We start from the raw sequence: 57671 nt of genomic DNA on the forward strand, positions 1-57671 counted from the left end.
ACCTGGAAAAGGAAGTCGTGTATGTCTCATAATTTAGCCATTTGGTGTTAGAAATGATTAGTTATGCTTTTCGACTAATCATTTCTAATACCGGACCAAATGAAGTGCGGTAGTGGTTTTGTTTTAAAAAGTCTCAAATTTTAGTGTCCACTTTCTTGACAGAAGACCACAACGGTAAAAATAGGGTCCTTATATTGCCCGAGGAGAAGTTGGAAATGGGCCAGCGGTAAAAATAGTGTTCTTATATTGCCCGAAGAGGAGTGGGAAATGGATCAGCGGTAAAAATATCGGCCCTATATTGCCCGAAGAGGAGTGGGAAATGGATCAGCGGTAAAAATAGTGGCCCTATATTACCCGAAGAGGGGTTGGAAATGGGTCAGCGGTAAAAATATCGGCCCTATATTACCCGAAGAGGGGTTGGAAATGGGTCAGCGGTAAAAATATCGGCCCTATATTACCCGAAGAGGGGTTGGAAATGGGTCAGCGGTAAAAATATCGGTCCTATATTTCCCGAAGAGAAGTGAGAGGAGGACCAGCGGTAAAAATAAGGTCCTTATATTGCCCGAAGAGGATTTGCAAGCGGAACCGGTGGAAAAAATAGTGCAACCTATATTGCCCAAAAGGGGCCGCCAGAAAAAATTACGGTAAAATTTGATAAAAGTCATCCATTCCCAAGCAGTCAGCTCAGTGGTGTATAATAAAGGGATACGAGAACTATTATTCAAAAAGGGATGTGCCTCTCATGAAGGAAATGTACCCAAAAAACGGGCGGGTCATTTTACATGTGGATATGAATAGCTTTTATGCCTCGGTAGAGATGGCGTACGACCCTTCCCTCAAAGGAAAGCCGCTTGCCATCGCTGGAAACGTTGAGGAGCGCAGAGGGATTATTGTCACCTGCAGCTATGAAGCAAGAAAATTTGGCGTGAAAACAACGATGCCCCTTTGGGAAGCGAGAAAGCTTTGCCCGCAGCTGATTGTCAAATCACCCAATTTTGACCGTTACCGGGCGGCCTCGATGGGCATGTTTGCTATCCTCAGACAGTACACAGACCTAGTTGAGCCCGTATCCATTGACGAGGGCTATATGGATATTACCGAAAGCTTTGAGTTCGGCAGTCCTATCGAAATCGCCCAAACCATTCAAAAAAGAATCCTTGAGCAGCTCGATTTACCCTGCAGCATCGGGATTGCCCCTAATAAATTTTTAGCCAAAACGGCTTCAGATATGAAAAAACCAATGGGAATCACGATTCTTCGCAAACGTGATATCCCCGCCAAACTCTGGCCTTTAAATACAAACGAAATGCACGGTGTGGGTAAAAAGACGGCCGAAAAACTAAAAAACATCGGCATTCATACCATTGGTGAACTGGCAAAAGCCAATGATATTCAGCTAAAAACACTGCTTGGCATCAATGGTATTCGTTTAAAAGAGCGGGCCAATGGAAATGACCACCGGCCTGTCGACCCCGAATCGATTGATGAATTTAAAAGCATCGGCAATTCCACCACCTTGCCACGAGACGTCAGCAACCAGCAGGAGCTTTATCAAGTCTTGGATTCGCTCGCTGAGACCGTATCCGTCAGGCTGAAACGAAAAAATGTCCTGGCAACTACTATCGGAATTACGATTCGTTACAAAGACCGAAAGACCATTACAAGAAGTAAGAAGTTAGCTAATCCTATCGGGCAAAAAGAAGAACTGGCGTCATTGGCCAAACAGCTTCTTCTTAAGCATTGGAACGGGGACCCCATAAGATTACTAGGTATCACCGGAACCGACTTGGTGGAACATGATAACGCTTATAAGCAGCTAGATTTATTTTCTTATGAAAAAGATGCTAAAAAGGAGCCGCTTCTTAAAACACTTTCCAGTCTTCGTGACAAATATGGAAAAAATATCATTGAAACGGCGGGCTCCCACCATATAGAACCTGACCAAAACAAAGGTACTGCGACTAGCTTTAATAAAGATTTTTTACAGAATCATAAAGAAAGCTCCACTTAGTCCTAAACAGGAAGGCCCAGTGGAGCTTTTATTTTTATTGTTTACAAATATCAACATACATTTCGTTCACCGGCCACCAGAAAAAGCCATCCTTCTCCAGCAGCTCATCTGCCTCTTTCGGCCCCATAGAGCCTGCCTCGTAATTTGGATAGGCAGCCTTCTCACTTTCCCAAACCTTCGAGATTTTATCTACGAACGCCCACGAGTAGGCAACTTCGTCCCAATGGGTGAAGTTAGTGGCATCACCGCGCATGCAATCGTAGAGCAGCTTTTCGTAGCCTTCCGGCGTGTTCATCGCATGAATACCGGTATTGGCAAAGCTCAATTTTACCTCTTGGGCATCTAAATGGCCGCCAGCTTTTTTGGCATTCAGATGCAGGGTGATTCCTTCTTCCGGCTGAATATGAATTACCAATAGGTTTGGATTGAGCATTTTTTCCGTCTGATAATACAAATTCATCGGGATGTCTTTAAATTGAACGACAATTTTGGTTGTTTTGGCGGTCATTCTTTTTCCGGTTCGAATGTAAAAAGGAACACCGGCCCAGCGGAAATTATCAATCATAATTTTCCCGGCGACAAAGGTTTCAGTATTAGATTCTTTATCTACATTTGGCTCATCACGGTACCTTGGAACCTGCTTATCACCAATTGTACCCTCGCCATATTGGCCGCGGACAAAGTAATCCTTTATCTGCTCACCCTCAATGGACCGAAGTGACCGGAAGACACGAACCTTTTCAGAGCGAACTTCATCTGTCGTCAGTTTGATTGGCGGCTCCATTGCAAGCAATGCCACCATTTGCATCATATGGTTTTGCAGCATATCTCGTAAGGCGCCACTTGATTCATAATAACGGCCCCGTTCTTCGACGCCCAGCGTTTCGCTGGAGGTCACTTGAATATTGGAAATATAGCGGTTATTCCAAAGCGGTTCAAAAATCGCATTAGCGAAGCGGATCACTTCAATATTGCGGACCATTTCTTTTCCTAAATAATGGTCAATCCGGTAAATTTCCTCTTCCGAGAAAGCGGTTCTGATTTGCTTGTTTAATTCCTTAGCAGATTCAAGGTCATGTCCAAATGGTTTTTCAATGACAAGCCGTTTGTAACCTTTTACATCGGTAAGGCCGTCTGAATTTAAATGAAGCGCAATCGGTCCGAAGAACTCAGGCGCCATGGCCAAATAGAAAATGCGGTTGCCTTCAAGGCCGTAGTGACCGTCTATTTCATCCGCCAGATTTTTTAAAGCGGCATAGGAATTGGAATCCGCAACATCGTGACTTTGATAGTAGAAATGGGATACAAACTCATCGAGGTTTGGCTTCTCTCCTAATGCAGCAATGACAGAATCCTTTACGGACTGCTTGAATTTTTCATGCGGCTGCTGGGTTCTGGCAATTCCAATCACGGCAAATTTGTCTAAACGGCCGCGTTCATATAATCGATAAAGGGATGGAAACAGCTTTCGTTTGGATAAATCCCCGGTTGCTCCAAAAATCATGATTAATGATGACAGATTTTGATCCATTATGTATTAACCTCTTTCCTAGCGATAATAGCTTTTATATAATCTTAGATTTCGCTAATATCTAAAATAGCATGTATCATTTTTGGAGGAAACAAATAAGCATTGGTTTACACTTTATGATATAGTTACGATAATAAAACAGGTACGGAAGAGAGAGGAGTTTTTACTGTGGATGTCTTTTTCTTAGGAACAGGGGCAGGCATGCCGGCCAAGCTTCGCAATGTGACATCAATTGCCCTCAAGCTCTTGGAGGAGCGCGGTTCTGTTTGGTTGTTCGATGCCGGCGAAGCAACCCAGCACCAAATCTTACATACATCCATCAAACCGCGGCGAATTGAAAAAATATTCGTTACCCATTTGCACGGCGATCATATTTATGGATTGCCCGGACTGTTATCGAGCCGATCTTTCCAGGGCGGGGAAACAGAGGTTACAGTTTACGGACCGAAAGGGATTCGGGACTTCCTTCAAATAAGTCTTTCTATCAGTCAAACCTATTTAAAGTACCCGTTGAAAGTGGTCGAAATTGAAGAAGGAATTGTTTTTGAAGATGAGCAATTTTCGGTGGAAGCCCGCCTGCTCGACCATGGAATTATGTCTTACGGATATCGGGTGGCTGAAAAAGACAGACCGGGAACCTTGCTGGCAGATAAATTGAAGGAAGCAGGCGTACAGCCAGGACCAATTTTTAAAAAAATTAAAGATGGGGAAACCGTTACGCTTGAAGACGGGCGGGTGATTGAACCTAACGAGTTTCTCGGACCTGCCCAGAAGGGCCGGGTTGTGACGATTCTTGGTGACACAAGATTCTGCGAAAACGCGATTTTCTTGGCTAAAGGGGCAGACCTGTTAGTTCATGAAGCAACGTTTGCCAAAGGGGAAGACCAGCTGGCATTTGACTACTTCCATTCGACGACCCATCAGGCAGCCGAAGTGGCGAAACAAGCGGAAGCAAAGCAGCTTTGCCTGACGCATATCAGTTCGCGTTATGACCGGCATGCGTGGCGGGAATTAGTCAAAGAGGCAGCAGAAATCTTTCCAAATACGGATATTGCCGAGGACTTTAAGGAAATTAACATTCCATTAAAAGGTGAAAAGCACTTACCATAATCGGTAAGTGCTTTTCTGCTTAAACCCAGCCGCGTTCATACTGCTTTGGACCGTCGATAGAAACTCCGAGCTCTTTTGCTGCTTTTCTAGGCCAGTATGGATCACGCAGCAATTCGCGGGCTAAAAAGATCAGGTCAGCCCGTTCGTTTTGCAAAATTTCTTCGGCGTGCAGAGGTGATGTGATCAATCCAACTGCTCCTGTTGGAATATCTGCTCCATATTTAATCGTTTCGGAATATTTCACTTGGTAGCCTGGATAGACATCAATCCGCGCAGGGACAACCGCACCTGAACTGACGTCAATTAAATCCACACCCTGCTCTTTCATCCAATTGCCAAAGGTTATATAATCTTCGGGGGTTAACCCATCCTCATGGTAATCGTGGGCAGAAACGCGGACAAACAGCGGTCCGTCCCAAACTGTTTTAACAGCATCAATTACCTCACGCAGGAAACGGTAGCGATTTTCGGCAGATCCGCCATATTCGTCCGTCCGTTTATTGGAAAGCGGGGATAAGAATTCATTAATCAAATAGCCATGGGCTCCGTGAATTTCAATCACATCAAACCCTGCTTTTTTAACCCGTTCTGCTCCTTTTTTAAAGGCTTCAATAGTTGCTGCGATATCGTCCTTCGTCATTTCCTTCGGCGTTTTTGATTTTTCGTTAAAAGCGATAGCAGAAGGGGCTAATATTTCGCCTTCTAAAACAGCTTTTCTGCCGGCATGGGCAAGCTGGATGCCAATTTTGGTGCCATGTTCTTTAACAAGCCCGGCAAGCTCCTGGAAGCCTGCGATATGCTCATCACTCCAGATCCCCAAATCCTGCGGCGAAATCCGCCCCTCCGGGCTGACTGCCGTTGCCTCGACAATGATGAGGCCGACCTGCCCGACGGCTCTTGATGTATAGTGGGTGCGATGCCAGTTTTGCAGATGGCCATCTTCATTATGGCTGGAGTACATGCACATCGGTGCCATGACAATCCGATTTTTAAAGGTAACCCCCTTAACAGTGTAAGGAGAAAATAATTTTGCTGCCATTTGCGAACCTCCTAATTTTCAAAAATAAGCCACTATTAGTATAGCAAATACTGGTTATTTCATGAAAAATCCTGCTTACTCATGATCCCTCAGCTTGCTTAACGGATAAGTCGTTCCCCTCCAAACAATCCCGCCTCGTTTGAAGGTCAGCCAGCTTGCCCGGATGATGGAATAAATAAACAATAAGGCGGTAAGGGGCAAAACGAGAAACAAGGCAGGGGAGAATACCGTCATTCTTCTGATAATCATGAAGTAATGAATGCCGCTTAGGAGAATATTTCCTAAACTAAGCAGGGCAATGGTTTTATTTCCGGAAAAAATCGTAATAAAAGGGAGAACATTAGTGGTGAATACTCCGAAAATAGCAAAAAACACCATACTGATTCGATAGTTTAATCCGGCGAAGGTGTTTTTTTCGAGACCAACGAAAGCTTCGTGAAGGCTGCCGTACCACTCCACTTCGATTAGTTGGAGTGCCGTTACAATTCTCTGCCGATACCCTTCCTTTTTTAAAAGCATTCCCAGCTGCAGGTCATCGTCGGGCCGCATCTTGATCCGTTCATGCGTGCCAAATGTTTCGTAAGCTTCTTTGCAAATTAGGTTAAAGGCGCCAATGCCTGTTCCGGTTTTCGATTTTGGATTATTCGCGAGCCACGGGCGTTTAAAATAGGAAAACCCAAACAAGAAAAAGGCGACGAAGGTTTTCAGCCAGAAGCTTTTTGCGGATAAATTTGGTGCGGCGGTTAAATGGTCAAGCTGGTGCTTTTCTGCATAATGGAGCGCCTTGGCGAATGCTTCTTTTTCGTATTTGATATCAGCATCGGTGAACAACAGCCATTTACCTTGTGCAATTTGCGCACCAGTAAATAAGGCGTGGTTTTTGCCAAGCCAGCCATCGGGAAGGTCGTGAACATGGATGACCTTTATTCTTGAATCCTGGTGTGCCAATTGCTCCATTGATTTTCCAGTTTCATCAGTGGAGCGATCATTCACCAGGATCCACTCGACATTATTATAGGTCTGATCAAGCTGGCTTAAAATACTTGCTTTAATATGTTCCTCTTCATTCCGAGCCGCGACAACGACCGATAATAATGGCCCGCAATCAAGAGGCTCCTCATCTTCTAACGAATCTAATTTTCTTAAGCCGATTATGGCATCTAAGAGAAAAACAAGCCAAACGAAGAGGCCTAATGAAAACAATAGAATAAGTATGTTTTCCATTTCCACAATCCTTTGTTATGCGTCTTACTCTTAGTTTACCAAAATTTTAAAAAAGTCTCTTCCTAACGTTTCCCAACCTGCAGCTGGCTGCCCAAGGCATCTCCCATTCTTTTAGATTGGGCTGCCGCCGCTTTAATACAGGAAATGAACGCTTGCTGCACGCCATTTTCCTCAAGGACACGAATGCCTGCCTCAGTAGTTCCGCCAGGGCTTGTCACTTCCCGGCGTAATTGCTCCGGTGATTTGGAAGAGTTTTTGACCATTTCTGCGGCGCCGATTAACGTCTGCACAATCAGCTGCTTCGCCATTTCTTTTTCCAGGCCGATTTCAACCGCGCTTTTTTCCATCGTTTCAATTAAGTAATAAATATAGGCTGGGCCACTTCCGGACAGGCCTGTTACCGCATCAAGCTGGACTTCCTCTACAAATTCCGCCAATCCGACGGTTCCGAAAAGCTGTCGGGCTGTTTCTAGCTGTTCCTCTGAAACACGAGCATTAACGGCAATCGCCGTTGCGGATTTCCCGACTGCTGCCGATGTATTTGGCATTGCCCTTGCAATGGATAGTGGCTTTCCGGCGAGCGCTTCAATTGATTCCGTCGAAACACCTGCAAGAACAGATACAATCAGCATTTCACCACGCAGATGGTCACGAATATAATCGATTGCACTCGCTGCATCCTTCGGTTTCATCGCCAGCATGACAATGTCCGCCCCTGAAAAAAGAGCATTTAAATCGTACGTTCCAACAACACCATAACGATTCTCCAAGTCATTTAATCTTTCTTGGTTTGAGTTGTTGGTCACCCAAACATTTCTCCGGTCCATTAAACCATTTTCCAGAATTCCTGAAATAAGGGCTTCCGCCATCGAACCGGCACCGATAATCGCCATCTTTTTCATGAAAAAATTCCCCCTTTTCACCGTGAATAAAATAAAAAAGACCCTTCATCCGTAAAGGACGAAAGGTCTTAGCTTCCGTGGTACCACCTTCATTTGCCCGGCTGCTATTTTTCGCAGTTGGGCTTACTCAACACCGTTAACGCCGGGATACGTTAGGTTTGCCTAAATGCTCATAAGGTAGGTTCGATGTTCAAGAGGGCGGTGAAGTCTTTCAGCCTCCGGACTTCACTCTCTTTCGCCGTTTTCCATCTACTGGCCTTACTCATTGCATGTCAACGAATCAAATTTTAATAGTGATTATGCAGGAAAAATGGCTTGTCTGTCAAGAGGTAAATTTGCCAATTTTTTGTTTTTTCGAAAAAGTTATGTAAAAATAATGACAATGGTAAAAAAAATCGGTACACTTTATTTTATTATAAGACAATACATAACTATCATACTTCATGCATAATTATTCTTTATTCGAAAATAACGTTAGGAGTTTTTTAGATGACAGAATGGAAAGACGGCGTAGCCAAAATGTCACTGCCGACCCCATTTCCAGTCGGGGATGTCAATGTATATTTAATAAAAGGGGAACGGCTGACCCTAGTAGACGTAGGACCGAAAACCGAAAAAGCATGGAACTCCCTTACTCAGCAGCTGGCTGAATTAGGATTGCAGCCGGAAAATATTGAACAGGTAATCCTTACCCATCACCATCCGGACCATTGCGGTCTGCTTGATTTTTTTCCAGACGAACTTGATGTGTACGGTCATCCGTTGAATGAGCGCTGGATTCAGCCAGCGGAAACATTTTTACAGGAACAAGAGGCATTTTTCAAAGAACTGTTTGAAGAGTTTGGGCTGCCAAATGAGTATTTTCCGTTGACATCTTTTTTCAGGGAAGGCCATAAATTCTTATGCAATCGTCCGTTGACTGGGCAGCTTGTGGAAGGGATGAGACCGCTGGGCCTGTCGGAATGGCAGGTCATTGAAACACCAGGGCACGCCCAGAGCCAGATTGCCCTTTATCGGGAAAAGGATGGCGTTCTGATTGGCGGCGATTTGATCATCGCCCATATATCCCCAAATCCATTGCTCGAACCGCCGGCACCAGGGGAAAAGGAGCGGCCAAAGCCTCAGCTGCAGCATAATCATTCGATGCAAAAATTGTTGTCGTATCCGATTCAAGTGGTAAAATCCGGGCACGGCGAAGATGTCTACGAATTAGCGGAGCTTGTTGAGAAACGGCTTATCCGCCAGCATGAACGGGCGATGACGGTCAACAGCTGGCTGAAGGAAGAACAGCTGACCGTTTTTGAAATCTGCAAACGGCTATTCCCGAGTGTTTATAAACGTGAATTGATGCTGACGATATCGGAAACCGTCGCCCAGCTTGACTATTTGGCATCCATCGGAGAAATTAGTAGTAAAGATACTCATCCCGTTCTTTATTACGCCAATCTTTAAGGCGGTGGGATGACCCTGATGAGGTGTTTTATTGATGAACGGAAGATTGAAGGATAAAAATATTGTCATAACTGGTGCTTCCGGTGGAATTGGAGCGGAAATTGCCAAACTTTGTGCCGCGAGCGGTGCCAATCTCGTTTTATTGGCTAGGAGCATCGATAAGCTCCAGCAGCTTAAGATAGAGCTTGAAAAAAGGTATTCTGCCAAGGTTGAAGTGTTTCAGCTGGATGTAGCGGATACGGACCAAGTCGAGGAGGTCTTTGGGGATATTTTTGCGATTATCGGCCATGTTGACATTATTGTCAATAACGCTGGCTTTGGGATTTTCCGCGAAGCCCATGAGGCATCGATTGATGAAGTGAAGGGCATGTTTGAGGTGAATGTTGTCGGGCTGATGGCGTGCACGAGCATGGTCTTGCCTAGGATGCGTGAGAGACGATTTGGCCATATTATCAACATCGCTTCTCAGGCCGGAAAAATTGCCACCCCGAAATCGAGTGTTTATTCGGCTACTAAGCATGCGGTGCTTGGCTATACGAATGCATTAAGGATGGAGCTTGATGACTACAACATTCAGGTAACCTCGGTGAATCCAGGCCCGATTGCCACGAACTTTTTTAACATCGCCGATGAACAGGGCACCTATGTAAAAAACGTCCAAAAGTTCATGCTCCAGCCGGAGTATGTGGCCCAGAAAGTCGTTGACAGCATGCTGACGAAAACGCGGGAAATCAACCTGCCGCGCTGGATGAACATGGGCAGCGTGGTTTATGTACTGTTTCCGCGGTTGTTTGAGCGGATTGGGAAGAAGATGCTGAGTAAGAAGTAGTTTTAGCCTCTATTTTATTAGGGGCTTTTTCTATTTTAGCCAGTTAAATAATCATACACCATATCATTTACAACCTCATATAAATCGGCAGTGGGGTCTTCGTCTTTCGTTTGCAGAATCCGAGTAACCAACTCCTCCAACTCTTTATCGCCAATCGGTGAAGAATCCGCGTCATAATACTGTTTAAAACAATTCTTGATCATTTTCGCAATCAGCTTTTTATCCATTCACATGCACCTCACCTTCATTATATGCTTTTTTGCAACCTTGGCCATATTTGGTAAGCCTTAAAAAATTTCCATTGAATACGAACGCATATTCGCTTAAGATAATAGATATAATATTAAAGAACAAATGTTCGAATTTTGAAACTGTGAGGGATAATCATGGTTGATTACAACACGTTACCGCACAATAAAATTTTATGTGTCGATATGAAGAGCTTTTATGCCAGCTGTTCGGCTGTCATGGAGGGGCTTGACCCGCTGGATTGTTATATTGCGATTGTCGGCGACAAAAAACGGCAGGGGAGCGTCGTGCTTGCCGCTTCCCCAAGATTGAAAAAAGAATTTGGCATCAAGACGGGCTCACGGCTATTTGAAATTCCAAACGATCCGCGGATTCGGCTGGTCGAACCGAAAATGGCCACCTATTTACGTATTTCAACAGAAATCTCCCGTGTGTTTAACCGCTATGTTCCAAAGGAAGCCATTCACACCTACAGCGTCGATGAAAGCTTTATTAAAGTGGACGGCGCTCTGCATTTGTGGGGCGATGCCCAGACGATTGCCAAAAAAATAAAGGACGATATTGAGCGTGAATTCCAGCTCCCATGCGCGGTCGGAATCGGCCCCAATATGCTGCTGGCAAAGCTCTGTCTTGATTTAGAGGCTAAGAAATACGGGGTTGCCGAGTGGACCTATGATGATGTGCAGACAAAACTTTGGAAGGTGTCGCCGCTTCGGGAAATGTGGGGAATCGGCAGGCGGGTTGAAAAAACGCTCAACGGCATGGGCATTTTCACAGTCGGTCAGCTCGCCCGCTATGACTTAGAACAGCTAGAGAAGAAATTCGGCATCATGGGCAATCAACTTTATCATCATGCCTGGGGAGTCGACCTTTCCGATTTGGGCGCGCCGATTATCGAGGGGCAGATCAGCTTTGGAAAAAGCCAAATCCTGCTGCGAGATTATAAAGACGAAGAGGAAATTAAACATGTCATTTTGGAGATGTGCGAGGAGGTTGCCAAGCGAGCGAGAACAAGGCGGAAGGCGGGGCGGACAGTCAGCCTTGGCGTCAGCTATAGCCAGGATGAATTTGGCGGCGGCTTTAACCGCTCGAGAACCGTTCAGCAGCCGACTAATGTGACGATGGACCTTTACCGCGTCTGCCTCGAACTATTTCACGAGCACTATAACGGCAAAACCGTCCGGCAGATTTCCATTGCGCTTAGCAATATTGAGGACGACTGCGAGCTTCAGATTGATCTGTTTGACCAAGGTGCTTATAAACGACGTGAGCTGGGCTATGTTGTTGATTCCGTCCGCAGACGCTTTGGCCCGGGCTCTCTTCTGCGTGCTGTTTCCTATACTGCTGGAGGAACTGCCAAACATCGGGCCACGCTTGTGGGTGGGCATAAGATGTAAAATAACTGGTTTGCGCAAGTAAAAGTGGATTATCCGCAAGTAAAGTCAGGTTATCCGCAAGTAAAAAGACGTTATCCGCGAATAAAGACTAGAGAAAGAAGGCGAGGCAAATGATTCGCGACCGTGGCAGAATTAAATGGACGTCGATGATGCTGCCTGAGCATGTGAAAATGCTCAGGGATTGGGTGAAGGAAGATCAGTATGAACAGCAGAAAGAAATGGATGAGCAGCAGCTTGAGCTCATGAACGAAATCTTGGCAGAAGCCATCGAATTTGACCAGTACGTGACAATTACCCATTATCGGAACCGAAATTATGAAATTGTCATTGGAAAAATCCATTATTGGAACGAAATCGCGCACAGGCTGCATGTGATTGACCGCTTTCAAGAAGTACATCGAATTCCCATCGATACTATTGCCGACGTTCGAATGACAGACATATAAAAGAGCGACTCCAACTAGAAAGCCGCTCTTTTTTCACCTTATTTATTCTTCCTTAGGCACCCGAACTTGAGACTCGAAATTTCCTTTATGCGAACCATCGCAGAAAGGTTTGTTTTTACTCATTCCGCACCGGCAAAGAGAAAAGGAAGGTTTTGTTGTATACACATTCCCCTCGCCATCCAACAATTCCACATCGCCTGTAATTCTAAGTGACCCATTATCGTTAACTTTAATTGTAACCTTTGACATCCGAAGCACTCCTTTAAAAATATTCTATTATCTCTGAGAATAACTGGTTTAATAGGGAAATGCAACCAAATGGCGGCGAGCAAAATAAAAACAGCCCAAACCAACATATGCTACAATCATCATATGCCTAAATGAGGAGAGTGTTAAACGTGGAAATCATCATAACCGAAGAGGCTGCCAAAAAAATAAATGAGCGGACAGCGGGACGTGAAGGCTATTTACAGCTTAAATACGATACGGATGGCTGCGGCTGAGCAGTCAGTGGTGTTGCCGCTCTGTGGTTCACAGGCGAATTAGACGATACTGAAGTTGAAATTGAAACGAATGACAGGCCAGTGTATATCGAAAAACACAAAATGGTGTTCTTCGACGAGCAAATGAAAATTGATTTTTCGACAGCCAGCAATTGCTTTCAGTTAAAAAGTCCGCAGCAAATCCTGAACGGACGAATGAGCCTCGTCCTAAAAGAAACAGACTGATCCATTATGGACAGTCTGTTTTTAGCTTGGGTAAGCGTAGTGGACGTATTTTTCCAAAAATTCATCCACGACCCGCTTATAGTCATCCGGGTTTTCGTTAAAGGATTGGGCGTGAACGCCTTCCTCTGCAATATAGAGCATTTTCGGGCCTTGTTTGTGTTCGAATAAATCATGGGTCATCGATGGGAGAATATAATCATCCTTCTGGCTATGGATAAATAAAACTGGATGCTTGATGTTTTGGATAGCCGAAATCGGCGAAACATGGCGGATGGAATACTTATCGCGCAGGCGCAGGAAAGCATCCCCAATCGGAAGCAGCAGCCCTGGAAAAATTTTAAAATCCCTTTTAATGAGATGGGCAACCTGCTCTTTAAAGTCAGAAAATGGACAGTCTGCAATGTAAAAATCGGCCCCATCTTCAAGGAGCCCGGCATACAGCAGCATTGTTGCCGCCCCCATCGATTCTCCGTGAATCCCGAGTAGCAAGTCCGATCCCTTTTCTTGTTTCAGCCAGTCGACCACTGCTTTTAAATCAAATTTTTCGTAATGGCCATAGCTCGTGGTTTTGCCGCCGGATTCCCCGTGGCGGCGATGGTCGTAAATCAGGGTATTAAAACCGCGCTCGAGGAACAGGTTCATGTATTTCACTGAATTCATTTTGTTTTCCGTTACACCGTGCGATATGATCACATAACGATTGGTCTGATGGGGTTCCACTAGCAAGGCTTTAATCGCATAGCCGAACGGAGAGGGGATATCCACATCTCGTTTAGGCAGGGACTCAAATTCATCGGGATTGAACCTGCCCGCCTCCTTTTCCCGCTTTAAAATGAAATCCTCATCCTTCTTCTTCATATACATGATTCGGTTGGTAAAAAACAAACCAATCGCGAGCCAAAAAAATAACAAAATAAACAGGGTTCGAAAGGCCTTCTTCAAACTTGGCACCTCCAGATGGTTGGTAATCCATATTTTAACATAAGAAAAGCCGCGGCATCTAATGGGCGGCTTTGAATGAAAGGCATGATTATGATTCTGCGTTTTGGCGCTTTGTCGGATGAAGGGCTTTTTCCATTTCTTCTGCAGCAATCATCCGCTTGCCGCCCCCGTTAGTGTCTGCGTAGTTTTTCCCTTGCATGCTGTTTCCTTTATCGCGCTTTTGGCTCATGAACAAATCTCCCTTCAATGGTCTTATCATCTATAAGATGCTTAAACACAGGGGCATTTATTCACGAGACGGTTTGGCTATGAAGACTGAAATAGCCGCTTGTGATTTCCCTGGAGATATGGGGACGGACGATTTCAATGGCATCGACAAGCTTTTGGAGATCAACTCCTGTATCTATTCCCATCCGCTCGAACATGTAGACAACATCCTCTGTTGCTGTATTTCCGCTCGCACCTGGGGCAAATGGGCATCCGCCCAGCCCGCCGGCAGATGTATCAAAGCGGTCTACGCCTGCTTGGAGAGAAGCAAGGATATTAGCCAGCCCAAGTTTTCTGGTGTCATGGAAGTGGGCAGTAATAAGGGTTTCTTTAAACTCCGCTTTAATTTTTGAAAATAACGAGTAGGCTTCGTGCGGCGCGGCCATTCCAATCGTATCGGCAACGCTTAGTTCATCGGCACCGGCCTCGACAAATTCACGGCATAGCTTCAATGTTTCTTCCTCTTCAATTTTACCTTCATATGGGCAATAAAAAGCAGTTGAAATGCAGGCACGGACAAAATAATTTTTTTCCTTAAGCTCTTTAATAATCGGTTTTAATTCAGTCATGCTGTCAACAGTTGATTTGTTGATATTTTTTTGATTAAACGTATTGCTAACGCCGACAAACACAGCGACGGCTTGACAATTGGTGGAGTAGACCCGGTCAATTCCCCGGCGGTTTGGGGCGAGGACAATGTTTCTAGTTGTATCATCAAGGCTGTCGGCCACAATTTCCGCTGCATCGCCCATTTGCGGTACCCACTTCGGCGATACAAAGGAGGTCAGTTCCATTTCTTTAAGTCCCGCGTTTCTCAAAGCAGCAATAAATTGTTTCTTAATTTCTGTCGGCACAAACAATTTTTCATTTTGCAGGCCGTCGCGCGGCCCAACCTCGATAATGGTTGCTTTTTTCGGTAAAGTCAGCATTTTGTTCCCCCTCGTCCTGTCATAATTTCATTGTAACGGGGTCGATTTTTTAAAAGCAAGAATTTTAACAAAAATGGTAATTTTCTGTGTTAAAATAAGGTGAGAAATTCCGTAAGGGGGAGAGAACATGAGTCAAACCGAAGTTGTAATTGTTAGCGCTGTCAGAACCGCGCTTGGCAGTTTTAATGGTGGATTAAAAAGTGTAAGTGCACCTGAATTAGGAGGAGTTGTCATCAAGGAGGCACTTCAGAAGGCAGGAGTGAAACCGGAGCAGGTCGATGAAGTGATTATGGGGAATGTCCTTCAGGCGGGACTCGGGCAAAACCCGGCTAGGCAGGCGGCGTTTAAAGCAGGAATCCCAGAAACTGTTTCCTCGATGACTATTAACAAAGTGTGCGGATCAGGTTTAAAAGCTGTGCACTTAGCGGCACAAGCTATTTTGGCAGGAGATGCGGAAATTGTGGTCGCCGGCGGAATGGAGAATATGAGTCAGGCACCGTACATATTAAAAAATGCCCGCGAAGGCTTTAAAATGGGTGACCAAAAGCTGGTGGACACGATGACATCAGACGGACTTACCTGCGTATTCAATGACTATCATATGGGGATCACAGCGGAAAACCTAGCAGAAAAATATTCGATTACAAGAGAAGAGCAGGATGAATTTTCCGCATGGAGTCAGGAAAAAGCAGTGAAGGCGATAGAAGAAGGACGGTTTAAAGAGGAAATCGTTCCGGTTGTGATTCCGCAGCGAAAAGGTGAGCCGGTTGTATTTGCCGTGGATGAATATCCCAAAAAGGGTACCACTGTGGAAAAATTGGCTGGGCTGCGTCCTGCGTTTAAAAAGGACGGTACGGTAACAGCGGGAAATGCATCTGGCATTAATGACGGCGCGGCAGCTTTAGTGGTAATGAGCAGAAAAAAGGCGGATGAACTAGGCGTGAAGCCGCTTGTAAAGATTAAGGCAAATGCCAGCGCTGGAGTGGATCCGAGCATCATGGGTATCGGACCGGTTCCTGCGGTTAAGAAGGCATTGGAAAAGGCGGCCGTTTCTTTGGAGCAGTTGGAGTTGATTGAAGCGAACGAAGCCTTTGCGGCACAGTCGCTGGCAGTAGACCGTGAGCTTCAGTTTAACAAGGAAATCTTGAATGTAAACGGCGGTGCGATTGCACTTGGGCATCCGATTGGTGCAAGTGGGGCACGAATTTTGGTTACACTTATCCATGAGATGAAACGGAGAGATGCCAAGTTAGGACTTGCAACACTGTGTATTGGCGGCGGCCAAGGAGTGGCAACAGTCGTGGAAATGGCGTAATATAGTAAAGCAGGCTGACCTAAGAGGGAGCCTGCTTTTTATATGATTTTCGAAATAGTAGGTTGTATAATGGAATAAAAGTAGTTTTTGAAGGAGCATCAAACCTATGAAGAAAAAACAACAACAACCTAAACGTCAGCCGAAGAAAGACGATGCTGCAGTAACGCTTAAAGATATGATAAATCCCGATTTAATAAAAAAGTTAAAAGAGCAGCAGGAGCAGCTCAAGGCAGAAGAAGATAGAAAACGCGAGGAAGAAGAGCAGAGAAAACGGGAAGAAAGAAGATTGAAAGAAAAGAACAAATCCTTTGAAGAGCTGTTAAATGAGAGCGGCATGAATTGGAAGGAATTTAAATAAAAGGAGAGCGGATGCTCTCCTTATTTATTACCGATGCTCCAAATAAACACTACCCTTAGTCAACTCTTTAACCACCGCAACCTCCGCATCGGTCAACGGCTGACTTCTAACCGCAGCAGCATTGCTTCGAATCTGTTCCACGCGGCTCGCACCCGCCACAACTGAGGTGACCGCAGGATTAGCTAGATTATACTGCACCGCAACCTCTGTAAATGAACGGCCTGCCCCCACTTTTTCCTTCAAATGAGGCAAAACCTCACTCAATTCATCTAAACTATAATCGAGATACCCTTTCCCTGAAGCCTTGTTTAGCAGCTTGTCACTCAACAGCCCTTTGGCCAGCGGTCCGCGTGTGACAACGCCCACGCCATGTTCAGCCAATAGCGGCAATGCCTCTTCCTCCGGACGGCGGTCAAGGATACTGTACTGCATCATCACCGATACAATATGTGATGTCTCCACATATTCACAGATGACATTCGGACGGATTGAGGAAATTCCGTAATAGCGGATCACTCCTTCAGAAACTAGTTCCTCAAACGCTTCTATTGTTTCATCAATCGGGTCATCAATCGTGCCGCCATGTAATTGATAGAGATCAATATAATCTGTTCCGAGCCGTTTTAAACTATTTTTCACCGCTTCTTTGATATAGACCTTCGAGGGGTCCCACGTCCAGCTAGAATGATCCGGCTTCCAGCGGTTCCCGACCTTCGTAGCGATAATCACCTTTTCGCGGACACTTTTCAACGTCTTCCCGACAATTTCTTCGTTAACCCCAAAATCATATAAATCCGCAGTATCGAAATAATTGATCCCTTCCTCAAGAGCCGCTTCAATAATTTCTTGAGCCGCTTTTTCATCAGTTCCAATTGACATACATCCAAGTCCAAGTTCCGTCACATACAAGTCAGATCTGCCCAACCTTCGCTTCTTCAAAAAAATCCCCCCTCATCTTTCTATAATTTTAATCAAGAACGGGGGAGACTACAAACAACAGGATCTATTTTTGCTTGACGTTTTGCACCCAGTCGGAAACATTCTCAAACTCTTTCCGATATTCCTTTAGCTTTTGCAGTACTTCCCAGCCTTTGCCGACAAGGATAATCCCCTTTTCATGCACATACACCTTCATTCCATACGCCTCCCAATCAAGTATGGTAAAATGTATGACGTGAATGAACCGGACTAGAACAGGAGTTGACGATAATGAGCAAGCTTGAGGAAAAAACACTTAAAAGCGAAGAAATCTTTTCAGGGAAAATCATCAGCCTTCACTTACAGGAAGTGGAACTGCCGAACGGAAAAACATCCAAGCGGGAAATTATCAAGCATCCAGGGGCGGTAGCCATTTTAGCCGTCACCCCTGAAAATAAAATCATCATGGTCGAGCAATATCGTAAAGCACTAGAACGAACCATCGTGGAAATTCCTGCTGGCAAGCTTGAAAAAGGCGAAGAACCGGATGCTTGCGCCCGCCGGGAATTGGAGGAAGAGACCGGCTACGTGTGCGAAAGCCTTGAGTTGCTTACATCTTTTTTTACCTCGCCGGGCTTTGCCGATGAAATTGTCCATGTTTACCTTGCAAAAGGCTTAACGAAAAAAGAAGATTCCGCAGCCCTTGATGAGGATGAGTTTGTCAATTTGGAAGAATTGACGCTGGAAGAATCCCTTCAATATGTGAAAGAACAAAAGATTTATGACGCAAAAACGATTTACGCAGTCCAATACTTACAACTACAAGAGGCGTTGAATAAATAATGAACCGCTATTATGTGGATTTACATATTCATATTGGCCGCACCTGGACGGGCAAGCCTGTTAAAATAACCGGCGCCAAATCTCTTACATTTACAAATATTATTGAACATGCACGCCATGTAAAAGGGCTAAACATGGTCGGAATCATTGACAGCCATTCTCCGGAAGTCATTTTGGAAATGGAGAGCTTAATTCAAAGTGGAGAGGTTTACGAGCATGAGGATGGGGGCTTGATATTTGGCGATTTGACCGTCATTCCGGGCTCGGAATTGGAAATTTATGATGAAAACTGCAACGGCCCGATTCATCTTCTTTGCTACTTCCCAACACTCGCTGTCATGAGGGATTTTTCTAATTGGCTGTCGGGCCATTTGAAAAATATCCAGCTCAGCTCGCAAAGGATTTATATCACCGGTATGGAGCTGCAGAAAAAGGTCAAAGAAATGGGCGGCATTTTTATTCCGGCTCATGTTTTTACACCTTTTAAAAGCCTATATGGAAAAGGGGTTAAAAAGTCTCTCGAAGAGGTTCTCGACCCCAACAAGATTGACGGTATTGAGCTGGGCTTAAGCTCTGACACACAAATGGCTGACCAGTTAGGCGAACTGCACAATTATACGTTTGTTACGAACTCGGATGCCCATTCTCTGGCAAAAATTGCCCGTGAGTATCAGGTGGTGGCGATGGAGGAACCAACCTTTAAGGAACTATATAAGGCCTTAAAGGGTGAGGATGGGCGTAAAGTAATTGTTAACTTCGGTCTGGATCCACTGCTCGGCAAGTACCATAAAACCGTTTGCGCCGAGTGTCTGAATCCGCTTCAGGAAGATGACCAAATTTGTGATTTGTGTGGTCATAGCAAAATCATTAAAGGAGTGGCTGACCGAATCCTTGAACTAAAAACTGCTGAAACGAGCCCGCCTGGACGCCCGCCTTATGTTCATCAGGTGCCGCTCGAATTTATCCCCGGCCTGGGACCGCGCATGCTGGAAAAACTCGTCAACCACTTCGGAAGCGAAATGGCCATTTTACACGAGGTTCCTTTTGAAGCATTAAAAGAGGTCGTTCCTGAGAAAATCGCGGACTTGATTATGAAAGCACGTGAAGGAAAAATAAACCTTGCGGCTGGCGGCGGGGGAAAGTACGGAAAAATTGCGGATCAATAACTGTGACAGCGCATATGAACTATCTATTAAGCTCGCCAATAGGCGAGCTCTCTTTTATGAAGGATTCATAAAGCTCGAACGATTGAAAAAATGAAGTGCTCGGTCGTTATGGGGGGCACATAACGACCAAGCGGCTGAAAAAACCAAGCGCCCGGTAGTTATGAAGGGTTCATAACGCTCGAATGGCTGAAAAAACCATGTGCCCAGTAGTTATGAAAGGTCTCATAACGCCCGAACGGCTGAAAAGACCAATCGCTCGGTAGTTATGAAGGTCTCATAACGCCCGAACGATTCAAAAACTCAGCGCCCGGTAGTTATGAAAGGTCTTATAACGCCCGAACGGCTGAAAAGACCAATCGCTCGGTAGTTATGAAGGTCTTATAACGCCCGAACGGCTGAAAAGACCAATCGCTCGGTAGTTATGAAGGGCTTATAACGCCCGAACGGCTGAAAAGACTAAGCGCTCGGTAGTTATGAAGGTCTCATAACGCCCGAATGGCTGAAAAGATCAAGTGCCCGGTCGTTATAAAAGGTCTTATAACACCCGAGGGCTGAAAAGACCAAGCGCTCGGTCGTTATGAAGAGCTCATAACTACCAAATGTCTAAAAATACATATACCGTGTTGTTATAAAAAGTTCTATTCGCACAAATACCTTAAGAATTTTCGCTGTTAAAGTTATAAAATAGTTTTTCCAATTATTTTACGGAATCTATCAATTTTAATCATAGAAAAACTAGACTGGCATAGAATGTATTAATCATTAGCAAATGCCAGGAGGAACCGCAAATGAAAAAACGTTTGTACCCATCCAATGCAGTAAGTTTCCGTGAGCATTCCTCAATTTTCTTATTTATTGTTGTGCTGTTTTTTATGGGAGTTATTTTTGGCGCAATCGTCGTCAATAGTATGAGCTTTACGCAAAAGGAAGATTTATTCTATTATTTATCGCAGTTCTTTGGACAAGTCTCCACAGAAAACGCAGGCGAAAACAGCGATTTGTTCTTGCAAAGCTTCCTTCATAATAGTAAATTCATAGGATTAATTTGGATTCTGGGAATTTCCATTATCGGGCTTCCTGTTATTCTCATTCTTCTGTTTGTCAAAGGAATGGTGGTAGGCTTTACAGTTGGGTTCCTTGTCAGCCAAATGGGCTGGAAAGGGTTTCTGCTGGCAGTCTCCTCGATTCTGCCGCAAAACTTGATTATCATCCCAGTCTTTATTATCATGGCGGCCTTGTCAGTCATTTTTTCATTGAGAATGATTAAGAAGCAATTTATGAAGCAGTATGCAAAGCCTTTAGCGCCTTTACTGAAGGGATATATTTTCGCCCTCATCGCGGCGGTCGTGTTTATTTCAGCGGCGTCAATTGTTGAAGCATATTTATCGCCATGGCTGATGAAAACAATGATTACCTCAATTAATATATAATTATTATTAAATAATAATATATATAAACTCCACTTTATAATAATTTTATTTTGAATCTCCTTCCCTATCTGTTATAATGTGTATTAACAGTGGCGTGGGAGGGGCTTCAGGATGGAAACTAGAATTGAGAGAATAAAGAAGCAGTTGCATTCAGCAAGTTATAAGCTAACACCTCAGCGTGAAGCAACCGTCAGAGTTTTATTGGAAAATGAAGAGGATCATTTAAGCGCGGAAGATGTGTACCTCCTCGTTAAAGAAAAATCGCCTGAAATAGGCTTGGCAACTGTTTACCGGACTTTAGAATTATTAACGGAGTTAAAAATTGTCGATAAAATAAATTTTGGTGACGGTGTCTCCCGTTATGACCTTCGTCAGGAAGGTGCTGCCCATTTTCACCACCACCTTGTTTGTATCGAATGTGGTGCTGTTAGTGAAATTCAGGAGGACTTACTTGAAGATGTCGAAGCAGTGGTAGAAAAGAGATGGAATTTTAAAATAAAAGACCATCGTCTTACCTTTCATGGTATCTGCCATCGCTGCCAGGATAAAGTCAAAGATGAAGAACAACCCAAACAGAATAAAATCAAACAGTCCTTTGAATGAAAAGGGCTTTTTCTTTTTTTTGAGCATGCAAAAACCTGATGCAGCAAGGTATAAAACCTGTCCATTTTGGCATACCTTGTTAATAGAAAACTATTTTGGGGGAACGTAACATGCTCTCTTTTATGAAAATCATTCTGCAAACCGTAAAGGTATTTATCATATTCACAGGGTGCACGATTCTTTTTTATTATGGTATCATGTGGGTATCTGAAGAATATCAAAACTATCACCGCTACGACGAACCCGAAGGAACGGCGCTTAAGGTCTCAAATACAATGAGCGAAAGCGATTCTTCTCTAGTAGACCGGCTGATATTTTTTTATTTAAATGGGGAGTAAGGCAATGGAACAGCATTTACAGGAATTCAAGCAATATATGGGCGTTGAAAAAAGACTGGCCCTAAATACATTGCTGTCATATGAGCGCGATTTAAAAAGCTACCTGGACTATTTAAACAAGGTAGAACTGATTCCTTCATTAAATGATGTCCAGCGGGTCCATATCATTCATTTTTTGGAGTTTTTGAAGGAGCAGGGGAAGTCTGCTAAGACATTGGCAAGACACATTGCTTCCATTCGCGCATTTCATCAGTTTTTATTAAGAAGTAAAGTGGTTGAGGATGACCCTACCGTGCAGATTGAAACACCGCGGATGGAACGATCGCTTCCGAAGGTGTTAACCCTAAAGGAAGTGGAACAGCTGTTAGATACTCCTAAAACCAATGATCATTATGGTTTAAGAGACAAGGCTATGCTTGAGCTTCTTTATGCAACAGGAATTCGCGTCAGCGAGCTGATTGACTTGGATATCGAGCATGTCCAATTGACGATGGGGTTTATCCGCTGCAGGGGCAAAGCGGATAAAGAGAGGATCATCCCAATTGGCAAAACGGCTGTCGATGCCGTCAAACACTATCTTGACCAGGGTAGACCCCATTTTGTCTCCCTAAAACATGCTGATAATGCCTTATTTTTAAATCATCAAGGAAAACGCCTCTCTCGTCAGGGCTTTTGGAAGATTTTAAAGAAATTGGCGCTTGGAGCAGGTATTGTTAAAGAGCTAACACCGCACACACTGCGTCATTCTTTTGCAGCCCACTTGGTTGAAAATGGGGCTGATTTAAGGGCCGTCCAGGAAATGCTCGGCCATGCCGATATCTCGACAACACAAATTTATACTCAAGTTACGAAGCCTCGTTTGTCTGATGTTTATCGGAAATTTCATCCGAGAGCTTAATAGATTGATAGAGTCATACAAATGTCATAAGCTGCCGAAAAAACGGGCAGCTTTTTCCTTGTAATTTTCCGTGCATTTAGTAAAATAAAAGAGGTCAGACTTCTGACGAATGCTCGGCTGCTTTTTAGAGTATTAGAGCCTAAATAGGACAACATATTGTTGTGAATTGTTTCTTTTTTAGAAAATGTGAAAACGTTGTCAATGCTGTGTGGCTAGTTAACAGGCGGCCATATCCGTTGAACAATTAAGGAGGAAAAGAGTAAAATGACGGCTAATACATATAAACGTATTTTTATTGTCGTAATGGACTCCGTAGGTATTGGTGAAGCCCCTGATGCCGAAAAATTCGGCGACAAGGGGGCCGATACGCTTGGACATATCGCCGAAAAAATGAATGGGCTCAACATGCCCAATATGGGGAAACTAGGTCTGAGTAATATTCGTGGACTAAAAGGAATTCAAAAGGCGGAAAAACCTCTTGCCTTTTATACAAAAATGAAGGAAGCCTCCAATGGGAAAGATACCATGACGGGGCATTGGGAAATCATGGGGTTAAATATCAAGACACCATTCCGCGTCTTCCCGGATGGTTTTCCCGAGGAGCTTGTTTCGGATCTTGAACAGCGGACAGGAAGAAAGGTCATCGGCAATAAACCGGCAAGCGGAACGGCAATCATCGATGAACTCGGCGAAGAGCATATGAAAACAGGTGCATTAATCGTCTATACATCGGCCGATTCCGTCCTGCAAATTGCGGCCCATGAAGAAATTATTCCGATTGAGGAGCAATATCGTATTTGTAAAATAGCCCGTGAATTAACCCTGGATGAGAAATATATGGTTGGAAGAGTCATTGCCCGACCGTTTGTAGGAGAACCGGGTAGTTTTAAACGGACGCCGAACCGCCATGACTATGCCTTAAAGCCTTTTGACAGAACCGTCATGAGTGAATTAAAGGATGCCGGCTTTGATGTGATAGCAATTGGAAAAATATCCGATATTTTTGATGGTGAAGGTGTAACCCAATCATTAAGAACAGTTTCGAATATGGATGGGATGGATAAATTGGTTGAAACCTTTGATATGGACTTCACAGGCATCAGCTTTTTAAATCTAGTTGACTTTGATGCCCTGTATGGCCACCGCCGTGATCCGGAAGGGTATGGGCGTGCCCTGGAGGAATATGATGCCCGGCTTCCTGAGGTATTCGCCAAAATGAAGGAAGATGACCTGTTAATTATTACGGCGGACCATGGAAATGACCCTGTCGCCCCCGGAACAGACCATACCCGTGAATATGTGCCACTTCTTGTCTACTCAAAGGGTAATCAAGCGGGCCGTGAACTTCCTTTACGTGATACCTTTGCCGATATAGGCGCAACCGTTGCTGAGAACTTTAACGTGAAAATGCCGAACTATGGAAAAAGCTTCTTAAACGAATTGAAATAATGAAATGAATGCTTCTATAAAAAGGGAGAATGAGGATGGATTACGAAAATATTCAAAAGGCAGTCAGCTTTTTAAAAGAAAAATATGAGAAGGTTCCGAAAATAGGTCTTATTTTAGGATCAGGTCTTGGTGTACTGGCAGAGGAAATCGAGCAGCCGGTCAAAATACCATATAACGAAATTCCCGATTTTCCAGTTTCAACTGTTGAAGGCCATGCCGGCCAGCTTGTTTTTGGTTTGCTTAACGGAGTAGAAGTTGTTGCGATGCAGGGCCGGTTTCATTTTTACGAAGGCTATAGCATGGATAAGGTAACCTTTCCTGTAAGAGTGATGAAGGAACTGGGGGTCGAGATTTTAATTGTCACGAATGCCGCCGGTGGGGTAAATGAAAGCTTTACACCGGGCGACTTAATGATTATTAACGACCATATAAATAATATGGGCACAAATCCGCTGATTGGCCCAAATGACAGCCATTTCGGTGTCCGCTTCCCAGATATGTCGGAAGCCTATACAAAGGAATTGCGGACAATGGCTAAGGAGATTGCTTCCCGCTTAAATATTGATGTGAGGGATGGTGTTTATTTTGGAAATCCCGGACCTGTTTATGAAACACCTGCTGAAATCCGAATGGTTCGCACCCTTGGCGGGGATGCGGTTGGAATGTCAACTGTGCCGGAGGTTATTGTTGCCCGTCACAGCGGCATGAAGGTGCTTGGCATTTCCTGCATTTCCAATATGGCAGCGGGGATCCTCGACCAGCCACTAACCCATGACGAGGTTATCGAAACAACAGAAAAAGTAAAAGCAAATTTCCTTTTGTATATTAAAGAAATTGTAAAGAGTCTTGCTTAATTTTGATGGTAAAGTGGTGAATAATAATGAGAATGGTTGATTTGATTGAGAAGAAACGTGACGGACATGAACTGTCTACTGAAGAGATTAATTTTATCATTCAAGGCTATACCGAGGGATCCATCCCCGATTATCAAGTAAGTGCTTTTACCATGGCGGTTGTTTTTCGAGGTATGACGGAAAAGGAACGGGCTGATTTAACGATGGCGATGGTGAAATCAGGTGATCAGATTGACTTATCGCAAATCGAGGGAATCAAAGTCGATAAGCATTCAACTGGAGGAGTGGGCGATACGACAACACTAGTTCTCGGCCCACTTGTGGCATCAGTCGGTGTTCCGGTTGCGAAAATGTCCGGACGCGGGTTGGGGCATACTGGGGGAACCATTGATAAACTAGAATCAGTGGCTGGCTTCCATGTGGAAATTGACAGTTCGGAATTTACCGAGCTAGTGAATAAAAATAAAATTGCTGTCATTGGTCAAAGCGGGAATTTGACGCCTGCTGATAAGAAACTGTATGCGCTGAGAGATGTAACGGGAACTGTTGAAAGCATTCCGTTGATTGCCAGCTCGATTATGAGCAAAAAAATTGCCGCTGGTGCGGACGCGATTGTTCTTGATGTGAAAACAGGAGCTGGAGCATTTATGAAGACCCTTGAGGATTCAAGGGAATTAGCTCGTGCGATGGTCGGGATCGGCAACAAGGTCGGCCGGCGAACTATGGCGGTGATTTCCGATATGAGCCAGCCGCTCGGGTTTGCCATCGGAAACGCTTTAGAAGTAAAAGAAGCAATTGACACCTTAAAGGGTGAAGGTCCTGAGGATTTAACAGAGCTGTGTTTGACCTTAGGCAGCCATATGGTGTTCTTAGGAGGAAAGGCGCCGTCACTAAAAGAAGCGCGCTCCTTATTGGAGGAGGCAATCCAAAACGGGTCGGCTCTGGAAAAATTAAAGATATTCTTAAGCTCCCAAGGCGGAGATGCAACTGTAGTCGATAATCCGGAAAAACTGCCACAGGCAAAATATTCGTTTGAACTGGAAGCCAAAGAGGACGGCTATGTTTCCGAAATTGTTGCTGATGAAGTGGGGACCGCAGCCATGCTTCTCGGGGCAGGCCGGGCAACAAAGGAATCTGTGATTGACCTCGCAGTTGGCCTCGTCCTCAGAAAGAAAATCGGCGACCAGGTAAACAAAGGTGAATCCCTAGTCACCATTTATAGCAATTTCGAAGACATCAAAGAAGTATCAGAAAAGCTTTATGAAAATATTAAAATCTCTTCATCCAAAGTAGAAGCACCGACCCTCATATACGAAGAAATAACGGAATAAATAAAGTCTTAGGCGGGTGTCAGACACCATGTGAAATTTTCACGTGGTGCCTGACACCTTTTTATGTATAAAGTTGGTAATTTTGGAAAAAATGTTGGCTATAAAGATTGGAGGGTTTTGCAATGAAGCGTCGTTTAGTCTATTTAATAGTTCTGCTATTTATGTTTACAAGTTTAGGGGGGCCTCATGCCTTTGCGGCGGAGGAGAAAAAAGCGGAGGAAAAGCAAGGGACTGAGATTGTCACGGGTGTCCGTTCTGCTATTTTAATGGAAAGAGATACCGGAAAGATTCTTTATGATCAAAATGGCAACGAGAAGTTACCTCCTGCTAGCATGACAAAAATCATGACCATGTTATTAATCATGGAGGCGATTGACAAAGGAAAACTGAAGTGGGATGAGAAAATCCGCACTAGTGAGTATGCCGCTTCAATGGGAGGCTCGCAAATTTTTCTTGAACCGGGCGAAGAAATGACCACCAAGCAAATGCTGCTAGGGATTGCCATCGGTTCAGGTAACGATGCTTCTGTTGCGATGGCCGAAAGAATTGGCGGTTCCGAAGAAGCATTCGTTGACATGATGAATGCAAAGGTAAAGGAACTAGGCTTAAAGCAAACTTTCTTTAAAAATACGACTGGCCTGCCAGAAAGCGGTCATTATAGCTCTGCACATGACATGGCCGTATTGGCAAAAGAATTATTGAAATATGAAGACATTACGAAATTCACGGGAATGTATGAAGCCTATCTCCGTGAAAATACGGATAAAAAATTCTGGCTGGTCAATACAAATAAATTAGTTCGTTTCTATCCAGGAGTGGATGGCTTAAAGACTGGATTTACGGCTGAAGCAAAATACTGCTTAACAGCAACTGCACAAAAGGATGGAATGCGAGTCATTGCAGTAGTATTTGGGGCTCCGACATCCAAGGACCGCAATGCCCAAGTCACAAAAATGCTTGACTATGCGTTCAGCCAATATCAAACGCATCCAGTCTACAAAAGAAATCAAACCATTGGTGAAGCAAAAGTAAGTAAAGGCCAGGACAAAACAGTCAAGGCTGTAACAAGCGAGCCGCTTTCTCTTCTTACGAAAAAGGGAGAAAAGACCAAGGACGTGAAGCAAAAGATCACTCTTGAAAAGAAACTAAAGGCTCCCATTCAAAAAGGTGACCGAGTAGGAACCATTAAGCTAATTAAAGATGGCAAGGTGGTTTTGGAAAGTCCTCTGGTTGCCAAAAGTACTGTCCAGGAGGCAGGTTGGTGGACCCTTTATAAACGTTCCTTCGGCATGTTTACCAAGGCTGGAAAATAAGGGGAATGTCGAATCGCGAAACGAAATCACTACTTTTAGCGAAAATCGACTAGTTTTGTATGTTGAGAAGGAAATGAATGGACAAAAGGCGAATTGACTCACTATACCTGAATAAGGAGGACGAGGGATAGTGAGTCTTAACATTGAACTTGAAACTAAACACGATGTTTTGCTGATTCGTTTAAGCGGTGAATTGGACCACCATACAGCTGATGAGCTTCGCGAAAAAGCCTCAAGTGTAATTGAAAACAATGGAATCCGCCACATTGTCTTGAATCTGGCACAACTAACCTTTATGGATAGCTCTGGGCTTGGTGTTATATTAGGCAGATATAAGCAAATTAAACAGGTGCACGGTGAAATGGTCGTTTGCGCAATTTCCCCTGCAATCCAAAGATTATTCGATATGTCGGGCATGTTTAAAATTATCAAAATGGAACCGACTGAAGAATTTGCATTGCAGAGATTGGGGGTGGCCTAACGTGAAGAACGAAATGACTCTTCAGTTTAGCGCATTAAGCCAGAATGAATCCTTTGCCCGTGTAACGGTTGCTGCCTTTATCGCCCAGCTTGACCCGACTATGGATGAGCTGACAGAGCTAAAAACGGTTGTTTCAGAGGCAGTTACAAATGCAATTATTCATGGGTATGAAAATGACCCGAATGGAATTGTTTATATTCATGTTTCAATAGAGAATAGTTTCATTGAATTGTCCATTAAGGATAATGGATTAGGTATAGCAGATGTGGAAGAAGCTCGTCAGCCATTATTTACAACAAAGCCGGAACTCGAAAGATCCGGCATGGGCTTTACCATCATGGAGAATTTTATGGATGAGTTAGAGGTCTTCACACAGCCTGGCAGCGGGACCGAGGTTAGACTACGAAAGCATTTAAAATCTAGCAAAATGCTTTGCAATTAAGGAGACTTGCCGATGGATGTGGAGGTCAAAAACGAAAAAAATCAAACGTATTTAAAGGATCATGAAGTCAAGGAGCTCATTCAAAGAAGCCAGGGCGGGGATCAGGAAGCGCGCGATTTAATCGTTGAAAAAAATATGCGGCTTGTTTGGTCTGTTGTTCAGAGGTTCCTGAATAGAGGCTATGACCCGGATGACCTATTTCAAATCGGCTGTATCGGTCTATTAAAATCAGTTGATAAGTTTGACCTATCTTATGATGTCAAGTTTTCTACGTATGCTGTCCCGATGATCATTGGAGAAATCCAGCGGTTTATCCGTGATGATGGTACGGTCAAGGTCAGCCGATCGCTGAAGGAGATGGGGAACAAAATCCGCAAGGCCAAGGATGAGCTGTCGAAAACACTTGGCAGAATTCCAACCGTTAATGAAATATCAGAATACCTAGAGATTTCACCTGAGGACGTCATACTTGCCCAGGAAGCAGGCAGGACACCTTCATCTATTCATGAAACAGTCTATGAAAATGATGGGGATCCAATTACCCTGCTTGATCAAATTGATGATGGTAACGAAGGCAAATGGTTTGATAAAATTGCATTAAAAGAAGCCATCCGCGAGCTTGATGAGAGGGAGCGGCTAATTGTCTATTTGCGCTATTATAAGGACCAAACCCAATCAGAAGTAGCGGTAAGACTGGGAATTTCCCAGGTTCAAGTTTCAAGACTAGAAAAAAAGATACTTTTGCAAATGAAGGACCGAATGGATCTCTAATCCATTTGGTCTTTTTTATTTATGAAAAAAATCATTCCATTTTTTGTTTTCATAAAAAGGCAGTTTTTACCCATACTACATATACGAGAAATCTTTGTGTGGGAAGTGATGTTTTGGAAAAAACAATCTACATTCGCATGCGGAATCGTGTTCAAGTTCCTCCGGAGGGAAAGGTTTTATTAAAAGATGCTGCTCAGATGATTGCCACTGAAGAGGTCCTTCATGATTTACAATCGATGGAGATTTACCAATTAAAAAATGAGGACGGAAATATTGTTGTGATCGATATCATGAAAGTCATTCGGTTAATAACGGCCAGGTTTGAGGATGTTGAGGTCCAAACAATCGGACCGGCGCAGACGATTATTGAAGTAGTAGCCAAGAAAAAAGGAGTTTCGATTCCTTTTTTTCTTTTAATATGGTTTCTTTTATTTTTCGGTTCGGCCATGACACTGATGAATTTTCATGATGATGTCAGTATGAAAAGTGTGCAGGAGAAAATCTACACAATCATTACAGGTAAGAAGGAAGCAAAACCGCTGCTTTTTCAAATTCCCTATTCAATTGGCTTAGGACTAGGCATGATTCTCTTTTTCAATCATGTCTTCAAGAAGAGAATTAATGATGAACCAAGTCCGCTCGAGGTTGAGATGTTTAATTATCAGATGGATTTGGATAATTATGTGATTCTCCATGAAAATAAAGAAAGTATGAAACGGGTTCATGACGATTAAAATTATTGCTGTTATGTTTCTGGGAATTGCCAGTGGGTTGGCCGTTGGCTCGGGATTTGTTGCATTTCTTACCGTTCTGGGGGTTATCCCCAGATTAACTCAGCTTACCAAAACGATGAAAATGATTTATCAGTATGAATGGGGAGTCGTTATCGGGGCTTTAACGGGAGTTTTTGCCAGCTTAAGGGACCCCGTATTGGATATATCCGCTTATTTCTTAATCCCCTTGGGGCTTTTTGGCGGTGTCTTTGTTGGGATGCTGGCTGCAGGTCTTACAGAGGCTTTAAACGTTTTCCCAATCCTTGCTAAGCGAATTCATTTAGATGGGAAGATTGTCATTTTAATAATGGCAATTGTTTTAGGAAAAATATTTGGTTCCATCTTTCAATGGCTTTACTTTGTCCATCATTAAAATCTTTAAAAGGGAAGGACATCAAAGTATGAGCACCAAAAGGAATGTTATTTTAGTAACAGATGGCGATGAACACACCAGGAGGTCTTTAGAGCAGGTTGCCAAGACGGTCGGCGGACGCTGTATTACACAGTCCAAGGGAAATCCCTCCAAATTGTCGGGGCCGGAGCTTGTCAAACTTATTAAGAAAGCACCCCACGACCCGGTTCTTGTTATGTTTGATGACAGCGGCATTGTTGGAGAAGGCGCCGGAGAGAAGGCCTTAAAATACGTGGCGGAACATGAGGACATCAATGTTCTCGGCGTCGTTGCTGTTGCAGCCAAATCTAGGCACGAGGAATGGACAAAGGTAGATGTAAGTATTGATCGGGACGGGGAATTAACACCATATGGAGTAGATAAATATGGTATACCTGAACTGGAAATTGGGAGACTAAATGGAGATACCGTTTATTGCCTGGATCAATTAAATGTACCACTTATTGTAGGAGTAGGAGATATCGGCAAAATGGCGAGACACGATTCCTACAAGCTTGGTGCGCCGATAACAGAAAAAGCTGTAGAACTTATCCTTGAAAGGAGTGGATTTTATGACGACGACACAATCCAAAGTGGAACATTGGCCGATTCCTGAATCAGTGAATGAAGTAGAAAACTACATGAAGCAGAGTGTCGGCTTAGGGATAAGCTTTGATTTGGGGGTCAGGAAATTAACAATCTTAAAGAAAGACATCCAAATCTACTATGTTAATGGTTTGTGCGATACGATGTACATTATTCAATTGATCAAAGAACTGGTTGGCATCAATAATCGGGAAAAGCTTTCTACAGACCTTTTTAAGCTAATTGAAAATAGATTAGTAAACCAATCGGTAGAGCAAATTACCCATCTTGATCAATTGGTGGATAAGGTTTTATCCGGTTTAATCGCGATTGTCATTGACGGTGAAAGTACAGGGTTTGCGATTGATGTCAGAAGTTATCCAGGAAGGTCGCCTCAAGAGCCTGATACGGAAAAGGTAGTGAGAGGCGCCCGTGATGGATTCGTTGAAAATATTATTTTAAATACAGCTTTAACAAGACGGAGAATTCGTGACGAACGGCTCCGCTTTGAGATGATTAAGGTAGGCAGGCGCTCAAAAGCAGACATTGCGTTAGGCTATCTGGAGGATGTGGCCGACCCGGATTTGCTTAATATACTGAGACAGGAATTAAAAGCCATTGATATTGACGGAATTCCGATGGCGGATAAAACTCTCGAGGAATTTATCGTAAAGCAGGGCTTTAATCCATATCCCATTGTAAGATACACAGAGAGGGCAGATGTTGCTGCTGCCCATATATTAGAGGGGCATGTAATTATTTATTGTGACACCTCGCCAAGTGTCATTATTACACCTACTACATATTTTCATCATGTCCAGCATGCCGAGGAATTTCGAGAATCACCTGCAATGGGAACCTTCGTCCGTTGGATGCGATTTTTAGGAGTTTCAGCATCCATTTTTTTACTTCCGTTTTGGCTGTTAGTGGTCCTAGAACCATCCTTGTTGCCAGAGAAAATCGCCTTTATTGGTCCAAATGAGCAGACTAATATTCCATTAATTGTCCAACTGTTTTTGGCGGATTTTGGGTTAGAGTTTTTGAAGCTTGCTGCCATTCATACACCAACACCGTTGTCAACGGCTATGGGCTTAATTGCTGCTGTATTAATTGGACAAATTGCCATTGATGTCGGTCTCTTTGTGCCTGAGGTCATCCTTTATGTAGCGGTCGCCGGCATCGGAACCTTCACGACCCCAAGCTATGAATTAAGTGTTGCCAATAAAATCGCTAGAATGATCTTGATGTTAGCAGTGGCATTTTTCCATGCACCAGGTTTTATCATTGGCTCAACCATCTTTTTTATCTTTCTTGTTCGTATGCGGGCGCTCAACACCCCATATTTATGGCCGTTTCTTCCGTTCGAACCAAAAGGATTTTTACAAATTGTCTTCCGGCGGGCTATACCGGGTGCTGTGCTTAGGCCAAGTATTGTCCATCCAAGAAACCGTTACCGTCAGCCTCCAAATGGGTAAGTTTTTTCAAAACAAATTGCAGAATGTGCATAATTATGCTAAAGTGTTTAATTAAATAAAGGATTAAAGAAATAAAAATAGGCAGTTTCTAATGCGGATTCTGTCTATTTGTTTATTATTTTTACTCATTGTCTACATAGACTGTAGTGAGTCGTTAGGGAGAGAGGGAAGGGAATGTATTTTTACGGTACAACAGGTGTGAATAAGGATGGGCATCTGGAAATTGGCGGTCTCGACGCTGTCGAGCTCGCGAAAAACTTTGGAACTCCCTTGTATGTTTATGATGTTGCTTTAATCAGGGAACGAGCAAGGGGATTTAAAAAAACCTTTGAACAACAAAATGTAAGGGCTCAGGTTGCATATGCCAGCAAGGCATTTTCTACTGTGGCAATGGTGCAGCTCGCGGAGGAAGAAGGTCTATCATTGGACGTTGTTTCCGGCGGTGAATTATATACAGCTATAACAGCTGGTTTCCCTCCAGAAAAGATTCACTTTCATGGAAATAATAAGAGCAGGGAAGAATTAGAAATGGCAGTGGACCAAAAAATCGGCTGCATTGTCGTTGATAATTTTTATGAAATGGAACTGTTAAAAGCAATCTGTTTGGAGAAACAGGTGAAGACAAATATTTTGCTGAGGGTCACTCCTGGCATCGAGGCACATACCCACGATTATATATTAACTGGTCAGGAAGATTCGAAATTTGGCTTTGACTTGCAAAACGGCCAAGCGGAAAATGCATTAACAGCCGCTATTCCGTTTGACCATTTTAATGTGCTTGGGATCCATTGTCACATTGGTTCGCAAATCTTTGAAACAACCGGATTCATATTAGCAGCACAAAAAATAGTTGAAAAGCTGGCAGAATGGAAGGAACGTATTGGCTTTGAGTCAGAAGTTTTAAATCTTGGCGGCGGTTTTGGAATCCGCTATACAAAAGAGGACGAGCCAATTCCACCGTCGCAATATGTCAGTGAAATCATTAAAGAGGTTAAAAAGCTGGCTGGTGAATATTCACTTAAAATGCCAGAAATTTGGATTGAACCAGGCCGCTCTCTTGTAGGAGATGCCGGGATTACTCTTTATCAGGTCGGAGCTTCCAAAGATGTTCCGGGTGTCAGGAAATATTTGGCGGTTGATGGCGGGATGAGTGATAATATCCGTCCGGCACTCTACCAGGCAAAATACGAGGCGGTCTTTGCCAACAGGCCGCTGGCACAAGCATCAGAAACTGTCTCGATTGCCGGCAAATGCTGTGAATCAGGAGATATGCTGATTTGGGATTTGCCATTGCCGGAGCATGAGGATGAGGATATTTTAGCCGTATTCTGTACTGGTGCTTACGGCTATTCCATGGCCAACAACTATAACCGGATTCCACGTCCGGCAGTAGTTTTCGTCGAAGATGGTAAAGCCACCCTCGTCGTGAAAAGAGAATCATACGAAGATCTTGTAAGATATGATTTACCATTAAAATAATAAAACTGCCGCTCGCGAGCGGCAGTTTTCATTTATAAAAAAAACTATGAGAATAGGGCCTTAATGGCATCAATGAGCCAAATGAAGAATTGTTTAACCTTCTCCAGGAATCCCTGCCCTTCCTCAGATTGCAGGAATTTGGAAATACGGTCTTTTGCTTTGTTGAGTTGGTCACTAACCTGATTCCAGTCAATATTCAAGCTTTTCAATTTATTAAATAAGTCCATCAGCCTTTGAATCTGTTCCTCAGTAAGGGTTACATTTAGTTCTTTCGCCGCTTGCTCGATAATGGCCCGTAATTCCTGATCGTTTTTCGGCTGGTTCTTGGCAATTTCCTCTTTTATTTTTGCGATTAAGGCGGCTGCATTTTCTGCACCGATGGCGTCACCAAGCTTTGCTGTTTCTACCATTTCCTGATTGGCCGCCTGCTTTACTTCCTCAGGGATTGTTTTATCGGCGGAAATTTCATACGCCTTAATAATCCCTGTCAGTGCTGCGGTGCCCGAAACAGAGATAGGAGCGGTTATATAGATGTCAGCATCCTTCACGCCAGCCGTGATCAGAGCATTGACATACATTTCATCTGTAACCCAGTTAATGTTTTTCGTTTTTACTTTTATGCCAGAGCCGCTTGGTGCAATTGTAATCGCTGATGAAGAAATCGCCTTCGTTCCAATCAATGATTTTGAGACATATTTCCCTAGATATTGATGCTCTTCTTGATTAGATACGGTCACAATTTGAACATCCTTCGGCGCGCCCATTTCCTCCAACAATTGATTTTTTTGCGTTTCTGTTAAATTTTCACCTAATGTTACAATCATATCTCCTTCAGCCATGTCTGCAAAACTGCGGATAGGAACGAGAAATAAACAGACTGCCGTGAGGAGTATCAATAATTTTTTCATAATAGCCTCCTTGATTTTTAAAACGCTTTTGACAATAATAAAGATTCTTCTTTAATAATATAACCGATTCCATTATTATATAACGATAAAAACAAATTAGAAGTTTCATAGGTTCAAATTATTCACGAAAATTTGTCTGACTTAGGAGAAATGGATTATTTTTGTATTTTGGTGTAGAATGTAGGACAGGTAAGTAAGTTAATGGGGGATTTGTATGAATAGAAATAACTGGGCTTTATTTGGCATTCTTATTGTGATATCAATTATTTGGGGAATTATCTATTGGATGTTCATAGCGCCAGGCAAGTAGAGATTTTCCATTGAAGAATGATGACGAATTCGGTATGATTGTGGTTAGTGAACATAAAGATTTTCAAATACATATACTGCATAAAGAAAATCATTAAACCAGTTTGAAAAATACACTATTGTTAAACCAAACCATTGGTTTATTGAAAATAATGAGGGATACGTATGTTAATTCGCTATAAGAAAACATTCGAAAAAATTGCGATGGGGTTAATGTCTTTTATGCCAACTGAAAAAGATCTCAAGAAACTCCAGCAAACCATGAAGGAATACGAAACAGAAGAGAATCATAGGCTGTTCCTTTGGAAGGAAGAAGATATTATTGGACTGATTGGGGCGATTTATCATCAGGATACCAATACTTTGGAAATTCAACATGTTTCTGTTAATCCCTCACACCGCTTCCAAGGAGTAGGCAAAAGAATGGTTAAAGCTTTAAAGGAAATGTATCCGGATAAAAATATTACTTCGAACGCGAACACAGCTTCTTTTATTGAGAAATGTGATGTTTGCTAAATATAGGAAAAGGCAGCGGCCTCATGCCCCGCTGCCTTTTTTTAATATCGCGTTGTTTCTTTCTGCAATGACACTTGACCGGTCCCGTAATTTGTGGCGATGAATGATCTCTAGATCCGCCAAATCACTTTCGCTTTGCCAGTCAAACCCTTTTTCATCACACAATTTCATACACGCTTGGAGCAATTCAGGATCGCTTATGGGCAGATTCATACATTTATATTCTTCGCGATTTTGCAGACCTATTAACTGTTCTTTTATGGTCTGAAGGAAAAGCCGGCCGTCCAAACCCAGATCCGGTAGTAAGGAAGATTGGTTAGAAATGATTGTAATAGCCTTTTCCAATGTTCTCTGTGCACCGTTAAAATTCTTGCGGCGATGGTGGTAAGCCGATACTGCCAATAATATAAACCCTACCCAAATAGACTCTTTGTTGCCGGGGTCAGACCCTTTCCAAAAGTCTTCGAGGATCTCATGGCACTCAAAATAATCCCTGTCGCCATGAAAATGACTTAAAAATTCGATATATTCTTTTGGGTACAAGCATTTCCCCTCCAGTTTCTTTATATATGTACAGTTTACCATATTCGGCAATTATAGGTCATGACCAGGCTGTAAAACAATAGACCCGTTAGAAACGGGTCCTTTAGTTATTAAAATCATTTTTAATTACCAAACCCAGGAAGCACCAATGATAATTAATAAAATGAACAGTACGACGATTAACGCAAAGCCGCCGCCGAGTCCGAAGCCTGCTGCTCCATCAGCCATAATTATTACCTCCCGTCACTTTTTCTCTTTCCATGTCATCATATGTGATGAATTTGTCCATTGTTATGGGCTAACTTACCAGTATTTACGGAAGGGCAGAGTGTTCGGTTGATTTTTCTATTGGATAACCATCCTGAATCCTCTATACTATTAGTAGTCGTTTGTATAATATGATTTTAGAATTTTGGTGAGATGAATGCCTTATCAGGTGAAAATTGATGCATTTGAAGGGCCGCTTGATTTGCTGCTCCATTTAATAAACAGGCTTGAAATTGATATTTATGATATTCCCGTGGCACAGATAACGGAACAATATCTAATCTATATTCATACCATGAAGGAATTAAAATTGGATGTTGCCAGTGAATATTTGGTAATGGCGGCAACACTGCTGGCGATAAAAAGCAAAATGCTTCTTCCTAAGCATGAGGAAGAGTTTGAAGACGTTGATCAACTCGAGACAGCCTACGAGGAAGACCCGAGGGATGAACTGGTTGAGCGATTGATAGAATACAGAAAGTACAAGGAGGCTGCTCACGATTTAAAAACGATGGAAGAAGAGCGATCCCTTATGTATACCAAACCGCCAAGTGATTTATCCGACTTTACGAAGGAAGTACAGCCTGGGAAAAAAGATATGAATGTTTCCCTTTACGATATGCTGGCTGCGTTCCAAAAACTAATGAGAAGAAAGAAACTGCAGCGGCCGCTTGCCGCGAAAATTACTCGGCAGGAAATTTCCATTGAGACAAGAATGACCGAGATCATGGAAGAATTAAAGCATCTTAAGGGCAGGAGAAATTTTACTGAATTATTTCCTTTTCCGGCAAAGGACCATATCGTTGTTACTTTTCTAGCTATTTTAGAACTGATGAAAAGAAAGGAAGTTAACGTCCATCAACAAGAAAACTTTGGGGACATTTTAATTGAAGCAGTAATAGAAGGAGCAGATGTTGGTGGATATCATTAATTGGACAAGTATATTGGAAAGCCTGTTGTTCGCGGCAGGAGACGAAGGGCTTTCCCTTAAACAAATCGCCGAGGTCCTCGAAGTGGATGATCTTCATGCAAGTGAGATTATTGAGAATTTAAAACAAGAGTATGAATCTAATGAAAATCGAGGAATTATGATAGTTCAACTGGCCGGGACGTTTCAGCTTGCCACAAAGAAAGGCAATGCCGACTACTTAAAAAAGCTTGTTGATTCTCCACATACCTCGACATTGTCGCAGGCTGCTTTGGAGACTTTGGCAATTATCGCGTATAAACAGCCAATCACCAGGGCTGAAATTGAGGAAATCCGTGGTGTTAAAACGGAACGGCCGTTAAACACGCTTATGGCGAAGGCCCTGATCAAAGAAGTCGGCCGTGCTGAGGGGACTGGACGCGCCATTTTGTATGGTACTACCAAAGAATTTCTTGATTATTTTGGCTTGAAGAACTTGAATGAACTGCCGCCTCTTCCCGAAAAAGTGGAGGATGAATTTGTTCAGGAGGAAGCCGATTTATTTTTTGAAAAATTTCAAGAAACATTGAACTCATAATATCCGCACAGAGAATATGTGATAAAATAAAGCTATCCATATTTTTTTATGCAACAATGGTTTAAGCATATTTACAAGGAGCGGGATTTAAGTTGCTGATTAAAGAATGTAAAGGGTATGAATTAGAAAAAGAAAAATCCAATACTTCAGAGGATTTCTTTAACAGAAGTGAGATAACATTTATGGAAGATGGGACTGAAAAAACATTACATGTTTTGTATGTCCGTTATTTTGATTCTATTTTTCAAGAATTTACTCCATTTAAGCAAGATCCCATTTTTGCCCAAGATGGACTTGAGGTGAGCTTTAAAGATATTGTTGCCCTTGTTTGTTTGCTGAAAAACCCAGGCTTACGCGGGCGCAAACGGCTTTATATTAATTCCAAACAAGAATTTGCTTCCTATTTTCAAGGTATCAATTTCGAAAAATTGCCGGAAATCTTTTCAAGCCTAAAGCAAAAAAACGGCTATCAGCTGCGTTCGCCGCTAGAGTTTATCTTGCAGCCTAATTAAACATAGGAGGGGTTAAGAATGGGGAATTCATTAGTTCATTCACAATTACTCGATGTCAAAAATTTCCTTGCAAAGACTATTACCGCGATTGGGGATTTTTTAAATGAAACAACAATTTCACAATTGCAATTAGAAAATGATGAAGACGTTAACTATCATAAATTAATCTTTTCAACGTTAAGAAAGCTTGCTGTGTACAGCGAGGAGGGTTTCGAAGCGTGTACGGTTATTTTGCAGGGAGATCCGTTTCAAAAAGCGGCTGCTGAGAAAACATTGTATAAGATTTATCATCAATGCATCGAGGAATTCTTCTCACCAAAAAATGATGCCTGGTTTGAAAACAGCCGTTCTGCTTATACCGGGAAAAATTCCATCAAGTTTTATCGGACTACAGCCGAACAAATCCAGCAATTGGTAAAAAGCTTGGAAGGTGAGTTTCAGCGCATAAGAGAAGAACTGGAATATTATGAAACAGATTATCGCACGAAGATGATTCAATCCAAATAATTAATATTTTAAGGCTGTCCTTGCAAAGGTCAGCCTTTTCTCTTGTTCTTACCGACCTTTTTTCCTCATACCTTTTAGGGAGACTCGTGCAGCGGAAAGGAAGGGGAGAAAATGAGCCGGTTTAGCGGGTATGTAAATGAATTATTTAAATGGAATGAGCAGATGCGGCATTTTCTGCAGTCCGAACGGGTCAGCCAAAACTCTGAATTATGGGATGAACTTGATGAATTTACGGATATGATTGAAGGTTCAAGAAAAGAGCTTTCCAATGAAGAACTGATCGGTCTTCAGGCAAGAGCTGAACAAATCCATGGTAAATTGGAAAATTATTTTAGCCAAAAACGTGACCAGGAGATAGGGACCATTTGGGCAATTGAAAAACAAATCCCACCGGGAGGCCATAAACTACCCGAGCTGCCCTATCCTTATAACGCGTTAGAGCCATATATCTCTGAGGAAATCTTGCGGCTTCACCATGATAAACACCACCGTGCATATGTTGAGGGTTTAAACAAGGCAGAGTTAAACCTAAAATCAGCAAGGGAAAGAAACGATTTTTCCCTCGTCAAGCATTGGTCAAGGGAGCTGGCATTCCACGGGTCCGGTCATTATCTTCATTCGATATTTTGGAAAAACATGAGCCCAAATGGCGGAGGAAACCCGTACGGATTAGTGCAAAAGGAAATCAGCAATTATTTCGGAACCATCACGGCTTTTAAGAACCATTTCACCGAGGCCGCCAAACAGGTTGAAGGGTCAGGCTGGGCGTTATTGGTTTGGTCGCCAAGAGCACACCATTTGGAAATTTTACAAACGGAACGGCACATGCTGCTGACACAGTGGGATACCATCCCACTGCTTGTCCTAGACGTATGGGAGCATGCCTATTATCTTCAATATCAAAACAACCGGGCCGAGTACATCAATAACTGGTGGAATGTTGTAAACTGGCACGATGTAGAAATGAGATTTGAAAAAACAGTGGACACGAAATGGTCTCCCCTATGACAAGGAAGCGGCGCCGCCGCTTTCTTTTTTGTCATATCACACTTTGTCCTGCATAAAATTTACTAAATAACGAGGAGGACGAGGTATATCTAATGAGAAGTATATTGAAAATAGCCTGTTTTTGCCTCATAGTCTCACTATTTGCCGCTAATCATCCTCAGAGAGCCGAGGCTTCCTTTGATGTTAGTGCTGCTAGTGCGGTTCTAATTGAGCAAAATTCCGGCCGCATTCTTTATGAAAAGGATGCTTTTACGAAAAGACGAATCGCCAGCATTACGAAAATTATGACCGCGATTCTAGCAATCGAATCTGGAAAACTAGATCAATATGTAAAGGTAAGTGAACAAGCAGTCCGTGCAGAGGGCTCATCCGTGTACTTGAAGCCGGGTGAAAAAATAAAACTTGAGGATTTAGTCTATGGGTTAATGCTGCGGTCCGGAAATGATACAGCTGTTGCCATCGCCGAATATGTCGGTGGAAGTGTTGATGGCTTTGCTTTTTTAATGAACCAAAAGGCAAAGGAAATCGGCATGTTAAACACTCATTTTGCAAATCCCCATGGCTTGGATGACCATGAAAACCATTATTCAACCGCCTATGATATGGCCATTTTGACACGTTATGCGATGCATAACAAAATCTATCAAAAAATTTCCGGTACAAAGGTGCATCGCGCTCCTAATCCAACCGAAAGCTGGGACAGGGTATGGAAGAACAAAAATCGGTTATTAACAAAATATAAATATACAACCGGAGGTAAGACAGGCTATACAAAACGGGCGAAGCGGACGCTGGTAACGACAGCGGCAAAAGGTGATATGAATTTAATCGCGGTCACCTTGAACGACCCAAATGATTGGGATGATCATATTTCCATGTATGAATACGGATTTAAAGATTATGATATGGCAGAAGTCTTAACAAAAGGAAAAATTGATATCAAAAGTCCGAAATATTTTCAAAATCATTTGTTCTTAAAGAAATCAATTGTTTACCCGGCAACCAGCCAAGAGATGGACTTATTCAGCATTAAGTATAAGTTAAACAAGCCTGATAAAAAATGGGATGATGAAAATAAACAAGAGAGAGTAGTCGGAAAAGCTATTGTTTATTTGGATGGAAGGGCCGTAAAGGAATCGCCTATTTACTATCAAAGCTTGCCGAAAAAGGAGAAGGGTCTGTTCGAAAGTGTTAAAAAAATATTTTTTTCACTAATAGGTGTGAACGCGCATGGTTAATTATATCTGGGTTGGAATGACCGTCATTGGGATTGTGTTTGCCCTGTTTAATGGGACCATTGAGGATGTAAACAGGGCGGTATTTGATGGGGCGAAAGAAGCGGTTACCTTATGTATCGGCCTGATCAGCGTGCTTGTCTTTTGGCTTGGAATGATGCGGATTGCGGAAGAATCAGGACTTCTTGAAAAACTGGCTAAATTATTTCGCCCGCTTGTAAAGATATTGTTTCCGGACGTACCAGTCCAACATCCAGCGATGGGATATATGCTGTCAAATATGATTTCCAACATGTTTGGCCTTGGGAATGCCGCAACGCCGCTTGGCATCAAAGCAATGGAGGAGCTAAAAAAGTTAAATGGCGGAAAAAACTCAGCTTCAAGGTCCATGGTCACATTTTTGGCGATTAATACGGCGAGCATTACCATTATCCCGACAACCGTCATTGCTATCAGAATGACCTATCATTCAACATCCCCTACCGAAATTGTTGTTCCAACCATTATTGCCACCATCCTTTCGGCGATAGGGGCCGTTCTCATCGACCGTTACTTCTATTATCGCAGAAGCCGAAAAGGATGATTATTTATGGAATTTATTTCATTAGTATCTTTGACATTTATACCCTTATTAATAGGCTTTATCCTGATTTATGGCACCATCAAACAGGTGCCGACATACGAAAGCTTTGTTGAGGGCGGTAAGGAAGGGATAAAAATCGCTGTTTCGATTATCCCGTTTTTAGTCGGAATGCTGGTGGCCATCTCCATTTTCCGGGCATCAGGTGCACTGGATGCCATTATGGATTGGTTTCGTCCATTTATGAAGATGATGGGTGTACCAGCAGAAATCGTTCCGTTATTATTGATTCGTCCCATTTCCGGTACGGCAGCCTTGGGTATGACCAGTGACTTAATCGCTGTGTACGGACCGGATTCCTTCATTGGCAGACTAGCGTCCGTATTGCAGGGGAGCACCGACACGACCTTCTATGTTTTGACTGTTTATTTCGGTGCAGTCGGCATCAAAAAAATGGGCGATGCCTTAAAAGTAGGGCTCTTGGCAGACGTAGTCGGTATCATCGTATCCATCATCGTCGTCGCCTTCATTTTCGGAACAAAATAACAAAAAGCAGGTTCTTAAATAAAGCATGCTTGGGCTGTCGAAAACTTTCGATAGCCTTTTATTTTTACTCATTTTCTTTAAATATTTGTTATAAAGGCTTTTCAACAAAGTCTGTTGATTGGTGCTCCAGGCGCTTCGCTTTCCGCGGGTGTGCCGAGGAGGCTTCAGGACCTCCCCGCGGAAAGCGAGTGCCCGTAGCGGAAATCAACAGGCCCATAAAAAGGAACAATCAATAAATATCGGTTTTTAAATTCTGGTAAAGTAAGAAATTGTCGATAAAAACAACCTATCTCAACAATCTAAGCAGGTTCTTAACTGAGCCTGCTTTTTGTATTTTATCAGGCACGCCGCTTAGACTTTGAAAAGTGGAGAATTTGTGTCATAATTCAGTAGGATAGAACAAATGCATTTTTAAAATAAGAATTATTACTATAGCAAAATTATATTTGTTCCCTATACTATGGATAGATTTTTTGAGGTGAAAGAATGGAAAGATTGCAGAAAGTAATTGCCCGCGCCGGAATTTCTTCTAGAAGGAAAGCGGAAGAACTGATCAAAGAGGGCAGGGTAAAAGTAAATGGAAAAGTCGTCACCGAGCTTGGTGTAAAGGTTTCACCCTCCGATAAAGTAGAGGTAAATGAAATACCGCTTGAGAAAGAGGTGCCTGTTTACTTCCTATTATATAAACCAAGAGGGGTTATTTCGAGTGTCAGCGATGAAAAAGGCCGAAAGGTAGTAACGGATTTCTTTCCGGCTATAAAAGAAAGAATCTTCCCTGTGGGGCGCCTGGATTATGATACTTCTGGGTTATTGCTGCTTACTAACGATGGCGAATTTGCCAATCTACTAATGCATCCTAAGAACGAAATCGAAAAGGTTTATGTCGCTAAAGTAAAAGGCCTTCCTTTAAGGGAAAATCTTAAGAAGCTTGAAAAAGGAATCCGTTTAGAGGATGGAAAAACAGCGCCGGCGAAAGTGAAGCTGCTGTCAACTGATAAGAAAAAACAAACCTCTATCGTTGAGATTATTATTCACGAAGGCAAAAACCGTCAGGTAAGGAGAATGTTTGAGGCAATCGGCCATGAAGTTTTGAAGTTAAAGAGGGAACGTTATGGATTTTTAACCTTAACAGGGCTAAGGGCTGGAGAAGCTAGAGAACTAACTACCCATGAGATGAAGCAGATGAGGGCACTTGCTTTGGATGTATCGAAGCAGCGAAAAAATTCATAGAATCGTCACAATTAGATTCTGTGGTAATCACTGTGAGTACATTGATAAATGATATAATTTAGACTAACTGTGCTCTGTAGTAAATGGAGGAGATTCGAATGAAAAAACGGCGATTGGTGATGAGAACGATTATTCTGCTTATTCTCGGTGCTGCCGTTGCTTACAGCCTATATGCCAATTTGACAAAGGATACGAAACAAAAGGTAGCCGTTGGGGAAAAAGCTCCTGATTTTGTATTAACGGATATGGACGGGAATAAACATCGTTTGTCCGATTACCGCGGTCAGGGAGTTTTCTTAAACTTTTGGGGAACATGGTGTCCACCATGCAAGAAAGAGATGCCATATATCAATAATCAATACCAACAATATAAAGACAAAGGGGTTCAAGTTTTATCAGTTGATATTCAGGAATCCGAGCTGCAAGTAAACCAATTTGCTGAGCATTATAAGCTGGAATTTCCGATTATGATCGATACCGATAAAGAAGTCATGACAGCCTATGGTATTAACCCGCTGCCAGCAACATTTCTAATCGATAAAAACGGGGAAGTTGTGAAATATCATACCGGCGAAATGACGGAAAAAATGGTAAGGGAGTTTATGGAGAAAATTAAACCTTAAAGGTTGTTGGGAGTTTTTTTTAATGAACGATGTAAAATGTGAATGCGGTCATGTGAATCCACACGGCACTGTGTTATGTGAGGCCTGCGGTAAGGTGCTGGATGAAACAGACAACAAGAAAGAACTTCTTGATATGCGCTATGAGGGCAGTGCGCGCCGCTCGCAAACCTATAACAAAACCATCATTGATAAAATATGGAACTTCTTTTCCTCTGTAAAGGTTGGCGTCTGGCTGATTATTATCACACTGATAGCTTCTATTCTGGGCACGATTCTGCCTCAGGAAATGTATATCAATCTGCCGCCGGATGTCTATTACGAGCAGGAATACGGCTGGTTTGGAAAATTGTACTACCAGCTAGGCTTTCATGATTTGTATGGGTCATGGTGGTATTTATTATTAATCGCCATGATTGGCATTTCCCTTGTTATTTGCAGTCTTGACAGGGTAGTTCCTTTGTATAAAGCATTAAAAGCACAAAGGGTCACAAGACATGAGGGATTTCTCAAACGCCAGCGGGTGTTTGGCACAAATTCCGAGGCTGAGCAAACCGACCTTGAAACGGTGAAAAAACATTTGCAGGCAAAACGTTACCATGTCCGTGAAGAAAATGGCGATATTCTTGCAGAGAAAAATCGTTTTTCCCGTTGGGGTCCATATATAAACCATATCGGACTAATAATTTTCTTATTTGGCGGAATGCTGCGCTTTATCCCTGGTTTTTATGTAAATGAGGACCTTTGGGTTCGTGAAGGGGAAACAGCATTAGTTCCGGAAACGAATGAACAATATTATATTAAAAATAATCAATTTATATTAGAACATTACGATAAAAATAATAAGACTTTCGAAAAGGCACTTAACCGGGCAGGCGAGGTTGTGAAGAACTATCAATCAAACGTCGTTCTGTATCAGCGGGAGGGAGAGAAAATCCCAGGTGAAAAGCCGAAGTTAAAGAAGTTAGAGGAATATAAGATTAGAGTAAATCAGCCACTATCCTTCGATGGTTACTCTGTCTTTCAATCTTCCTTTAAAACTGAATTTAAAGCGATGACATTTGCTCTCACTAATAAGAGCACAAATCAAGCCTTTGGCGAGGTGAAGGTTGACTTAACTAACCCACAGGAGAAGTACGATTTAGGTAATGGCTATTCAGTGGAACTTCTAAACTATTTCCCAGATTTCGAATTTGACGATAACGGGGAACCATCAACAAAATCACGGGTACCAAATAACCCGGCCTTCATTTTCCGGATGAATACACCGGATAAGCCAAAAGGGGAAACAAGCTTTGTAGCCATCAGACAGACTATTGAACCGTTTGGTGATAATACCTATAAACTGGCCTTCAAGGGAATTGAAACAAAAAATGTTTCCGGTTTTATTGTTAGAAAGGATTCCTCTTTATGGGTGTTCATTATTGGTGGAATCATTTTCATGATTGGGGTTATTCAAGGTGCCTACTGGAACCACCGTCGTATCTGGGTACAGCGCAAAAACGGTCAGGTCTGGATTGCCGCCCATACAAACAAGAATTGGTACGGCTTGAAACGGGAGCTTGAAGCTATTTTAACAGGCACCAAATTGACGATGCCTGATGATCAACTTCAAAGGGACAAAGAGGTTAAGGAGGTAGTATAGTTGGCAGCATTAAGCAGTAATCTATTGTTTATCGCTTTTATCCTATATTTAATAGCGACGCTGTTTTTCGGCGGTTCAATCAAGGAGAAAAAAGGTTTATCTGATAAGAAAGAAACAAATAAGTGGGGAAAAATTGCTGTATTTCTAACCATCGTGGGCTTTGTTTCTCAGCTTGGCTATTTTATTACCAGATGGATTGCGGCCGGACATGCACCGGTCAGTAATATGTTTGAGTTTACGACATTCTTTGGAATGGCCCTTGTCGGCGCGTTTATCGTGATTTATTTTATATACCGCACGACGCTGCTTGGTCTGTTTACAATGCCTGTAGCCATCCTGGTCATCGCGTATGCTAGTATGTTCCCAAGGGATATTACTCCATTAATACCGGCACTGCAAAGCTATTGGCTGCATATTCATGTTACCACTGCTGCAATCGGGGAAGCCATTTTGGCAATAAGCTTTGCGGCAGGTCTTATCTATTTAGTAAAAGCCATTGATCAAACCAAATCCAGTAAACGAACCTTTTGGCTTGAAGCGGTTATGTTTTCTTTAGTTACAGTTTTGGGCTTTGTGGCCGTTTCTTCAATCTTCTCCAGTATGGGGTACCATGAGAAATTTAATTGGGTTGATAAGCATGATAACGAGGCAGTTGTCGAATATACGATGCCTGCAATTGCAGGACCTCACGAAGGGGAACTGTTGACAAAGGATGGCTTTAAACCATTAGTTGAGATGCCTGGTATTGTTAATGCCAAAAAACTAAATACGGTCATTTGGTCATTGATCGGGGGAATTATCCTTTATGGACTCATTAGGCTGATTATTAGAAAGCGAATTTCTGCCGCTCTTAAACCGCTGGTTAAAAATATAAACCTTGATTTTGTTGATGAGATTAGCTATCGTTCCGTATTAATTGGATTCCCTGTTTTTACACTGGGAGCACTAATCTTTGCAATGATTTGGGCACAAATGGCTTGGTCCCGTTTCTGGGGCTGGGACCCTAAGGAAGTATGGGCATTAATAACCTGGTTATTTTATGCCGCCTTCATGCATCTTCGTCTGTCAAAGGGCTGGCACGGAGAGAAGTCCGCTTGGCTTGCCGTAATTGGCTTTGTTATTATCATGTTTAACCTTGTCGCCGTCAACCTGATTATCGCTGGACTCCATTCTTACGCAGGATGATCATAACGGCCAAAATTTTGCCTTCACTTCATTAAGTGAGGGCCTTTTTCAAATAATAGTAATAGAATTCATTGTCCTTTATTTACATTGTCAAATTATTGACACTTTTTATCGGATTTATTAGCTTTCAACGTATAGCAAAAATGGAGACCATTTTGTAAAATAAACAACATGGGGGGATTAATAATGGATCAGGACGTTAAAATCTTAGTTGTAGATGATGAAGAAAGAATTCGCAGATTATTAAAAATGTATTTAGAGCGCGAAGATTTTATAATTGATGAAGCAGAGGATGGTACTCAAGCATTAGCGAAAGCGTTGGCTAACGATTATGATGTCATTCTTTTGGATTTAATGATGCCTGGCAAGGATGGCATTGAGGTTTGCCGCGAATTAAGGGAGAAAAAGGCGACTCCTGTTATCATGTTGACGGCAAAGGGTGAAGAGGTGAATCGGGTACAGGGCTTTGAAGTCGGTACAGATGACTATATCGTTAAACCATTCAGCCCGCGTGAGGTAGTACTAAGGGTAAAAGCACTGTTAAGACGTTCATCACAAACTACCTTCCTGCAAACGGAGACAACAACAAAGGATGTCATTGTATTTCCTCATTTAACAATAGATAATGATGCCCACCGGGTATCTGCTGATGGTAAAGAGGTTAGTTTAACGCCTAAAGAATATGAGCTGTTATATTTTCTTGCCAAAGCACCGGACAAAGTATTTGACCGTGAGCAGCTGTTAAAGGAAGTATGGCATTATGAGTTTTTCGGAGACCTAAGGACAGTTGATACACATGTAAAACGGCTTCGCGAAAAACTAAATAAAGTTTCGGAACAAGCTGCTAGAATGATTGTTACCGTTTGGGGAGTAGGTTACAAATTTGAGGTAGTAAATGAATGACCTTCTTAAGAAGTGTAGTCGGTAAGCTTTGGTTTACCATCATTTTATTAGTTTCATTTGTCCTGTTTATTTTAACAGTGATGCTCCTCGAGTTTTTTCAAAACTATAATATTAATGAAACAAAAAATGATTTGACCCATACAGCCGAAAAAATCGCCACTGTACTGGAAGAGCATCCAGCAGATAAATGGCCGCTCGGTTTGGAGATTTCGTGGGAAATCATTGATGATGTCACCAAAGTAGTCATTGTAAAAGGTGATGAAGTTTATTATTCTCCAAACACAAAGGGAGGAAGTAAATTAACGATTGAAGATATTCGCAACGATCCCGAGTTATCAAGTGTATTACACAAAAATAAACGGGTAGAGAAAATCTCCGATCTATCATCCGAAAAAAATAGCGCTGGCACTGCCGCCAATTATTCAATCATCGGCGTGCCGCTTAAACTCTCCGGAAATCAAAGTGGGGCAGTATTCATTTATCAATCTCTAAGAGTCATGCAGGAAACATCTCGGTCAGCAACCAAATTCATTTTGCTTGTGGCTGGTGTTGCCATTATTCTTACAACCATTTTCGCATTCTTTTTGTCCACAAGAATAACCGCTCCGTTAAGGAAAATGCGGGAAGCTGCATTTGAGGTGGCAAGAGGGAAATTTGATACAAAGGTCCCTATTTTGACCCATGATGAAATTGGCGAATTGGCTACTGCTTTTAATCAAATGGGCAGGCAGTTAAAGTTTAACATGAACGCGCTCAATCAGGAAAAAGAGCAGTTGTCGAGCATCTTAAGCAGTATGGCTGATGGAGTTATTACCTTCAACCGGGATGGAACGATTTTAATCACAAATCCTCCGGCCGATCGCTTTCTTCAATATTGGTATTATGAAAAAGGGATAATCTCCGGATCGGAGGCGATTCCCTCTCAAGTCATGAATCTTTTTCAAAAAGCAGTTGATACAGAAAAAGAGCAGATTGGGGAAATCTCCCTGCAAGGACGTCATTGGGTTATACTGGTTAGCCCGCTGTATAGTAATCGCTTTATTCGCGGGGCAGTTGCGGTCTTAAGGGATATGACCGAGGAACGGCAATTGGAGAAAATGAGAAGAGACTTCATTGCCAATGTTTCACACGAACTGAGGACGCCAATTTCCATGCTTCAGGGCTACAGTGAAGCGATTGTTGACGATATCGCGGAAACGCAGGAAGAGAAAAAAGAAATGGCAAAAGTCATTTATGATGAATCGCTCAGAATGGGCCGTCTTGTTAATGAATTGCTGGATTTGGCAAGAATGGAAGCAGGTCATATTCAATTAACATTGGAAGAGGTCAATATCTCTACTTTTATAAAACGGATAATTCATAAATTTCAAGGGTTAGCCAAAGATAATGGAATTCAATTACTGGCTGAAATCGATAACGACTTACCAACCTTTACAATGGATCCTGATCGAATTGAACAGGTTCTTACGAATTTAATTGATAATGCGATCAGGCATACGCCCAAGGATGGTTCTGTGACCTTAAAAGTCACTTCCGAGGACAAAGGAGTCAGAATGGATGTTGTGGACTCAGGAACAGGGATTCCCGAGGAAGATTTACCCTTTGTTTTTGAACGGTTTTATAAAGCTGATAAGGCACGAACCCGCGGCAGGTCAGGAACAGGTCTTGGACTGGCTATAGCCAAAAATATCATTGATGCCCATCGTGGACATATTTCCGTTCAAAGTAAAGTTGAACAGGGAACGACATTTTCCTTCATACTCCCACGAAAATCGTAAAATGACCATGGATTTTGCCGATTTCTATTGATTCACAAGGAACATTTTTAAGAGGCTGGCTACTCGCGCCAGTCTCTTTTTATTTTTCCATTAAATACCTTCCTTTTCATCCCAAAAAAGTCTATATTTAAGAAAGTGTAACCTTTTATACATAAGCATCGACTAATATTTTGAACGGGGAGGGGAAAAAAGTTGGACTCCGTTTTCGATGAACTTTATCAAAAATATCACCATGATGTATTTCAATTTCTTTTTTATATGGTTAGAAACAGAGAGCAGGCGGAGGATCTTGTTCAAGAGGTTTATATTAGAGTGTTTAAGTCTTATAATCGCTTTGAGGGAAAAAGCAGCGAAAAAACCTGGCTTTTTTCAATTGCGAGAAATGTTGCGATTGATTATTTTCGAAAGCAAAAGGGCTGGAAGGAAAGAATCCTTGAGAAATTTGATTGGTCTTCAAATCAGGTAAAGGACGACCATCCTATCCCTGAGGAAATGGCTGTTCAAAGAGAAGAAATTAAATGGGTATATAAATGCTTGGAATATTGTACCGTGGACCAAAGGGCCGTCGTTATATTACGATTTATTCACGATTTGTCAATAGCAGAGACAGCAGAGGCTCTAGGGTGGACAGAAAGTAAAGTCAAAACGACGCAGCATCGCTCGTTGAAGGTTTTGAAGAAGCACATGGAAACATTTTACCGAAGGGAGGAGGGAAATATTGAGAAAGTCAGAGTGGAGCGATGAAGAGCTCGTAGAATTGTTAAAACAAATGCCTAAAATAAAAGACTATCGCCGTCCTCGTGACATTTACCAAAACCTTTCACGTAAAAAACGGAAAACTGTTTCCTGGATCCTGCCGGGTATTGCCGCTGCAGCGGCACTATTTTTATTTTTTATTTTAGCTCCTAAGTTTATGGATACGAATCACTATTCAATCAACAATGCCAAACAAGAGTCAACAAAAGAAGCGAAAATTGCCAAGGATAATAGCGATGCGGGCGGTATGGCCAATCAGGAATCACAGGCGAATAAATACTCAACATTAAAGAAAGCCGAAACGCAAAACGATTATGCCGGGAAAACAGCTGTTTATGATGATGAAATAAAAGACGGTGTCGTGTTGACCTATTGGATCCCCGATAATCAGGCTCAAAATCTGGTACCAGTATCAACTATAGTCAAAAATACCGAAGGAAAAGACTGGCTTACCCTATATAATGCACAAATGGCAAACCTAAACGAATCGGAATGGGGCCTAAGTGAATTTTATCCGCTTCAGGCAACATTGCATTATGATAATGCTAATGAAACTGTTATTGTCGATGTACCTTCAGACCATCCATACCGCCAAGGCAGTGCAACCGAACAAATTTTTCTCGGTGCGTTAAAAAATGATATTTCTTCCAATAGCAGCGTCAAAACGATTAAGTTCACCACAAATGGTGAACCTGGAATCGAACTAAGCAATGACTTTTTAGAAAAATTGACCATCACTGATGTGAAAAAACATGCCTACCTCTTTTACTATCCTAATGGCAGTGATGTTCCGTTCTTGGTGCCAACACCTGAATCATATAAGGATATTAAAGCTGCAATTGATGCCATGAAGTCAGTGGTAGAGGAATATCAATTACAAAGATCTTTGTTGCCAAAATTGGCAATTCAGGATGTAACAGCAAATAATAACACGTTAACCATCACTTTTGCGAAAGATGCCAGTATAGAAGATGAACGGTTGGCAGTCTGGTCGATGGAGGCCATCCTTTTAACGGCAAAAGAATTCGGATTTGAAAAAGTGGTTGTGAGCAATCCTCCCGCAGCAAATATTGGCCCGCTTGATTTAACAAAAGAAATCAAGGTGCCAGCGGCCCCAAATCTTCGGACAATCGAGAAATGATAAAAAAATCAACCAAAACGGTTGATTTTTTTATGCATAAAATAGCAATTAACTCCAAATTATAACAAATATGGTCAGGCCGTCCCATGCCTCACCATATGTTCTAAACTCGAGTATAAGAACATATGGTGAGGTATGGACAAGATGTAAGGAGGATTAATAGTGAAATGCGTGACTATATAAAGAGGTTTTTTATTGCCATTATCATGGCGATTTGTGTAGGTTTGTTGTTTCTCGGAGGGAGACACTCGGAAGCTGCTGGATTGCCTGAGGCGAAAACGGAGAAGGAGAGATGGATTTGGCCGGCGGATGGTGTTATTTCTGATACATATGGGACAAGACAGGGTAAGCATAAAGGAATCGATATCGCCGGAAAATATGGCACCCCGGTCTTGACAGTTGAAGATGGGGCTGTGATCAAGTCTTATTATTCCAATACATATGGTCAGGTTGTATTTATCAAGCACCCAAGCAATTTCGTTACGGTTTATGCCCACTTAAGCAAACGGACCGTTGTGCCAGGTCAAATGGTTAAGCGGGGGGAGGCCATCGGAACAATGGGAAGGACCGGTCAGGCTACCGGCACCCATCTTCATTTTGAATCACACCAATTAGAATGGAGATATGACAAAAAGTTTGCCATTAATCCGGAACTCCTATTGGGAGATGCCGATGTTGGTGAAGCGGTTCAGGGCGGAATTGCAGCCAGTGGCAAGGATGTTTTGGAGGTAAGCAGCCGTCCGCAAAATATTCCTGAACCCAGCGGGCAGCCGCTTGTAAACCAATATATTGTAATAAATGGTGACAACTTGTCCTCCATTGCCCAAAAGTTTAATGTGACAGTGGCAAGATTAAAGGAAATCAACAATCTAAACACGGATGTAATCAAGCCTAATCAAGTCTTAATCGTCCAGTAAATTAAAACCTTTTTAACCCGCAGCCTATTGCTGCGGGTATTCTTTATCTAAATATTTAAAAAACGGAAAATAACTTTAGCTTAACAAAGTGACTGGTTTTCAGTATAATAAACTTATAATTTTATAACGATCTATCTTCGGGGCAGGGTGAAATTCCCGATCGGCGGTATTAGAGTATAACTCTTCAGCCCGCGAGCCTAATTGGGCAGGATTTGGTGTGATTCCAAAGCCGACAGTATAGTCTGGATGGGAGAAGATGGAGGTTCTGCAGGCATTCGAAAAATTTTCTTTGATCGAATGTTTATTAAGCGTACCTAAATTTACTCCCTCAAGCTTCAATCTTGAGGGAGTTTTATTTTGCGTACCTATAAAAGCTGAATCTCTCTTCCTAACGTGATGGATCAAAAAGGAGAGAGGAAGATGAAGAAAATGAAGAACACAAAGGTAAAAGCAATGGTTTCAATCGGGATGCTGAGCAGCATCGCATATTTATTAATGTTTTTAAACTTTCCGCTGCCAATGTTCCCTAATTTTTTGTTTGTGGACTTTAGTGATATTCCTGCATTGATTGCTGCGCTGATTTTCGGACCAGTGGCAGGAATTTTAGTTGAATTGTTTAAGAATATGTTGAATTATTTTGCAACAGGGAGCCCGACAGGCATTCCTGTTGGCCACCTTGCCAATTTTGCGGCAGGGATTGTGTTTATTCTGCCGACTTGCTATGTGTATAATAAATTGAAATCAAAAAAGGGAATGACACTTGCCTTAGGAGTTGGAACTATAATCATGGCTGTTGTGATGAGCATTGCCAACTACTTTATTATTTTACCTGCCTATACGGCCTTAATGGGTTTCCCGGATATGCGGAACCTCGTCGTACCTGCGATTCTGCCTTTCAATATCTTAAAGGGCATAATGATGTCGTTCATTTTCATGCTTCTGTTCATCCGAATGCAGGCATGGTTAAATAAATTTTCAGTAAAAAATGCTTAAAACGAAACAGAGGCCGCAAAACTGGGGCCTCTGTTTTTTATCGAAAAAATAACCCCCCGGCTAATATTAGGCGGGGGGTAGCAGCTTAAGAATATCTTCGGTCAAAGATTATTCAAATTTAGTTGGGTTACCGTCGAATGGCTCATCAGCAACTTTAATAGAATCAGTTGGGCAGCCTTCGAAAGCGTCCATCATGTCATCGATTAAAACATCTGGAATTTCAACGATACCTTCGTTATCGTCAAGTGTTACGAATGCGATACCTTCATCATCGTAATCATAGATATCTGGTGCAGCAGCGCCGCATGCGCCACACGCGATGCAAGTTTCCTTGTCAACAATTGTATACTTTGCCATGAAAAAAACCTCCCAGTTAAATAACAAGTAATATGCTTACTTATTTTCCATTTGTGATGGAAAATACAATTCACATATCTATTGTAAAGCTGTATGAATAACTTTTCAATAGAAATTTGATTTTGGTACCTTTAGTCCCATTATTTCTTAAACTTCCACATTTTTGGACAACACAATACCTGTTTCATGTTAAAATATAATAAAATTTAACTGTTTTTGTCGAATTAGGATAAGTGGTGAGTCTAAAATGGAATGGGTAGAATCAGTTATTCTTTATTGTTTGAAAAAAATTAATAACGAAAGAACTATTTATTCTGTTTACCACATTTTAAAAGGAAAGAAATCGTCGCAAACCATTCAGGATATTCATTTATATTCGTTAAAAAGATTATTTGGAGTACTTGAACCGCTGACAAGAGACTCCTTTGAAGCCATAATTCATTGTATGAGGGACAACGGGTGGATTATGGAGCAAGGTGAGAAAAAATACCTGCTCAGTTCTTCAGGAGAGCAGCGCTTGAAAAATATCGGTATTCCATTCTTTCTCAATGGCTGGCGTTATCACCAAATGACCACTATATTTTGGGAACGGCTCTCTTTATTAGTTCAAGTAGTCTCTAACCTCATTAATCAGGAAACAAGCTATATACCGATTCAAAAAAATAAAAAGGTTCTTATCTGGGTTAAAGCTGTTCTTAAAGAAAGTCATCTCTCAAGAAACGAAATTGGCGAAAAATTATATGAAGAATTGAACGAATGCTTCGAAGATGGGCAGGAAATTGATCCGTCTACGATTGTCTTCCGTTTAACTGGATTCCGGCAAATAGGATTAACCGCTCAACAAGCATCCAAAAAAATGAATGTTAATGTGTATGAATATCATCTTACATTTACTAATACACTGCATTATTTGATTGAAAAAATAGAAACAAGAGGCGTTAATTTTTCGATATTATCCCATCTGCTAAAGGGCTTGGAGCATGGGGATGAATTAACCATTACGGCGCGAAAAACATGGAAGTTGCTATCGCAGGGATATTCGATAGAGATGATAGCCAAAAACAGAAATTTAAAAACAAGCACAATCGAAGATCATTTAGTGGAATTTGCGCTGCAAATAGACCGGTTTTCAATCGATGCTTTTGTTGATAAAGAATTACAGCTGGAAATTTTGCAAATTGCTAATCAAGCCGCCACAAAGCAATTAAAATTAATAAGGGAAAAAGTCAGCCGTGCCAGTTATTTTCAAATCAGGTTAGTGTTGGCGAAGTATGGTGACCGGCAATGGAATTAGAAAATCTTTTAAAAAAACATTTTGGCTATTTATCGTTTAAAACAGGGCAAAAGGAAGCCATTTCAGCTATCTTAAATGGACAGCATACCTTGGCAATGCTCCCGACCGGAACGGGCAAATCCCTTTGCTACCAGCTTCCTGGTTATGTTTTTGATGGATCGATATTAATCGTTTCCCCGCTTCTATCCCTTATGCAAGATCAAGTGGAACAATTAGGTCGTTTGGGTGAGAAAAGGGTTATTGCTTTAAACTCCTTTCTGTCTTTGGAGGAAAAAAGTTATGTTCTAGACCGGCTGCACGACTATAAGTTTATCTTTATATCACCGGAGATGCTTCAGTCCTCTTTCATCTTACAAAAGCTTCGGAACCTTGCGATCTGCTTATTTGTAGTGGATGAAGCGCATTGTATTTCTCAATGGGGGTATGATTTTCGGCCGGATTACTCCAAATTGGGTGAAATAAGGAAAAGCTTAGGGTGCCCCCTTACACTAGCTCTAACCGCCACCGCTACAAGAAAGGTCCGGAAGGATATTATCCAATCATTAGGCATAGAGGATGCTGTAAAAGTGGAATCGACAATTGACCGTCCTAATATAGCCATATGGATCGAGGAATTAGAAGAATATCAGAAAAAGACAGACCGGGTTTTGGAGCTTGCTGCCAAGCTTGAAAAACCTGGTATTATTTACTTTTCAAGCAAAAAAATGGCCGAACAAATGGCTTTATTGCTAGAGGAAAAGAATATTTGTAACGCAAGTGCTTACCACGGGGGGTTGGATCAGGATACAAGAATATTAATCCAGCAACAATTTATTCATAACCAGCTAGATGTTATTTGTGCCACAAGTGCATTCGGGATGGGAGTGAATAAGGATAATATCAGATTTATTATTCATTTTCATATGCCGATGCAAATCGAGTCGTATCTTCAGGAAATTGGCCGGGCAGGACGCGATGGTCTGCCGAGTATCGCCTATCTTTTATATTCACCAGGAGATGAACAGCTGCCTTTTCAGCTTGCCGAAAGCGAACTCCCGTCGGAACAGCAAATTGACTGGCTGTTTCATGAATTGGAAATTGGACACGGAATAAAAGGCGATGCACCTCAATTCAATCAAGGCACCCAGGAAAGAGGAGGGTTTTCTGAGGTTCAGTGGAGATTAGTGGAGAATCTTTTCCGGAAAGAAGCCAAAGAAAAAAGTTCTCTTCTTGACAGCAAAGAAAGAATTAAAGGATTTGTTAATGAACGCATAACAATGAAGAAAAAAAATATTTACCAAATGTTACAATGGGTTTTGTCAAATCGGTGCCGGCGCGAATTCCTTTTGAATTATTTTGAGGAACAGGTGACAAGTAAAATTGAGCAATGCTGTGATATTTGTGGAATTGACGAAAAAAACTATTCAGCCTCCCATAAAATGAGGAAGAATCCTTTAGGGAAAATTGAATGGAAGGAATACCTAGCCGGATTATTACTTAATAGCGAGTTGAGGGAATGAAAAAGAAATATAATGAACTAATTAGCAGCTTAACTGATAAAGATTTACTTTTTCACTTATATATGACACAGGTCATATTGCTTGTGATCTCACTCATTTTAGGATTGCTCCTATTTGACCATTTCTCTTTTTTGAAAGCAATCGATGTAAGGGACGTTAAGATTATTTCCATAGGCGTGCCATTGGGGATAGCGGTTGTCATCATTGACTTAATCTTAATGAAATGGCTGCCTACATCTTTTTATGATGATGGCGGCTTAAATGAACGGATTTTCCGGAAAAGAAATATATTCCATATTTTTATTATTGCTGCGTTTGTTTCCTTTAGCGAGGAATTATTATTTAGAGGGATTATCCAAACGAAAGTCGGGCTTATTTTGGCTAGTCTTATCTTTGCGGTAATCCATTACCGCTACCTGTTTAATGTGTTTTTATTTATCAACATTATTACGCTTAGTTTTGTTATTGGGGCAGTCTATGAATCGACAAATAATCTGGCTGTCACCATTATAATGCATTTTATTATCGATTTCTTATTAGGTATTTTTATAAAGTATAAACATTCTTCGGCAGATGATCAGCAAGGAGGGGGAGGGCTTAATGAATAGAGAAGAACCATATAGAGAGCAAGCCGAAAGATTAAAACAA

At 42.2% G+C, this 57671-nt stretch carries 64 protein-coding genes, 1 pseudogene and 1 riboswitch (1 of these 66 running past the window's edge); of the genes and pseudogenes, 50 read left to right on the plus strand and 15 right to left on the minus strand.

Annotated features, from left to right (window positions below; genetic code table 11):
* Positions 1-742: 742 nt before the first annotated feature.
* Positions 743-2011: a DNA polymerase IV gene (locus ACNQGS_RS08675; protein ID WP_491486996.1), complete on the plus strand. Its 1269-nt coding sequence runs from the start codon at positions 743-745 to the stop codon at positions 2009-2011.
* Between the two features lie 34 nt (positions 2012-2045).
* Here the strand turns inward: ACNQGS_RS08675 and zwf are convergent, their stop codons facing one another.
* On the minus strand, positions 2046-3542 hold the full coding sequence (gene zwf / locus ACNQGS_RS08680) for a glucose-6-phosphate dehydrogenase (RefSeq protein ID WP_491486997.1): 1497 nt from the start codon (positions 3540-3542) through the stop codon (positions 2046-2048).
* Between the two features lie 168 nt (positions 3543-3710).
* Between zwf and rnz the strand changes: the two genes are divergently transcribed.
* A complete protein-coding gene (gene rnz / locus ACNQGS_RS08685; protein WP_464491024.1) occupies positions 3711-4652 on the plus strand; it encodes a ribonuclease Z in 942 nt (313 codons plus the stop codon).
* Between the two features lie 19 nt (positions 4653-4671).
* Here rnz and namA read toward each other — a convergent pair whose 3' ends face one another.
* From namA to proC, 3 genes are all read right to left on the minus strand, one after another.
* Positions 4672-5691 carry an NADPH dehydrogenase NamA gene (gene namA, locus ACNQGS_RS08690; RefSeq protein ID WP_491486998.1) on the minus strand — a complete coding sequence of 340 codons (1020 nt, stop codon included), beginning with the start codon at positions 5689-5691 and terminating at the stop codon, positions 4672-4674.
* Positions 5692-5766: 75 nt separating this feature from the next.
* Positions 5767-6915 (minus strand): glycosyltransferase family 2 protein, encoded by a 1149-nt coding sequence (locus tag ACNQGS_RS08695; RefSeq protein ID WP_491486999.1) that lies wholly within the window; start codon positions 6913-6915, stop codon positions 5767-5769.
* A gap of 62 nt (positions 6916-6977) precedes the next feature.
* Positions 6978-7817 carry a pyrroline-5-carboxylate reductase gene (gene proC, locus ACNQGS_RS08700; protein WP_491487000.1) on the minus strand — a complete coding sequence of 280 codons (840 nt, stop codon included), beginning with the start codon at positions 7815-7817 and terminating at the stop codon, positions 6978-6980.
* 489 nt (positions 7818-8306) lie between these two features.
* Between proC and ACNQGS_RS08705 the strand changes: the two genes are divergently transcribed.
* Positions 8307-9269, plus strand: coding sequence for an MBL fold metallo-hydrolase (locus ACNQGS_RS08705; protein ID WP_491487001.1), 963 nt, complete (start codon positions 8307-8309; stop codon positions 9267-9269).
* 34 nt (positions 9270-9303) lie between these two features.
* Positions 9304-10098, plus strand: a complete 795-nt coding sequence (locus ACNQGS_RS08710; protein ID WP_491487002.1) for an SDR family NAD(P)-dependent oxidoreductase — start codon at positions 9304-9306, stop codon at positions 10096-10098.
* Between the two features lie 35 nt (positions 10099-10133).
* Here the strand turns inward: ACNQGS_RS08710 and ACNQGS_RS08715 are convergent, their stop codons facing one another.
* The gene (locus tag ACNQGS_RS08715) at positions 10134-10325 is read right to left on the minus strand and encodes a YqzH family protein (protein ID WP_491487003.1); all 192 of its coding nucleotides are present in this window, start codon (positions 10323-10325) and stop codon (positions 10134-10136) included.
* 159 nt (positions 10326-10484) lie between these two features.
* Here ACNQGS_RS08715 and ACNQGS_RS08720 point away from each other — a divergent pair, with 159 nt between their 5' ends.
* Positions 10485-11744 (plus strand): Y-family DNA polymerase, encoded by a 1260-nt coding sequence (locus tag ACNQGS_RS08720; RefSeq protein WP_491487004.1) that lies wholly within the window; start codon positions 10485-10487, stop codon positions 11742-11744.
* Positions 11745-11854: 110 nt separating this feature from the next.
* Positions 11855-12190, plus strand: coding sequence for a YolD-like family protein (locus ACNQGS_RS08725; protein WP_213144954.1), 336 nt, complete (start codon positions 11855-11857; stop codon positions 12188-12190).
* A gap of 42 nt (positions 12191-12232) precedes the next feature.
* On the opposite strand, the gene ACNQGS_RS08730 is transcribed toward ACNQGS_RS08725, so the two are convergent.
* Positions 12233-12439: a CDGSH iron-sulfur domain-containing protein gene (locus ACNQGS_RS08730; protein ID WP_213120283.1), complete on the minus strand. Its 207-nt coding sequence runs from the start codon at positions 12437-12439 to the stop codon at positions 12233-12235.
* Between the two features lie 149 nt (positions 12440-12588).
* Between ACNQGS_RS08730 and ACNQGS_RS08735 the strand changes: the two are divergent.
* Positions 12589-12918, plus strand: a pseudogene (locus ACNQGS_RS08735) (iron-sulfur cluster biosynthesis family protein).
* A gap of 21 nt (positions 12919-12939) precedes the next feature.
* Here the strand turns inward: ACNQGS_RS08735 and ACNQGS_RS08740 are convergent.
* From ACNQGS_RS08740 to ACNQGS_RS08750, 3 genes are all read right to left on the minus strand, one after another.
* On the minus strand, positions 12940-13860 hold the full coding sequence (locus ACNQGS_RS08740; protein WP_491487005.1) for an alpha/beta hydrolase: 921 nt from the start codon (positions 13858-13860) through the stop codon (positions 12940-12942).
* 88 nt (positions 13861-13948) lie between these two features.
* Positions 13949-14089, minus strand: coding sequence for a hypothetical protein (locus ACNQGS_RS08745; protein WP_491487006.1), 141 nt, complete (start codon positions 14087-14089; stop codon positions 13949-13951).
* A gap of 61 nt (positions 14090-14150) precedes the next feature.
* Positions 14151-15056: a hydroxymethylglutaryl-CoA lyase gene (locus tag ACNQGS_RS08750; RefSeq protein ID WP_491487007.1), complete on the minus strand. Its 906-nt coding sequence runs from the start codon at positions 15054-15056 to the stop codon at positions 14151-14153.
* A gap of 127 nt (positions 15057-15183) precedes the next feature.
* Between ACNQGS_RS08750 and ACNQGS_RS08755 the strand changes: the two genes are divergently transcribed.
* Together ACNQGS_RS08755 and ACNQGS_RS08760 are read left to right on the plus strand one after the other, a co-directional pair.
* On the plus strand, positions 15184-16371 hold the full coding sequence (locus ACNQGS_RS08755; protein WP_491487008.1) for an acetyl-CoA C-acetyltransferase: 1188 nt from the start codon (positions 15184-15186) through the stop codon (positions 16369-16371).
* A gap of 106 nt (positions 16372-16477) precedes the next feature.
* Entirely contained in the window at positions 16478-16729 is a 252-nt protein-coding gene (locus tag ACNQGS_RS08760) for a YqkE family protein (protein ID WP_491487009.1), read from the plus strand.
* A 27-nt stretch (positions 16730-16756) separates the two neighbouring features.
* On the opposite strand, the gene ACNQGS_RS08765 is transcribed toward ACNQGS_RS08760, so the two are convergent.
* Positions 16757-17668, minus strand: a complete 912-nt coding sequence (locus ACNQGS_RS08765; RefSeq protein WP_491487010.1) for an aldo/keto reductase — start codon at positions 17666-17668, stop codon at positions 16757-16759.
* 64 nt (positions 17669-17732) lie between these two features.
* A complete protein-coding gene (gene mciZ, locus ACNQGS_RS08770) occupies positions 17733-17864 on the minus strand; it encodes a Z-ring formation inhibitor MciZ (protein ID WP_213120290.1) in 132 nt (43 codons plus the stop codon).
* Between the two features lie 74 nt (positions 17865-17938).
* Here mciZ and ACNQGS_RS08775 point away from each other — a divergent pair, with 74 nt between their 5' ends.
* The 18 genes from ACNQGS_RS08775 to lysA all read left to right on the plus strand — a co-directional run bounded on the left by ACNQGS_RS08775 (position 17939) and on the right by lysA (position 34269).
* The gene (locus ACNQGS_RS08775) at positions 17939-18490 is read left to right on the plus strand and encodes an NUDIX domain-containing protein (RefSeq protein ID WP_491487011.1); all 552 of its coding nucleotides are present in this window, start codon (positions 17939-17941) and stop codon (positions 18488-18490) included.
* Positions 18490-19656 (plus strand): endonuclease Q family protein, encoded by a 1167-nt coding sequence (locus ACNQGS_RS08780; RefSeq protein WP_491487012.1) that lies wholly within the window; start codon positions 18490-18492, stop codon positions 19654-19656. The genes ACNQGS_RS08775 and ACNQGS_RS08780 overlap by 1 nt, the downstream gene beginning before the upstream one ends.
* 788 nt (positions 19657-20444) lie before the next feature.
* Positions 20445-21086, plus strand: coding sequence for a stage II sporulation protein M (spoIIM, locus tag ACNQGS_RS08785; protein ID WP_491487013.1), 642 nt, complete (start codon positions 20445-20447; stop codon positions 21084-21086).
* Positions 21087-21197: 111 nt separating this feature from the next.
* Complete coding sequence (fur, locus tag ACNQGS_RS08790; protein WP_491487014.1) at positions 21198-21689, plus strand: ferric iron uptake transcriptional regulator; 492 nt, start codon at positions 21198-21200, stop codon at positions 21687-21689.
* Between the two features lie 110 nt (positions 21690-21799).
* The gene (locus ACNQGS_RS08795; protein ID WP_213120295.1) at positions 21800-22027 is read left to right on the plus strand and encodes a YqzK family protein; all 228 of its coding nucleotides are present in this window, start codon (positions 21800-21802) and stop codon (positions 22025-22027) included.
* 4 nt (positions 22028-22031) lie between these two features.
* On the plus strand, positions 22032-22925 hold the full coding sequence (xerD, locus tag ACNQGS_RS08800; protein WP_491487015.1) for a site-specific tyrosine recombinase XerD: 894 nt from the start codon (positions 22032-22034) through the stop codon (positions 22923-22925).
* Between the two features lie 264 nt (positions 22926-23189).
* Entirely contained in the window at positions 23190-24374 is a 1185-nt protein-coding gene (gene deoB / locus ACNQGS_RS08805; RefSeq protein WP_491487016.1) for a phosphopentomutase, read from the plus strand.
* 35 nt (positions 24375-24409) lie between these two features.
* Positions 24410-25228: a purine-nucleoside phosphorylase gene (locus ACNQGS_RS08810; protein WP_491487017.1), complete on the plus strand. Its 819-nt coding sequence runs from the start codon at positions 24410-24412 to the stop codon at positions 25226-25228.
* Between the two features lie 26 nt (positions 25229-25254).
* On the plus strand, positions 25255-26559 hold the full coding sequence (locus ACNQGS_RS08815) for a pyrimidine-nucleoside phosphorylase (RefSeq protein WP_491487018.1): 1305 nt from the start codon (positions 25255-25257) through the stop codon (positions 26557-26559).
* Between the two features lie 122 nt (positions 26560-26681).
* Positions 26682-27872 carry a D-alanyl-D-alanine carboxypeptidase family protein gene (locus ACNQGS_RS08820; protein WP_491487019.1) on the plus strand — a complete coding sequence of 397 codons (1191 nt, stop codon included), beginning with the start codon at positions 26682-26684 and terminating at the stop codon, positions 27870-27872.
* A gap of 130 nt (positions 27873-28002) precedes the next feature.
* Positions 28003-28353, plus strand: a complete 351-nt coding sequence (gene spoIIAA, locus ACNQGS_RS08825; RefSeq protein ID WP_213144969.1) for an anti-sigma F factor antagonist — start codon at positions 28003-28005, stop codon at positions 28351-28353.
* Position 28354: 1 nt separating this feature from the next.
* Positions 28355-28795: an anti-sigma F factor gene (spoIIAB, locus tag ACNQGS_RS08830; RefSeq protein ID WP_491487020.1), complete on the plus strand. Its 441-nt coding sequence runs from the start codon at positions 28355-28357 to the stop codon at positions 28793-28795.
* Positions 28796-28807: 12 nt separating this feature from the next.
* Positions 28808-29566 (plus strand): RNA polymerase sporulation sigma factor SigF, encoded by a 759-nt coding sequence (gene sigF, locus ACNQGS_RS08835; RefSeq protein WP_491487021.1) that lies wholly within the window; start codon positions 28808-28810, stop codon positions 29564-29566.
* A gap of 113 nt (positions 29567-29679) precedes the next feature.
* Complete coding sequence (locus ACNQGS_RS08840) at positions 29680-30300, plus strand: stage V sporulation protein AA (RefSeq protein ID WP_491487022.1); 621 nt, start codon at positions 29680-29682, stop codon at positions 30298-30300.
* Complete coding sequence (locus ACNQGS_RS08845; protein WP_213120304.1) at positions 30290-30712, plus strand: stage V sporulation protein AB; 423 nt, start codon at positions 30290-30292, stop codon at positions 30710-30712. Before ACNQGS_RS08840 ends, ACNQGS_RS08845 begins: the two co-directional genes overlap by 11 nt.
* Before the next feature lie 28 nt (positions 30713-30740).
* Entirely contained in the window at positions 30741-31346 is a 606-nt protein-coding gene (gene spoVAEA / locus ACNQGS_RS08850; protein WP_464490999.1) for a stage V sporulation protein SpoVABEA, read from the plus strand.
* Positions 31303-32790 carry a spore germination protein gene (locus tag ACNQGS_RS08855; RefSeq protein WP_491487023.1) on the plus strand — a complete coding sequence of 496 codons (1488 nt, stop codon included), beginning with the start codon at positions 31303-31305 and terminating at the stop codon, positions 32788-32790. Before spoVAEA ends, ACNQGS_RS08855 begins: the two co-directional genes overlap by 44 nt.
* Positions 32791-32964: 174 nt before the next feature.
* On the plus strand, positions 32965-34269 hold the full coding sequence (gene lysA / locus ACNQGS_RS08860) for a diaminopimelate decarboxylase (protein WP_491487024.1): 1305 nt from the start codon (positions 32965-32967) through the stop codon (positions 34267-34269).
* Positions 34270-34313: 44 nt separating this feature from the next.
* Here lysA and ACNQGS_RS08865 read toward each other — a convergent pair whose 3' ends face one another.
* Positions 34314-35180, minus strand: coding sequence for a DUF1002 domain-containing protein (locus ACNQGS_RS08865; protein ID WP_423802659.1), 867 nt, complete (start codon positions 35178-35180; stop codon positions 34314-34316).
* Between the two features lie 471 nt (positions 35181-35651).
* Here ACNQGS_RS08865 and ACNQGS_RS08870 point away from each other — a divergent pair, with 471 nt between their 5' ends.
* Positions 35652-36002 carry a GNAT family N-acetyltransferase gene (locus ACNQGS_RS08870; protein ID WP_423798995.1) on the plus strand — a complete coding sequence of 117 codons (351 nt, stop codon included), beginning with the start codon at positions 35652-35654 and terminating at the stop codon, positions 36000-36002.
* Between the two features lie 21 nt (positions 36003-36023).
* Here the strand turns inward: ACNQGS_RS08870 and ACNQGS_RS08875 are convergent, their stop codons facing one another.
* A complete protein-coding gene (locus tag ACNQGS_RS08875; protein WP_491487025.1) occupies positions 36024-36545 on the minus strand; it encodes a DUF309 domain-containing protein in 522 nt (173 codons plus the stop codon).
* Positions 36546-36671: 126 nt separating this feature from the next.
* The gene (locus ACNQGS_RS08880; protein WP_213144979.1) at positions 36672-36773 is read right to left on the minus strand and encodes a YjcZ family sporulation protein; all 102 of its coding nucleotides are present in this window, start codon (positions 36771-36773) and stop codon (positions 36672-36674) included.
* Between the two features lie 196 nt (positions 36774-36969).
* On the opposite strand from ACNQGS_RS08880, the gene ACNQGS_RS08885 reads away from it, so the two are divergent.
* From ACNQGS_RS08885 to ACNQGS_RS08970, 18 genes are all read left to right on the plus strand, one after another.
* A complete protein-coding gene (locus tag ACNQGS_RS08885; RefSeq protein WP_491487026.1) occupies positions 36970-37743 on the plus strand; it encodes a segregation/condensation protein A in 774 nt (257 codons plus the stop codon).
* Positions 37730-38317 (plus strand): SMC-Scp complex subunit ScpB, encoded by a 588-nt coding sequence (gene scpB, locus ACNQGS_RS08890; RefSeq protein WP_491487027.1) that lies wholly within the window; start codon positions 37730-37732, stop codon positions 38315-38317. Before ACNQGS_RS08885 ends, scpB begins: the two co-directional genes overlap by 14 nt.
* A gap of 92 nt (positions 38318-38409) precedes the next feature.
* Positions 38410-38829, plus strand: a complete 420-nt coding sequence (locus ACNQGS_RS08895) for a hypothetical protein (protein WP_491487028.1) — start codon at positions 38410-38412, stop codon at positions 38827-38829.
* Positions 38830-38847: 18 nt separating this feature from the next.
* Positions 38848-39336 carry a YpuI family protein gene (locus tag ACNQGS_RS08900; protein ID WP_491487029.1) on the plus strand — a complete coding sequence of 163 codons (489 nt, stop codon included), beginning with the start codon at positions 38848-38850 and terminating at the stop codon, positions 39334-39336.
* Between the two features lie 111 nt (positions 39337-39447).
* Positions 39448-40344, plus strand: a complete 897-nt coding sequence (locus ACNQGS_RS08905) for a superoxide dismutase (RefSeq protein ID WP_491487030.1) — start codon at positions 39448-39450, stop codon at positions 40342-40344.
* 92 nt (positions 40345-40436) lie between these two features.
* Positions 40437-41582: a D-alanyl-D-alanine carboxypeptidase family protein gene (locus tag ACNQGS_RS08910; protein WP_423798988.1), complete on the plus strand. Its 1146-nt coding sequence runs from the start codon at positions 40437-40439 to the stop codon at positions 41580-41582.
* Positions 41575-42162 carry a nucleoside recognition domain-containing protein gene (locus ACNQGS_RS08915; RefSeq protein WP_213144986.1) on the plus strand — a complete coding sequence of 196 codons (588 nt, stop codon included), beginning with the start codon at positions 41575-41577 and terminating at the stop codon, positions 42160-42162. Before ACNQGS_RS08910 ends, ACNQGS_RS08915 begins: the two co-directional genes overlap by 8 nt.
* 6 nt (positions 42163-42168) lie before the next feature.
* Positions 42169-42705 carry a spore maturation protein gene (locus ACNQGS_RS08920; protein ID WP_491487031.1) on the plus strand — a complete coding sequence of 179 codons (537 nt, stop codon included), beginning with the start codon at positions 42169-42171 and terminating at the stop codon, positions 42703-42705.
* Between the two features lie 486 nt (positions 42706-43191).
* Positions 43192-43935, plus strand: coding sequence for a 23S rRNA pseudouridine(2605) synthase RluB (gene rluB / locus ACNQGS_RS08925; RefSeq protein WP_491487032.1), 744 nt, complete (start codon positions 43192-43194; stop codon positions 43933-43935).
* A gap of 98 nt (positions 43936-44033) precedes the next feature.
* Positions 44034-44558 (plus strand): thiol-disulfide oxidoreductase ResA, encoded by a 525-nt coding sequence (gene resA / locus ACNQGS_RS08930; RefSeq protein ID WP_213144989.1) that lies wholly within the window; start codon positions 44034-44036, stop codon positions 44556-44558.
* A gap of 22 nt (positions 44559-44580) precedes the next feature.
* Entirely contained in the window at positions 44581-46200 is a 1620-nt protein-coding gene (resB, locus tag ACNQGS_RS08935; protein WP_491487033.1) for a cytochrome c biogenesis protein ResB, read from the plus strand.
* The gene (ccsB, locus tag ACNQGS_RS08940; protein ID WP_491487034.1) at positions 46201-47385 is read left to right on the plus strand and encodes a c-type cytochrome biogenesis protein CcsB; all 1185 of its coding nucleotides are present in this window, start codon (positions 46201-46203) and stop codon (positions 47383-47385) included.
* 186 nt (positions 47386-47571) lie between these two features.
* Complete coding sequence (locus tag ACNQGS_RS08945) at positions 47572-48288, plus strand: response regulator transcription factor (RefSeq protein WP_491487035.1); 717 nt, start codon at positions 47572-47574, stop codon at positions 48286-48288.
* Positions 48285-50066 (plus strand): ATP-binding protein, encoded by a 1782-nt coding sequence (locus ACNQGS_RS08950; RefSeq protein ID WP_491487036.1) that lies wholly within the window; start codon positions 48285-48287, stop codon positions 50064-50066. The genes ACNQGS_RS08945 and ACNQGS_RS08950 overlap by 4 nt, the downstream gene beginning before the upstream one ends.
* A gap of 192 nt (positions 50067-50258) precedes the next feature.
* Complete coding sequence (sigX, locus tag ACNQGS_RS08955) at positions 50259-50810, plus strand: RNA polymerase sigma factor SigX (protein WP_491487037.1); 552 nt, start codon at positions 50259-50261, stop codon at positions 50808-50810.
* On the plus strand, positions 50785-51963 hold the full coding sequence (locus tag ACNQGS_RS08960; RefSeq protein ID WP_491487038.1) for an RsiX family anti-sigma factor: 1179 nt from the start codon (positions 50785-50787) through the stop codon (positions 51961-51963). Before sigX ends, ACNQGS_RS08960 begins: the two co-directional genes overlap by 26 nt.
* Before the next feature lie 167 nt (positions 51964-52130).
* A complete protein-coding gene (locus ACNQGS_RS08965; RefSeq protein ID WP_491487039.1) occupies positions 52131-52880 on the plus strand; it encodes a peptidoglycan DD-metalloendopeptidase family protein in 750 nt (249 codons plus the stop codon).
* 129 nt (positions 52881-53009) lie between these two features.
* Positions 53010-53142, plus strand: a riboswitch (FMN riboswitch).
* A gap of 167 nt (positions 53143-53309) precedes the next feature.
* Positions 53310-53873 (plus strand): ECF transporter S component, encoded by a 564-nt coding sequence (locus ACNQGS_RS08970; RefSeq protein WP_491487097.1) that lies wholly within the window; start codon positions 53310-53312, stop codon positions 53871-53873.
* A 108-nt stretch (positions 53874-53981) separates the two neighbouring features.
* On the opposite strand, the gene ACNQGS_RS08975 is transcribed toward ACNQGS_RS08970, so the two are convergent.
* Positions 53982-54230 carry a ferredoxin gene (locus ACNQGS_RS08975; RefSeq protein ID WP_042355233.1) on the minus strand — a complete coding sequence of 83 codons (249 nt, stop codon included), beginning with the start codon at positions 54228-54230 and terminating at the stop codon, positions 53982-53984.
* 247 nt (positions 54231-54477) lie between these two features.
* On the opposite strand from ACNQGS_RS08975, the gene ACNQGS_RS08980 reads away from it, so the two are divergent.
* The 4 genes in view from ACNQGS_RS08980 to ACNQGS_RS08995 are tightly spaced (each overlapping or abutting the next) and all read left to right on the plus strand, a layout consistent with a single transcriptional unit that may run on beyond the window.
* Positions 54478-55524 carry a YpbB family protein gene (locus ACNQGS_RS08980; protein WP_491487040.1) on the plus strand — a complete coding sequence of 349 codons (1047 nt, stop codon included), beginning with the start codon at positions 54478-54480 and terminating at the stop codon, positions 55522-55524.
* Complete coding sequence (locus ACNQGS_RS08985; protein ID WP_491487041.1) at positions 55515-57023, plus strand: RecQ family ATP-dependent DNA helicase; 1509 nt, start codon at positions 55515-55517, stop codon at positions 57021-57023. Before ACNQGS_RS08980 ends, ACNQGS_RS08985 begins: the two co-directional genes overlap by 10 nt.
* Positions 57020-57631, plus strand: a complete 612-nt coding sequence (locus tag ACNQGS_RS08990) for a CPBP family intramembrane glutamic endopeptidase (RefSeq protein WP_491487042.1) — start codon at positions 57020-57022, stop codon at positions 57629-57631. The genes ACNQGS_RS08985 and ACNQGS_RS08990 overlap by 4 nt, the downstream gene beginning before the upstream one ends.
* Positions 57624-57671, plus strand: partial view of a LysM peptidoglycan-binding domain-containing protein gene (locus ACNQGS_RS08995; protein ID WP_491487043.1) — the beginning only. 669 nt of this gene lie beyond the right edge of the window; the window shows 48 of its 717 coding nt (coding positions 1-48); its start codon is at positions 57624-57626; its stop codon lies beyond the right edge, outside the window. Before ACNQGS_RS08990 ends, ACNQGS_RS08995 begins: the two co-directional genes overlap by 8 nt.

It is taken from the genome of Neobacillus sp. PVCKKU3 (assembly GCF_058323225.1).

Coding starts and splice junctions, on each gene's coding strand:
- ACNQGS_RS08675 (WP_491486996.1), top strand. CDS start 743: ATGAAGGAAATGTACCCAAAAAACGGGCGGGTCATTTTACATGTGGAT.
- zwf (WP_491486997.1), bottom strand. CDS start 3,542: ATGGATCAAAATCTGTCATCATTAATCATGATTTTTGGAGCAACCGGG.
- namA (WP_491486998.1), bottom strand. CDS start 5,691: ATGGCAGCAAAATTATTTTCTCCTTACACTGTTAAGGGGGTTACCTTT.
- ACNQGS_RS08695 (WP_491486999.1), bottom strand. CDS start 6,915: ATGGAAAACATACTTATTCTATTGTTTTCATTAGGCCTCTTCGTTTGG.
- proC (WP_491487000.1), bottom strand. CDS start 7,817: ATGAAAAAGATGGCGATTATCGGTGCCGGTTCGATGGCGGAAGCCCTT.
- ACNQGS_RS08705 (WP_491487001.1), top strand. CDS start 8,307: ATGACAGAATGGAAAGACGGCGTAGCCAAAATGTCACTGCCGACCCCA.
- ACNQGS_RS08710 (WP_491487002.1), top strand. CDS start 9,304: ATGAACGGAAGATTGAAGGATAAAAATATTGTCATAACTGGTGCTTCC.
- ACNQGS_RS08715 (WP_491487003.1), bottom strand. CDS start 10,325: ATGGATAAAAAGCTGATTGCGAAAATGATCAAGAATTGTTTTAAACAG.
- ACNQGS_RS08720 (WP_491487004.1), top strand. CDS start 10,485: ATGGTTGATTACAACACGTTACCGCACAATAAAATTTTATGTGTCGAT.
- ACNQGS_RS08725 (WP_213144954.1), top strand. CDS start 11,855: ATGATTCGCGACCGTGGCAGAATTAAATGGACGTCGATGATGCTGCCT.
- ACNQGS_RS08730 (WP_213120283.1), bottom strand. CDS start 12,439: ATGTCAAAGGTTACAATTAAAGTTAACGATAATGGGTCACTTAGAATT.
- ACNQGS_RS08745 (WP_491487006.1), bottom strand. CDS start 14,089: ATGAGCCAAAAGCGCGATAAAGGAAACAGCATGCAAGGGAAAAACTAC.
- ACNQGS_RS08750 (WP_491487007.1), bottom strand. CDS start 15,056: ATGCTGACTTTACCGAAAAAAGCAACCATTATCGAGGTTGGGCCGCGC.
- ACNQGS_RS08755 (WP_491487008.1), top strand. CDS start 15,184: ATGAGTCAAACCGAAGTTGTAATTGTTAGCGCTGTCAGAACCGCGCTT.
- ACNQGS_RS08760 (WP_491487009.1), top strand. CDS start 16,478: ATGAAGAAAAAACAACAACAACCTAAACGTCAGCCGAAGAAAGACGAT.
- mciZ (WP_213120290.1), bottom strand. CDS start 17,864: ATGAAGGTGTATGTGCATGAAAAGGGGATTATCCTTGTCGGCAAAGGC.
- ACNQGS_RS08775 (WP_491487011.1), top strand. CDS start 17,939: ATGAGCAAGCTTGAGGAAAAAACACTTAAAAGCGAAGAAATCTTTTCA.
- ACNQGS_RS08780 (WP_491487012.1), top strand. CDS start 18,490: ATGAACCGCTATTATGTGGATTTACATATTCATATTGGCCGCACCTGG.
- spoIIM (WP_491487013.1), top strand. CDS start 20,445: ATGAAAAAACGTTTGTACCCATCCAATGCAGTAAGTTTCCGTGAGCAT.
- fur (WP_491487014.1), top strand. CDS start 21,198: ATGGAAACTAGAATTGAGAGAATAAAGAAGCAGTTGCATTCAGCAAGT.
- ACNQGS_RS08795 (WP_213120295.1), top strand. CDS start 21,800: ATGCTCTCTTTTATGAAAATCATTCTGCAAACCGTAAAGGTATTTATC.
- xerD (WP_491487015.1), top strand. CDS start 22,032: ATGGAACAGCATTTACAGGAATTCAAGCAATATATGGGCGTTGAAAAA.
- deoB (WP_491487016.1), top strand. CDS start 23,190: ATGACGGCTAATACATATAAACGTATTTTTATTGTCGTAATGGACTCC.
- ACNQGS_RS08810 (WP_491487017.1), top strand. CDS start 24,410: ATGGATTACGAAAATATTCAAAAGGCAGTCAGCTTTTTAAAAGAAAAA.
- ACNQGS_RS08815 (WP_491487018.1), top strand. CDS start 25,255: ATGAGAATGGTTGATTTGATTGAGAAGAAACGTGACGGACATGAACTG.
- ACNQGS_RS08820 (WP_491487019.1), top strand. CDS start 26,682: ATGAAGCGTCGTTTAGTCTATTTAATAGTTCTGCTATTTATGTTTACA.
- sigF (WP_491487021.1), top strand. CDS start 28,808: ATGGATGTGGAGGTCAAAAACGAAAAAAATCAAACGTATTTAAAGGAT.
- ACNQGS_RS08845 (WP_213120304.1), top strand. CDS start 30,290: ATGACGATTAAAATTATTGCTGTTATGTTTCTGGGAATTGCCAGTGGG.
- spoVAEA (WP_464490999.1), top strand. CDS start 30,741: ATGAGCACCAAAAGGAATGTTATTTTAGTAACAGATGGCGATGAACAC.
- ACNQGS_RS08855 (WP_491487023.1), top strand. CDS start 31,303: ATGACGACGACACAATCCAAAGTGGAACATTGGCCGATTCCTGAATCA.
- lysA (WP_491487024.1), top strand. CDS start 32,965: ATGTATTTTTACGGTACAACAGGTGTGAATAAGGATGGGCATCTGGAA.
- ACNQGS_RS08870 (WP_423798995.1), top strand. CDS start 35,652: ATGTTAATTCGCTATAAGAAAACATTCGAAAAAATTGCGATGGGGTTA.
- ACNQGS_RS08880 (WP_213144979.1), bottom strand. CDS start 36,773: ATGGCTGATGGAGCAGCAGGCTTCGGACTCGGCGGCGGCTTTGCGTTA.
- ACNQGS_RS08885 (WP_491487026.1), top strand. CDS start 36,970: ATGCCTTATCAGGTGAAAATTGATGCATTTGAAGGGCCGCTTGATTTG.
- ACNQGS_RS08900 (WP_491487029.1), top strand. CDS start 38,848: ATGGGGAATTCATTAGTTCATTCACAATTACTCGATGTCAAAAATTTC.
- ACNQGS_RS08905 (WP_491487030.1), top strand. CDS start 39,448: ATGAGCCGGTTTAGCGGGTATGTAAATGAATTATTTAAATGGAATGAG.
- ACNQGS_RS08910 (WP_423798988.1), top strand. CDS start 40,437: ATGAGAAGTATATTGAAAATAGCCTGTTTTTGCCTCATAGTCTCACTA.
- ACNQGS_RS08915 (WP_213144986.1), top strand. CDS start 41,575: ATGGTTAATTATATCTGGGTTGGAATGACCGTCATTGGGATTGTGTTT.
- ACNQGS_RS08920 (WP_491487031.1), top strand. CDS start 42,169: ATGGAATTTATTTCATTAGTATCTTTGACATTTATACCCTTATTAATA.
- rluB (WP_491487032.1), top strand. CDS start 43,192: ATGGAAAGATTGCAGAAAGTAATTGCCCGCGCCGGAATTTCTTCTAGA.
- resA (WP_213144989.1), top strand. CDS start 44,034: ATGAAAAAACGGCGATTGGTGATGAGAACGATTATTCTGCTTATTCTC.
- resB (WP_491487033.1), top strand. CDS start 44,581: ATGAACGATGTAAAATGTGAATGCGGTCATGTGAATCCACACGGCACT.
- ACNQGS_RS08945 (WP_491487035.1), top strand. CDS start 47,572: ATGGATCAGGACGTTAAAATCTTAGTTGTAGATGATGAAGAAAGAATT.
- ACNQGS_RS08950 (WP_491487036.1), top strand. CDS start 48,285: ATGACCTTCTTAAGAAGTGTAGTCGGTAAGCTTTGGTTTACCATCATT.
- ACNQGS_RS08965 (WP_491487039.1), top strand. CDS start 52,131: ATGCGTGACTATATAAAGAGGTTTTTTATTGCCATTATCATGGCGATT.
- ACNQGS_RS08970 (WP_491487097.1), top strand. CDS start 53,310: ATGAAGAACACAAAGGTAAAAGCAATGGTTTCAATCGGGATGCTGAGC.
- ACNQGS_RS08975 (WP_042355233.1), bottom strand. CDS start 54,230: ATGGCAAAGTATACAATTGTTGACAAGGAAACTTGCATCGCGTGTGGC.
- ACNQGS_RS08980 (WP_491487040.1), top strand. CDS start 54,478: ATGGAATGGGTAGAATCAGTTATTCTTTATTGTTTGAAAAAAATTAAT.
- ACNQGS_RS08985 (WP_491487041.1), top strand. CDS start 55,515: ATGGAATTAGAAAATCTTTTAAAAAAACATTTTGGCTATTTATCGTTT.
- ACNQGS_RS08990 (WP_491487042.1), top strand. CDS start 57,020: ATGAAAAAGAAATATAATGAACTAATTAGCAGCTTAACTGATAAAGAT.